Here is a 42,848-nt window from a genome sequence, read left to right on the forward strand (position 1 = left end):
GCGCAGCAGCGCGCGGTCGCGCAGCGCCTGGAGCAGCACGATGCGGTCAGGGAAGTACCGGTAGACCGTGCCGATGGACGCGCCGGCGCGCTCGGCGACCATTGCGGTCGTCAGGCGGTCGAATCCGATCTCGTCCACCACCTCCGCAGCGGCGTCGAGGAGGGCGTCGATCCGGGCGGCACTGCGCTCCTGGATCGGCTCCGTCCGCACGAGCGGCGCTCCGGCGGTGTTCTGTGCAGCGACCAGGTCGTTGATGGGCACGAGGGCGACTCCTTCTTTCTCTGTTCCACGATACGCGTGCGGGTCCCCAGCCCGGCGACGGTCCATTCCGTCGCGCTCTTTGGATCATATTGTGGAAATCTCACCTTTGTCGGGGAAATTCCTCCGACACACCGAAGAATCCTCACCCCAGATCTGGGGGCTGCGTCTGAGTGAACCTTCACTCCGTGAGAAACTGGAACATCTATGACTGCCACCCGAGCCAAGCGCGGCGCGAGCGTCGACCCGATCATGCACCGTGCCGCGCGCGTCGAGGACGCGTTCCACCAGTTCCGAGCCCGCCGCGCACGCAAGCGCGGCTTCCTGGCGACCGTCGTCCCGTACGCCGGTTACGGCTCCCCGACCTGGGTGCGCATCCTCGGCAGGGTCGTGCTGGCGAAGGAGCCGCGGCCCGGCAGCCGCGCCGAGCGCAAGCACCGCAAGCGCGAGGAGTCCATCCGCGGCTGGCGCTCGTTCATCAGCGTCCCGGTCGGCGACGTCACCGTCACGATCACGGTCGACGGAGCGCATCACGAGGTGCAGCCGGACCGCGGCGGCGTCATCGACACGGTCCTGCCCGTCCAGCTCAAGCCCGGCCTGCACACCGTGCGGCTCACGACGCCGGAGTCCGCTCGGGTGTTCGAGGCGCCGGTCTACATCGTCGACCCCAAGGCCACCTTCGGAATCATCTCCGACGTGGACGACACCGTGATGGTCACCGCGCTCCCCCGGCCCCTGCTCGCCGCGTGGAACACCTTCGTCCTGGACGAGCACGCGCGGGTTCCCACGCCCGGGATGTCGGTGCTGCTGGAGCGGCTCGCGGCGGCTCACCCCGGCGCCCCGGTCATCTACCTCTCGACCGGCGCCTGGAACGTCGCGCCGACGCTCACGCGCTTCCTCTCGCGCAACCTCTTCCCGGCAGGCCCGCTGCTGCTCACCGACTGGGGCCCGACGCACGACCGGTTCTTCCGCTCGGGCCGCGAGCACAAGCGCACCAGCCTCGCCCGGCTGGCCGACGAGTTCCCCGGGCTGAGCTGGCTGCTGATCGGCGACGACGGTCAGCACGACGAGTCGCTCTACCGCGAGTTCACGACCGAGCACCCCGGCAATGTGGCGGGCGTCGCCATCCGGCAGCTCTCCAACGGGGAGGCCGTGCTGGCCGGTGGCCGGTCGAAGGCCGAGAAGCACAGCGAGATCTCCGGCGCGCCGTGGGTCTACGCCCCCGACGGCGCCGGACTGAGCGACCAGCTCAAAGAGCACGGCCTGCTGCCCTGAGTCCGTCGTCGCTGTTCCCCTCCCCGTCCCCGGCCCCCATTCAGGACAGAAGCTGTCCGCTGTCTGGGCCAGACTGAGTCCATGACCTCCCGCGCCGACCTGCTGCGCCTGCGCCGCCTCGCCCACGCGATCGACGGCGACCGCGAGGCCTCCCCCGCCGACGTCGCACGGCGCATGCTCGCGGTCCAGGCGCAGGACTTCGCCGCGGGATCCTGGGCCCTCGGCCTCCGCACCACCGGCTCGACGCGCGCCGACGTCCTCGCCGACCTCGACGCCGGCAGGATCGTCCGCTCCTGGCCCATGCGCGGCACACTGCACTTCGTCCCGCCGGAGGACCTCCGCTGGATGCTGGGCGTCACCACAGGCCGCATGATCGCCGGCCTCACCGCCCGGCACCGCCAGCTCGAGCTCGACACGCCCGACTTCGCCCGCGCCCGCGACCTCGTCACCGAGGCCCTCGCCGGCGGCGGGCGCATCGGCCGCGCCGAGCTGATGGCGCTGTGGGAGGCCAACGGCATCGCCACAGCGGGCCAGCGCGGCTACCACCTCATCTACTACCTGGCCCAGACCGGCTTGATCTGCTGGGGTCCGACGCTGCGCACGCAGCAGGCGCTGGTGCTGCTGGACGAGTGGGCGCCGCACTCCCGGCAGCTCGAACCGGACGAGGCGCTGGGCGAGTTCCTGCTCCGCTACCTCCACGGCCACGGTCCCGCGACCGTCAAGGACTTCGTCTGGTGGACCAAGGGCACCGTCGCCGGCGCCAAGACCGCGCGCGCCGTCCTCGGCGACGCGATCACCGCGCTCGAGGTCGACGGCGTGGAGTATCTGCTCACGTCCGAGCTGGCCGACCGTGCAGCGGGACTCGCAGAGAGCCGGAGCGAGCGGGAGGCCGTCCACCTCCTCCCGGCCTTCGACGAGTACCTGCTCGGCTATCAGCAGCGCGACCTCGTGCTGGACGACGACCACTTCGAGCGCATCGTCCCCGGCGGCAACGGCGTCTTCCAGCCGATCCTGGTCGCCCGCGGCCGGGTGGTGGGGACCTGGCGGCGTGCAGCAGTGGAGATCGAGTCGTTCGCGCCGCTCACCGCGGGCCAGCAGCGTGCCGCCGAGCGCGCGGCGGCGGCGTACCGGCGTTTCGCGGCCTGACTCGCCGCACCGGCCGCACGGCTACGCTGGAGTCGTGCGTTCGATGTCCCGGGTCAAGCTGTCCCTCCCCGTGAACATCCGCTCGACCACCCGCACCCCGTTCCTCCAGGTCGCCAAGACCGCCACGGCGATGATCATCTCCTGGGGCCTGGCGACGCTGATCTTCCCGGGCGAGCTCCCGGTGTTCGCGACCATCGCCGCGCTGCTCGTCGTGCAGCCGAGCGTGAACCAGTCGGTCGGGCGCGCCCTCGAGCGCTCGCTCGGGGTGATCCTGGGCGTGGTCATCGCGTACGGGGTGGGCCTGGTCTTCGGCGACAACACCTGGATCGTGCTGCTCGCGATCGTCGCCTCCCTGGTGATCGCGTGGGCGTTCAAGCTGACGCCCGGCACGGCCAACCAGATCCCGATCAGCGTCATGCTGGTGCTCTCGCTCGGCGCCACGAACTCCGAGTACGCGGTCGCCCGCATCGTGGAGACCGTGCTCGGCGCGGCGATCGGCGTCATCGTCAACATCGCCATCGTCCCGCCCGTGCTCACCGTCCCTGCGCGCACGGCGGTGCTCGACCTCGGCAGGGAGATCGCCGCCACGCTCGACCGGCTCGCCGTCGCCCTGACCAGCCGGCCGACGTCCGGTGAGCGGGACGCTCTGCTCATCGAGGCGCGCCTGCTGCGGCCGATGGAGAAGAAGGCGGAGGCCGCGCTCACCTCCGCCGACGAGAGCCTCACCCTCAACCCGCGGCAGGCCAAGCACCGCGTCGTCCTGGAGCACGACCAGCAGCTCTTCGCGCGCCTGCGGCCGCTGATCACGCGCTCGCTGGGCATGACCCGGGCGTTCCACGACCACTACGACGACAGCCTCGCCGACGAGCCGACCATCGCGGCGATCGCGGACGAGCTGGAGCGCTCCGCCCACGACCTCCGGCTGCTGTCGCGCGACCCCGACGCAGCCGTCGTGGAGCCCGGCACCGAGACGGCGGGCATCCCCGTGCTCACGGCGCCGCTCGTCATCAGCACGCCGAACCCGCGGCACTGGGTGCTGATCGGCTCGCTCATGGAGGACCTGCGCCGCATCCACGCGGAGATCACCGGAGACGACGACGCCGCCTGAACCGCGGTGCGGTCAGGCGGCGTCGCGAATGTCGATCAGGCGGTGAGTGCCGCGACGGCCTCCGCCAGCGGCAGGGTCGCCCGCTCGCCGGTGCGGCGGTCCCACAGCTCGACTTCGCCGTCGGCGGCGCCGCGGCCGGCGACGAGCACGCGCGGGATGCCGATGAGCTCGGCGTCGCCGAACTTCACTCCGGGCGACACCTTGGGGCGGTCGTCCAGCAGCACCTCCAGGCCGGCGGCCTCCAGCTCGGCGGCGGCCTGCTCGGCCACCTCGAACGCGACCGCCTCGCGGCCGGCCGCGACGACGTGCACGTCGAACGGGGAGACGGCCGCAGGCCAGACCAGGCCCTTGTCGTCGTTGTTCTCCTCGGCGATGATCGCCAGGATGCGGGTGACGCCGATGCCGTAGGAGCCCATCGTCACGGTGACGAGCTTGCCGTTCTCGTCCAGCACCTTCAGCCCGAGTGCCTCGGCGTACTTGCGGCCGAGCTGGAAGACGTGGCCGATCTCCATGCCACGCGCGAGCTCGACGGGGCCGGAGCCGTCCGGAGCGGCGTCGCCCGGCTTGACCTCGGCGACCTCCACGGTGCCGTCCCAGGCGAAGTCGCGTCCGGCGACCAGCCCGAAGACGTGCTTGCCCTCGACGTTGGCGCCGGTGATCCAGCCGGAGCCGTCGACCACGCGCGGGTCGACGACAAAGCGGATGCCGGTGGAGGCCTCCTCGCCGAGCACGGGGCCTTCGGCCGACCAGGGGCCGATGTAGCCCTTCACCAGGCCGGGGTGCTTGCGGAAGTCGTCCTCGGTCGCGGCCTCGATCTCGGCCGGAGCGAAGGCGACCTCGGCGCGCTTGAGGTCGACCTCCCGGTCGCCGGGCAGGCCGACGACCACGAGCTCGCGCGTGCCGTCCAGGTGGATGAGCGCCAGGACGACGTTCTTGAGGGTGTCCGCGGCGGTCCAGGCCCGGCCGTCCGGGCGCGGGTGCTTCTCGTTGGCCACGTCGACCAGGGTCTGGATGGTGGGGGTGTTCGGAGTGTCGAGCACCTCCTGGGGCGTCAGCTTCTCATAGCCGCGCGTGGGCGGCGCCAGGGTGGTGAAGGCCTCCACGTTCGCCGCATAGCCTCCGTCCGAGCGCACGAAGGTGTCCTCGCCGACCGGGGTGGGGTGCAGGAACTCCTCGCTGCGGGAGCCGCCCATCGCACCGGCGTCGGCCTGCACGATGACGTAGTCGAGGCCCAGGCGGCTGAAGATGCGCTCGTAGGCGTCGCGCTGCGCCATGTAGCTGGTGTCGAGGCCCGCGTCCGTGTAGTCGAACGAGTACGCGTCCTTCATGGTGAACTCGCGGCCGCGCAGCAGGCCGGCGCGGGGGCGCGCCTCGTCGCGGTACTTGTCCTGGATCTGGTAGATCGACAGCGGCAGGTCCTTGTACGAGGAGTAGAGGTCCTTCACCAGCAGGGTGAAGACCTCCTCGTGCGTCGGGGCGAGCAGGTAGTCGGCGCCCTTGCGGTCCTTGAGGCGGAAGATGCCGTCGCCGTACTCCTCCCAGCGACCGGTGGCCTCGTAGGGCTCGCGCGGCAGCAGCGCGGGGAAGTGCACCTCGTGCGCGCCCGCGGCCGTCATCTCCTCGCGGATGATCTGCTCGATGCGCGCCTTGACCCGCAGCCCCAGCGGCAGCCACGCGAAGATGCCCGGCGCCTGGCGGCGGATGTAGCCGGCGCGCACGAGGAGCTTGTGGCTGGTCACCTCCGCGTCGGAGGGGTCTTCACGGAGGGTGCGGAGGAAGTAGTTCGTCAGGCGAGTAGGCACCGTTCCATGTTAGTGGTGCGGTGATGCGGCGCCCGCCGCGGGCGTCAGTGGCCGACGGTGACCGTTGGCTCGCCGGCGGCGACCTGCGCGTCCTCCATCTCGGCGGCGATGCGGTTCGCCTCCTCGATCAGGGTCGCGACGATCTCGGCCTCGGGGACGGTCTTGATGACCTCGCCCTTGACGAAGATCTGGCCCTTGCCGTTGCCGCTGGCGACGCCGAGGTCGGCCTCGCGGGCCTCGCCAGGGCCGTTGACGACGCAGCCCATGACCGCGACGCGTAGCGGCACGCTCATGCCCTGCAGGCCCTCGGTGACATTGTCGGCGAGCGTGTAGACGTCCACCTGGGCGCGGCCGCAGCTCGGGCAGGACACGATCTCCAGCTTGCGCTCGCGGAGGTTGAGCGACTGCAGGATCTGCAGGCCCACCTTGACCTCCTCGGCGGGCGGCGCGGACAGCGAGACGCGGATGGTGTCGCCGATCCCCTCCGAGAGCAGGATGCCGAACGCGGTCGCCGACTTGATGGTGCCCTGGAAGGCCGGACCGGCCTCCGTCACGCCGAGGTGGAGGGGCCAGTCGCCCCGCTCGGCGAGCTGGCGGTAAGCCTTGACCATCACGATCGGGTCGTTGTGCTTGACCGAGATCTTGAAGTCGTGGAAGTCGTGCTCTTCGAAGAGGCTGGCCTCCCAGACGGCGCTCTCGACGAGCGCCTCGGCGGTCGGCTTGCCGTACTTCTGCAGCAGGCTCGGCTCCAGCGACCCGGCGTTGACGCCGATGCGGAGCGAGACGCCCGCGGCCTTGGCGTAGGCGGCGATCTTGCCGACCTGGTCGTCGAACTTGCGGATGTTGCCCGGGTTGACGCGCACGGCCGCGCAGCCGGCGTCGATCGCCGCGAAGACGTAATTGGGCTGGAAGTGGATGTCCGCGATGACCGGGATCTGGCTCTTCCTGGCGATGATCGGCAGCGCCTCGGCGTCGTCGCGGCTCGGCACGGCGACGCGCACGATGTCGCAGCCGGAGGCCGTCAGCTCGGCGATCTGCTGGAGGGTCGCGTTGATGTTCGTCGTCGGCGTCGTGGTCATGGACTGGACGCTGACCGGGGCGTCGCCGCCGACCAGGACCTTTCCGACACGGATCTGACGGGACTTGCGACGGGGTGCGAGGGTCTCGGGGACCTTGGGCATCCCCAGGTTGATTGCTGCCACCCGACAATCCTACGCGGCCGAGTGGGAGACGGCTGGGCGCCGGGTGAACGCCGGGTATGCGGCGGTCAGCCGAACAGGTTGACCGGCTTGACGATGTCCGCGTACATCAGCAGCAGGCTCATCCCGCCGAGCACGACGACCACGGCCATCGTCAACGGCATCAGCTTGGCCATGTCCACCGGGCCGGGATCGCGGCGCTTGAACAGCTTCGCGATGGAGCGGCGGAAGCCCTCCCACAGCGCGCCCGCGATGTGCCCGCCGTCGAGCGGCAGCAGCGGGATCAGGTTGAACACGAACAGCGCGATGTTCAGCGAGGCGAGGATGCCGATCATCGTGTAGACCTTGTCGACCACCGGCACGCCGTCGAGGGCGGTCAGCTCCCCCGCCGCGCGGCCGACGCCGACGAGGCTGATCGGGCCGTTCGGGTCGCGCTGGCCGGAGCCGAACGCCGCGTTCCAGACGTCCACCATGCGCTGCGGCAGGTGGATGATCACGCCGACGACCGCGGTCGTCTGTGCGCCCACCGCGGGGAGGACGGACGTGATCGGCTGCGGGACGAGCTCCTGCACCGGGCCGATGCCGACGAAGCCGGCCTTCACGGTCTCGGTGCTGCCCCCTGCGGACTTCACGGCCTGCCCGTTCGCGTCGAGCTTGGCGACGGTGTTCGTCATCGGCGTCAGCACGACGGTCCGGTCCTGGCCGTCGCGACGGAGGACGACCGTCAGCGGCGTGTTCTCGGACTGCCGGATGATCGTCGTGGACTGCGCCCAGGAGGTCATCTTCTGGCCGCCGATGCTCACGATGGTGTCGCCGGGCTTGAGGCCGGCCGCCGCGGCGGGACCCTGCTTCGCGTCGGTGCCGCACGCCTGAGCGGCGCTCGTGGTCGGCTGGACGCACTGGCTGACGGTGCCGATGGTCAGCGAGTTCTGCGGCGTCCCGAACCCCATCAGCAGGACGCCGAACAGGACGACCGCGATCAGCAGGTTCATGAACGGCCCGCCGAACATGATGACGACGCGCTTCCAGACCGGCAGGCGGTAGAAGGTCCGGTCCTCCTCGCCCTCCCCCACCGTCTCGGCGCTGGAGGTGCGGGCGTCCTGCACCATCGCCTGCATGAAGCCGGTGGTCGCGTTGCGGCCGGCGCCGCCGTCCTTGCCGGGAGGGAACATCCCGATCATCGAGATGTAGCCGCCGAGCGGGATTGCCTTGACCCCGTACTCGGTCTCGCCGCGCTTGAACGAGAACAGCGTGCGGCCGAACCCGATCATGTACTGGGTGACCTTGACGCCGAACAGTTTGGCCGGCACCAGGTGGCCGATCTCGTGCAGCGCGATCGAGACAGCGACGCCCACCAGGATGATGACGACGCCCAGGACGAAGAGCAGCACGGAATCCACGTGGACAGGCTAGTCGCGGACTCTTGGAGACAGCCGCACGGTTCCTATGCGGGGCGTGTCCCCTACCGGCCGGCGAGGTGGGCGTCGGCGGTCGCGCGCGCCCACCGCTCGGCCTCGGCCAGCGACTCCAGCGTCAGCTCCCCGGCCGGCTCGTGCTCGTCCACGACGCGCTCCACTGTGTCCACGATGTCCAGGTAGCCGATCGAGCCCGCGTGGAACGCCGCCACCGCCTGCTCGTTGGCCGCGTTGAAGACCGCAGGGTAGGTCCCCCCCGCCACGCCGACGCGCTTGGCGAGCGCCACGGCGGGGAACGCCTCGCCGTCCAGCGGCTCGAACGTCCAGGCGTGGGCCTGCGTCCAGTCCAGCGGCGCGCCCACTCCCGGCACCCGGTCGGGCCAGCCGAGGCCGAGCGAGATCGGGAGGCGCATGTCGGGCGGGGACGCCTGGGCGATGGTCGAGCCGTCCACGAACTCCACCATCGAGTGGATGACGGACTGCGGGTGCACCGTGACGTCGATCCGGTCGTACGGCACATCGAAGAGCAGGTGCGCCTCGATGACCTCCAGGCCCTTGTTGACGAGCGTCGCCGAGTTGGTCGTGACGACGAGCCCCATGTCCCAGGTGGGGTGCGCGAGCGCCTGGGCGGGCGTGACGTCGCGGAGGGACTCGCGCGAGCGGCCGCGGAAAGGCCCTCCCGACGCGGTGAGCACCAGGCGCCGCACCTCGTCTGCCGTCCCGGAGCGGAGCGCCTGCGCGAGCGCCGAGTGCTCGGAGTCGACCGGTACGAGCTGGCCGGGCGCCGCCCCCCGCTTGACCAGCGCGCCGCCGACGATCAGCGACTCCTTGTTGGCGAGCGCCAGCATGGCCCCGGTCTCCAGGGCGGCGAGCGTCGGACCGAGCCCGACCGAGCCGGTGATGCCGTTGAGCACCACGTCGGCCTGCACGGAGTGCAGCAGCCGCACCGCGTCGTCCGCGCCGAGCGCCGTGTCGCGCACCCCGAACCGCTCCGCCTGCTCGGCGAGGAGGTCCGCGTTGCGCCCGGCGGTCAGCCCGACCACGTCGAACCGGCCGGGGTTCGCCGCGATGACATCGAGCGCCTGCGTGCCGATCGAGCCGGTGGACCCGAGGATGACGACGCGGCGCGCGGGCATCAGCGGCTCGTCTTCAGGATGTCGACCACGAACACCATTGTGTCGGTCGCCTTGATCGCTCCGGAACCCTGCGCGCCGTAGCCGTCGGCCGGCGGCACGATCGCGATCACCTGCGAGCCGACCTTCTGGCCCTCCAGGGCCTTCTGGAAGCCCTTGACGACGCCGGTGGTCTGGAAGGTCGCGACCTGGTTGCGGCTCCAGCTCGAGTCGAACATCTGGCCGTTCCTCCAGAGCACCCCCTTGTACTGGACGGTCACGGTGTCGCCGGACTGCACGACCTCGCCGTCGCCCTGCTTGAGCACCGCGATCTTGGTCTCGGTCGGCGGGTCGGCCTTCGGGATGGTGATGCTCGGCTCGCCGGTCTTGGCGTCGTCCTTCACCGTCGGGAAGCCGGGGGTCGGCGCGACCGCCTTGCCGTTCGCGCGCGTCGGGGCGATGTCGGCGATGTCGGCGACGAACACCACGGTGTCCTTCGCGGTCAGCTTGAGCTGCGAGATGTCGGCGTTGCCGAAGGCCGTCTTGGCCGGGGCGGTGAGCACGACGCGCGAGCCGACCGGGAGGCACTCGACCGCGCGCACGAGCCCGGGCACGAAGGTCTTGTCGTCGACGGTGATGGACTGGGTGGCCTGGCCGTCGAAGCCGGCCGGGGTCGTGAGGCTCTTGCCGGTGGTCCCGTTGTAGGCGGCGAGGGCGATGTCGATGCTGGAGCCGGCCTTGGCCTCAGCGCCCTTGCCCTTGATGACGACCGTGCGCTCCACGTCGCTGGTCTTCAGCGGCGCGGGGACCGTCACGTCCGGGGTCTTCAGGAAGCCGCCGGACACCTTGATCGAGTCGGACGAGGACCCCGACTTCACGTTCTGACAGGTTGCGGCCGCAGCGGTGCTGGACGCCGATGGACTGGGCGACGAGGAGCTGCAGGCGGCGAGGCCGGCGACGACGAGGGCGGCTGTGAGGACGGAAAGGGATCTGCGCACGAGGAGCCAGTCTGCCCCATCCACCTCTGTCCCCGCTGAACGGGCGCTTGAACAACGCCCATACGATGGAGGTCATGACCCGCGACTTCTCCGTCCCCCAGTCCCGCCACGTCGTCACAGAGCTCCCGGGCCCGCGCTCGGTGGAGCTGCAGCAGCGCCGTGTCGCGTCGGTCAGCCGGGGCGCTGGAACGCTTGCGAACATCTACATGGAGTCCGGCTCCGGCGCGATCCTGGTCGACGTGGACGGCAACCGCTTGATCGACCTGGGCTGCGGCATCGGCGTGACCACCATCGGCCACGCGCACCCTGCCGTCGCGGCGGCGGCCGCCGAGCAGGCCGCGAAGCTGACCCACACGCTCTTCACGGTCACGCCCTACGAGAACTACGTGCGCGTCGCCGAGAAGCTGGCCGAGATCACGCCTGGCGACTTCGAGAAGCACAGCATCCTGGTCAACTCCGGCGCGGAGGCCGTCGAGAACGCGGTCAAGATCGCGCGCAAGTTCACGGGCCGCCGCGCGATCGCGACGCTGGACCACGCGTTCCACGGCCGCACCAACCTGACGATGGCGATGACCTACCGCCCCTGGCCGGAGCGCGCGGGCATGGGGCCCTTCCCCGGCGAGATCTACAGCCTCCCGATCAGCTACCCGTTCCGCGACCCGGAGGGGATGACGGGCGAGGAGGCCGCCGAGCGCACCATCGACTACATCGAGACCCACATCGGCGCCACGGAGCTCGCGGCACTGTTCGTGGAGCCGGTGCAGGGCGACGGCGGCGTCATCATCCCGGCGCCCGGTTACTTCACGCGCCTCTCCGAGTACTGCACCGAGAACGGCATCGTCTTCGTCGCCGACGAGATCCAGGCCGGCATCGGCCGCACCGGCACCTGGTACTCGATCGAGCACCACGGCGTCGTGCCCGACCTGATCACCTCCGCCAAGGGCATCGCGGGCGGCTTCCCGCTCGCGGCGGTGACCGGCCGCGCCGAGATCATGGACGCGGTCCAGCCCGGCGGCATCGGCGGCACGTTCGGCGGCAACCCCGTCTCCACCGCCGCCGCGCTCGCGGTCTTCGAGGCGTTCGATCAGGAGGACCTGCTCGCCGAGGCGAAGCGCGTCGAGGCGGCGCTGTGGGCGCGGATCGGCGACTGGGCCGAGCGGTTCCCCGTCGTCGGCGAGGTCCGCGGCGTGGGCGCGATGTTCGGAATCGAACTCGTCGTGCCCGGCACGAAGAAGCCCAACCCGGACGCGCTGAAAGCCGTGCTCGCGCACGCGACCGCCAACGGCGTCATCCCGCTGGACGCCGGGAGCTGGGACAGCGTCCTGCGGCTCCTGCCGTCCGTCGTCATCAGCGAGGAGCTGATCGACGACGCGGCCACCGTCATCGAAGAGGCGCTCGGCCGGCTCGGCTGACCGCCCGGAGACGCCAGCCCATGCGCCTGCCCCCGCGCCCGTCCCTCAGACGGCTCGCCGCCGCGGTCCTCGTGACCGCGGCGGTCCTCGCGGCGCTGCCCGCGGTCGGCGGCACGCCGGTGGAGGACGCCAGGGCGGCGGCAGCACCGGGGGCAGCGGCGCCGCTCGTCGCCAAGCCCCAGCCGGCCTTCGATCCGGGCGACATCATCAGCGACGACAGCTTCTACAACCCGTACGCGATGACGGCCGGCCAGGTGCAGCACTTCCTGGACACCCGCACCTGCACCCCCAAGGACGCCTCCCCGTGTCTGGCGGACTTCCGCATGGACGTGCCGCGCACCCCGGCCTCGGCCGAGCGCTGCGCCGCCCTCCCGGCGCGGAAGGGCGAGCGGGCCAGCAGCATCATCGTGCGGATCGCGCAGGCGTGCACCATCAGCCCGCGCGTCCTCCTGGTGCTGCTGCAGAAGGAGCAGTCGCTGCTCACCACGCCGAGCGCGAGCGGCTACCAGAAGGCCACCGGGTACGCGTGCCCGGACACCGCCGCCTGTGACACCCGCTACTTCGGCTTCTTCAACCAGCTCTACCGCGCGGCCTGGCAGTTCCGGGAGTACACCGCGCACCCGGCCGACTGGCGCTACAAGGTCGGCGCCAACCGCATCCAGTACCACCCGGACGCCACCTGCGGGGCGAGCACGGTCAGGGTGGTCAACCAGGCGACGGCGAACCTCTACAACTACACGCCCTACCAGCCCGACAAGACGACGGTCGCCCAGCCGACCGGCCCCGGCGACAAGTGCTCCGCGTTCGGCAACCTCAACTTCTCGCGGCTCTACAACACCTGGTTCGGCGATCCGCGCAGTGTGCGGTACCCCGGGCTCCAGCTCCCCTGCCTGATCTACGCGGGAGGCTGGGGCTGCACGCCGCTCCGGCCGTTCGGCGAGTGACGAAACGCATGCCCCCCGGAGCATACGAACGGGACTACCCTCGTTCTGTGAGTCAGACAGCACCCGACGACGGGCACGAGGCGGAGGACGAGGTCCTCCCGCGCCCTGGACTGACCTACTTCATCGGTCGCCGCGTGGTCGCGCCGCTGCTGCGCCTCATCTACCGGCCGCACATCATCGGCGCCCGCAACGTGCCGCGCCACGGCAAGATCATCCTGGCCAGCAACCACTTGTCGTTCATCGACTCGCTGGTCATCCCGATGATCTCGCCACGCCGGGTGCAGTTCCTCGCCAAGTCGCACTACTTCGAGGGAACCGGCTTCAAGGGCGCGGTCTCGCGGTCGTTCTTCACCGCGATCGGCGCGGTCGGCGTCAAGCGCGGCGCAGGGCAGGCCGCCCAGGAGGCCCTGGAGCAGTCCCGCCGGATCATCGACACCGGCGCCGCGTTCGCGCTCTACCCGGAGGGCACCCGCTCGCTCGACGGCCGCCTCTACAAGGGGCGCACCGGCATCGGCTGGCTGGCGCTGACCACGGGCGCCAAGGTCGTCCCCGTCGGGCTGATCGGCACGAACGAGGTGCAGCCGGTCGGCGCGAAGTTCCCGCGCGTGCGCCGCATCACCATCGCCTTCGGCGAGCCGATCGACGTCGCTCATTACGGCCCGGCGGAGTCCGGCCGCGCGCGGCGGCAGGCAACCGACGAGATCATGGCGGCCATCCACGGCCTCACCGGCCAGGAGCTCGCCGGCACCTACAACGAGTCGCCACCCGCGAACACCGTCGAGCGCGTGAAACGCGCCCTCCGCCCCGAGCGCCTCTAGCGCCCTCCCCCGCCGCGATTCGTGCCGAATGTGCGCTTTGCGGCGCGCATTCGCGCGATTCGGCACGAATGCGGTGATGTGGTGATGTCGACATTCGTGCGGAATGTGGTGAAAGGGGCGCGCTTTCGCGACATTCGGCACGAATGTCGTGGCGGGGCGGTGTCGCGATTCGTGGCGAATGTCGCGCGCGTCAGGCGAGGGTCAGGGTCTCGGGGTCGTGGCCCACGGGGAAGTTGACGCTTGCGGCGATGAAGCACTTCTCCGCCGCGGGGGCGTGCAGGGAGGCCGCCAGCTCGGCCTGCGCGGGGTCGGCGATCGTCACCTTCGGGCGCAGCATCGCGCTCGTGAAGTGGCCTCCGCCGTTGTTCGTCTGCTCCATGACGCCCATCGCGGCGTCCGTGTAGCCGACGACGACGAGGCCAGCCCGCGCGGCCTCCGCCAGGTAGCTGAGCATGTGGCACTGGCTGAGCGCGGCGAGCAGCAGCTCCTCCGGGTTCCACCTGTCGCGGTCGCCGAAGAAGGCGCGGTCCGCCGATCCCTCGATGGGGTGCTTTCCCTCCGTGCTCACCGTGTGGTCGCGCCCGTAGGCCTTGTAGTCGCTGGTCCCCTCCCCGCGGTTGCCGGTCCACTGCAGGTCGATCGCATAGCGGTGCTCGAGCTTCATGGTTCGATTCTCGCACCCCGGCTAAACTGGCCATCATCATGACTGACACCCTGAGCACGCCCACGTTCACCGTGGAGCAAGAACGCCGCATCGTCACCGCCATCCCCGGCCCGAAGTCTCAGGAGCTGCATCAGCGCCGCCTCGCCGTGGTGCCGACCGGCGTGTCGTCGGCCCTGCCCGTGTACATCGCCCGTGCGAACGGCGCCATCCTGGTCGACGTCGACGGCAACCAGTTCGTCGATTTCGGCGCCGGCATCGGCGTGACCACGATCGGCCACACCGAGACTGCGGTCGTCGCGGCCGCCGCGGAGCAGCTTCAGGACGTCATCCACACGCTCTTCACCATCACCCCGTACGAGGAGTACGTGCGCGTCGCGGAGCTGCTCGCCGCGCACACGCCCGGCGACCACGCCAAGAAGACCGTGCTGGTCAACTCCGGCGCGGAGGCCGTCGAGAACGGCGTCAAGATCGCCCGCAAGCACACCGGCCGCCGCGCCGTCGCCGTGCTGGACCACGCCTACCACGGCCGCACCAACCTCACGATGGCCATGAACTACAAGGCGATGCCGTACGCGACCGGGTTCGGCCCGTTCGCCGGCGACGTCTACCACGCGCCCAACTCCTACCCGTACCGCGACGGACTCAGCGGCGCCGAGGCGGCCGCGCGCACCATCGCCTACCTCGAGAAGGTCGTCGGCGCGACCGACCTGGCCTGCCTCGTCGCCGAGCCCATCCAGGGCGAGGGCGGCTTCGTCGTCCCGGCCGAGGGCTACCTCACGGCGCTGCAGGAGTGGTGCACGGCCAACGGCGTCGTCTTCATCGCCGACGAGATCCAGAGCGGCATGGCCCGCACCGGAGCGTTCTTCGCCAGCGAGCACTTCGGCCTCGTGCCCGACCTGGTGCTGAGCGCCAAGGGCATTGCGGGCGGCCTCCCGCTGGCCGCGGTCACCGGTCGCGCCGAGATCATGGACTCCGCCCAGCCCGGCGGGCTCGGCGGCACCTTCGGCGGCAACCCGGTCGCCGCTGCGGCCGCCATCGCGGTGTTCGAGCAGATCGAGAAGGGCGGCCTCCTCGCCCACGGCGCGCGCATCGAGAAGGCCCTCAAGCCGGCGCTGGAGACGCTGCAGCAGAAGTACAACATCATCGGCGACGTGCGCGGCATCGGAGCGATGGTCGCGATCGAGCTCGTCCAGCCCGGCACCGGCGAGACCACCAAGGTCCCGAACCCGGAGGCCGTGAGCGCCATCATCGCCTACGCGGCGCAGCGCGGCATCCTGTTCCTCAACGCCGGCACCTTCGGCAACGTGCTCCGCTTCCTGCCGAGCCTCGCCGTGAGCGACGCGCTCATCGCGGACGCCCTGTCGGTCCTCGACGACGCCTTCGCCGCACTGTGACGGCGGAGGTCTTCGGAACCGCGGAAGCGGTGGAGTTGGCGGTCGTCGAGCGCAGCGGGTTCGTCGAGTCCCGGCACGCTGGCTCGGCCGTCGTACTCGGCCCGGACGGCGACGTCGTCCTGTCCCTCGGCGCGCCGGAGAAGCCGGTGTTCCCGCGCTCCTCGCTGAAGCCGTTCCAGGCCGTCGCGGTCATGGGCGCGGGCGTGACGCTGGAGGGCGCCGGCGCCGTGCTGGCGACCGCGAGCCACGCGGGCACGCCCGCGCACATCTCGGTGGTCCGCGGGCTGCTCGCTCAGGCCCAGCTCACCGAGGATGCGCTGCACTGCCCCGCCGACTGGCCGCTCGACAGCGCTTCGCGCGAGAACGCGATCCGCGACGGCGCCCAGCGCAGCCCGGTGTTCATGAACTGCTCGGGCAAGCACGCCGCGATGCTGCTGGCCTGCCGGGTGAACCACTGGCCGCTGGAGAGCTACCTCAGCCAGCAGCACCCGCTGCAGCAGCACATCCGCGACACGACGGAGCGGCTGACCGGCGAGAAGGTCGTCGCGACTGGGATCGACGGCTGCGGCGCGCCCGTGCACGCCATGTCGCTCCTGGCGCTCGCCCGCGGCATCCAGCGGATCGGCACGGCGTCGGAGGGCTCCCCCTTCGCGCTCTTCCGCAACGCCGCAGTGCTGCGCACCGCGGTGCTCGCCAACGGCTGGGCCATCGACGGCCCCGGCCGCGCCAACAGCGTCGTGATCGACGAGCTCGGCGTCTTCGCCAAGCTCGGCGCCGAGGGCGTCATGGTGATGGCGGCGCCGGACGGCACGACCGTCAGCCTCAAGGTGCTGGACGGCAGCCTCCGGGCGGCCTCCATCGTGGCCTTGTCGCTGCTGGCCGACACCGGCGCCATCGAGCGCGCCGCGGTGGACGCCGTCGCCCCGAAGCTGGACCTCGCGGTCCTCGGCAACGGCGTCCCCGTCGGCGAGATCCGCGCCTCCTACACCCGCTGACCCCCGGTGCCGAAGGGCACGTTGTTGTCACTTCCGGGCTCGAAAAGTGACAACTACGTGCCCTTCGGCAGGGTGGGTGAGGGTTACTGGGTGCGGGCGAGGCGCTTGGCGCGGGCGGCGGCGGTGAGCTGCGAGATCAGCACGACCAGGATGGTCAGGATGAAGACCGCCGACGCGATCACGTTCGCCTGGGCCGGGATGCCGCGCGACGCCGCGATGTAGATGTACATCGGGAACGTCGTCACCGCGCCGGCGTTGAAGTTCGTGATGATGAAGTCGTCGAAGCTCAGCGAGAACGACAGCAGCGCGGCCGACAGGATGCCCGGCAGCAGCAGCGGGAACGTGATCCGCCAGAACACCGCGTTCGGCGAGCCGTACAAGTCGCGGCCGGCCTCCTCCAGCGCCGGGTCGAGCGACGCGACGCGTGCCTTCACCGTCACCACCACGAAGCTGATGCAGAACATGACGTGGGCGATGATGATCGTCCCGAAGCCCTTGTTGACGCTGAGGCTCAGGAACTGCGCCGCCAGGCCTGCGCCGAGCACGACCTCCGGGCTCGCCATCGGCAGGAACAGCAGCAGGCTGGTCTGCGACCGGAACCGGAAGCGGTAGCGCATCAGCGCGATCGCGATCATGGTGCCGAGCACCGTCGCGATCACCGTCGAGACGATGCCGATGATGATCGACGCAGTGAACGCGTCGCAGATGCCGGCGGCGTCGCAGACGTTCGTCCAGTTGCGAAGGGTGAAACCGCGCCAGGCGATGTTGTTCTTGATCGCGTCGTTGAACGAGAACACGAACGTGTAGACGATCGGGATGAGCAGGAACGCCAGCGCCAGGAAGGCGTAGACGCCGAGCCCGAGGCCCTGGAACCGGAACCGCCTCCGCGGAGCGGCCGGGGTGGCGGTCCGAGCGGTCGTCGTCGTGGTCGTCACAGCAGGTCCTCCGTCCCGCTCCGCCGCACGTAGAACCCGACGATCACCAGGATGACGGCCATCAGGATGACCGACATCGCGGCCGCCGCCGGATAGTTCTGCAGCACCAGGAAGTTGCTCTCGATGACGTTGCCCATCATCGAGGTGTCGGCGGCGCCGAGGAAGTCCTGCGACGCGTTGATGTAGTCGCCGGCGGCCGGGATGAAGGTCAGCAGCGTCCCGGAGACGATTCCGGGCATCGACAGCGGGATGGTGACCTTGCGGAACGTCATCCAGTTGCTCGCGTAGAGGTCGCGGCCCGCCTCCAGCAGCCGGGTGTCCAGCCGCTCCAGTGTCGAGTACAGCGGCAGCGTCATGAACGGGATGAAGTTGTACGTCAGACCGAAGATGACCGAGAACGGCGTGCCCGTGATGTGGGCGTCCGGCGGGAGGATGCTGATCGCCTTGAGCGAGCTCGCCACGAAGCCGTCGTCGCTGAGGATCGACTTCCAGGCCAGCGTCCGCAGCAGGAAGCTGATGAAGAACGGTGCGATGACCAGCGTCATCAGCAGGTTCTGCAGCACAGGCATGGAACGCATCTTCACGCCGATGAAGTACGCCAGCGGATAGCTGATCACGAGCGCCGCGGCCGTGGCGATGAGCGCGTAGCCGAACGAGCGCAGGATCTGCGGCCAGTACTCCGAGATCGCGTCGGTGTAGTTCTGCCACTGGAACGCCGCGACGTACTGCCCGATGTCGCCCTCCGGCGCCGGAGCCTGGAACGAGGTGATGATCAGCGAGACCAGCGGGGTCAGGAAGAACAGCACCAGGTACAGCACGCCGGGCAGCAGCAGGACCAGTGCGATCCCGGACTTCCGCCGCGCCGCGGGCTCCTGGTCCTGGGTGGCGGGAGGCCCGGTGAAGGCGGCGATGGCCATCTACGCCTCCTCCAGCTCGGAGAGCAGCCGCTCCTTCGCCTGCGCCGCCACCGCCTGCGTGTCGGTGTCGTCGGCGAACTTCCCGTCGGCCGGCGGCTCGTCGGCCAGCACGAACGTGTGGGAGGCCTCCCACGACACGCAGACCTGGTCGCCGAAGCCGGCGGCCGGGCCGCTCGCGAGGTTCTGCGCGAAGACGATCACGGTGCCGATCCCCGGCACGTCCACGAGGTACTGCGTGCTCACGCCGCTGAACGAGACGTCGATGACCCGGCCGGGGCCGAGCCGGTTCGCGCCGGACGGGATGGTGTGCTCCCCCGCGTGCAGCGTCAGCTTCTCCGGGCGGACGCCCACGGTGACCGTGCCGGAGCTGCGCTGGGCGCGCGACCGCGGCACCTGGATGCGGTGGCCGGCGACCTCCACGCCGAGCGTGTCGCCCGCGCTGTCGAGCACGGGACCCGCGAAGAGGTTCGACTGGCCGAGGAAGTTCGCCACGAACACCGTCGACGGCAGCTCGTAGAGCAGCTCCGGCGCGCCCATCTGCTCGATGCGGCCCTTGTTCATCACCGCGACCGTGTCGGCCATCGTCATGGCCTCCTCCTGGTCGTGCGTGACGTGCACGAAGGTGAGGCCGACCTCGGTCTGGATGGACTTGAGCTCCAGCTGCATCTGGCGGCGGAGCTTGAGGTCCAGCGCGCCGAGCGGCTCGTCGAGCAGCAGCAGGGCCGGCCGGTTCACGACCGCGCGGGCGAGCGCGACGCGCTGCTGCTGACCGCCGGAGAGCTGGGACGGTCGCCGCGCCGCGAGGTGGTCGAGCTCGACCAGCCGGAGCGCCTCGTGCGCCTTGGCGACCGGGTCGCCGATGCGGCGGCGGCGGAGGCCGAAGGCGACGTTCTCCAGGATGGTCATGTGCGGGAAGAGCGCGTAGCTCTGGAAGACCGTGTTCACCGGCCGCTGGAACGGCTTGGTGCTGGTGACGTCCTTCCCGCCGATGAGGATGCGGCCCTCCGTCGGCTCCTCCAGCCCGGCGACCAGCCGCAGCGTCGTCGTCTTGCCGCAGCCGCTCGGGCCGAGCAGGGCGAAGAACGACCCGGCGGGGATGGTCAGATCGAGGCTCTCGATGGCGGTGAAGCCGGGGAACCGTTTGGTGATGCCGACGAGCTGCAGGTCGGCGCCGGACTCGGCGAAGACTCCCTTCGGCATCAGGCCCCCAGGATCACTTTCTGGAACGCCGTCTGGTACTTCTGCTCCTCCGCGGGCGTGAGGGTGCGGAAGATCTTGACCTTCGACAGGGTGTCGCTGTCCGGGAAGATGAGCTGGTTCTCCGCCAGCGTCGGGTCGATCTTCACCGCGGCCTCCTTGGCGCCCTGCACCGGCGTGATGTAGTTCACCCACGCGGCGACCTCGGCGGCGACCTCCGGCTCGTAGTAGTAGTCGATCAGCTTCTGGGCGTTGGCCTTGCGGGGCGAGCCGATCGGGATGACGAAGTTGTCGCTCCACAGGGTGCCACCGGCCTCCGGGATGGCGAACTGCCAGTTGTCGCCGGCCTCGGCGTTGAGCTGGGTGATGTCGCCGGACCAGCAGATCGCGGCGAGGGTGTCGCCGGACTTCAGGTCGTTGAGGTACGAGTTGCCCTTGATGTTGCGGATCTGGCCGTCGTTGACCTCCTTGGTCAGCGTGTCGATGGCCTTGTTGTAGTCGTCGTCGCTGAAGTGCTTGGAGATGTCCACGCCCTGCTGCAGCAGGAGCAGGCCCATCGTGTCGCGCATCTCGCTGAGCACGCCGACCTTGCCCTTGAGGTCGGGCTTCCAGAGGTCGTCGATGGACTTCAGGCCGTTCGGGAGCTTCGACTTGTTCCAGCAGATGCCGGCGAAGCCGCTCTGCCACGGCAGCGACTTGGTGCGGCCGGGGTCGAAGTCCACGTTCACCAGGTTCGGGGTGAGGTTCTTCTTGTTCGGGATGGCCGAAGCGTCGAAGCTCTGGACGTAGCCGAGCCGGATCCAGCGCGCGATCATCCAGTCCGTGAGACACACCGTGTCGGCGCCGATGTCCTTGCCGAGGGCGAGCTGGTCCTTCACCTTGGCGTAGTACGTGTTGTTGTCGTCGACGGCGACGTCGTACTTGACCGACATCCCGGTCTGCTTCTGGAAAGCCTCCAGCGTGGGGTACTTCCCGTTCGCGTCCTGGTCGAGGTACGCCTGCCAGTTGGCCCAGGTGAGCGTCTTGTCGGTGGACGACTGGTCCTTCGCCGGTGTCGGCTTGCCCGACGCGCCGCCGGTCGAGCAGGCGGCCAGTGCGAGCGCGGCGGCGCCGGCGGTCGCACCGGCCAGCAGACCGCGGCGGGTGAGCTGGGACGCGCGGGCGGACTGCACCAGCTGGCGGATCATCGGGTCATTCGGGAGTGGCCTGGATTTCACTGCGGAGCTCCTTCTGGTGAATCTGGTGGTTCCGGGAGGATCGATCCGCCGGAGCACGTCTCTGTGCCGCCGCGGTGGGTCGATCCTGGCATACGACCGGTGCGATTCGCACCCTTGAGCGCGCGAATCATCCATTTGGAAACATGATCGTCACGAAATCCGTTCCGATTCGTCCGAAAGACGAGGGAAATCGCACACAGCGTGCAGCGCGCGGATGAGCACCGAGACGAACTGACGAAATCGGCCCCGATCGGAGGCCGAATTTACGGAATCAGCACGATGGTGAACGAATTGCTATCGAAATCCTCCGTGAAGAAAGCTAAGGTGAAGTCGAACCCATCACGTCGAAGTGTGAGGAGCTGAGGAGCCCCATGAAGGTCGCGATCCCCCGCGAGATCAAGAACAACGAATTCCGCGTGGCGATTACGCCCGCAGGTGTGCACGACCTGGTCGGAGCCGGCCACGACGTGTACGTCGAGACCGGAGCCGGAGTCGGGTCGTCCATCCCCGACGAGCTCTACATCGGTGCGGGGGCGACGATCCTCCCCGACGCGGCCACGACCTGGGCGGCGGGTGACCTCATCCTCAAGGTGAAGGAGCCGATCGCCTCCGAGTACGGCTACTTCCGCGAGGGCCTGGTGCTGTTCACGTACCTGCACCTCGCGGCCGACGAGGCGCTCACCCGCGCGCTCGTCGACGCCCGCGTCACGGCCATCGCGTACGAGACGGTCCAGCTCCCGAACCGGGCGCTGCCGCTGCTCGCCCCGATGAGCGAGGTCGCCGGCCGGCTCGCGCCCATCGTCGGCGCGAACACCATGCTCAAGCCGAACGGCGGCCCCGGCCTGCTGATCCCCGGCGTCCCCGGCACCCACCCGGCCGTCGTCACGGTGCTCGGCGGCGGCGTCGCCGGCACCAACGCGACCTCGGTCGCGGTCGGCCTCGGCGCGGAGGTGACGGTACTCGACACGAACATCGCGCGCCTGCGCGAGCTCGACGCCCTGTACGCGGGCCGGATCAAGACGATCGCCTCGAACAGCTTCGAGATCGACAAGGCCGTCACGGAGTCCGACCTCGTGATCGGCTCGGTGCTCGTCCCTGGCGCCAAGGCGCCCAAGCTCGTCAGCAACGAGCTCGTCTCGCGGATGAAGCCGGGCAGCGTGCTCGTGGACATCGCCGTCGACCAGGGCGGCTGCTTCGCCGACTCGCACCCGACCACGCACGCCGACCCCACCTTCACGGTGCACCAGTCGCTGTTCTACTGCGTGGCGAACATGCCGGGCGCGGTGCCGCACACCTCCACTTACGCGCTCACCAACGCCACGCTGCCGTACGCGCGGGCCATCGCCAACAACGGCTGGCAGGCCGCCCTGCGCGCCGACGCGTCGCTGGCGCTCGGCCTGAACGTGCACGACGGCCGCGTCACCAACGCCGGTGTCGCCGAGGCGCACGGGATCGTGGACGCTCCGCTCGCGGACGCGCTGGTCTGATCCTCACGACGTGGGCTGAGCGGGAGACCGCTCAGCTCACGTCGAACCTCAGCTGACGTCGAAGCTCAGCTGACGTCGAAGCTCAGCTGACGTCGAACCATTGGTCGCCGATGTCGACGCGGGTGCCACGCTCGACGCGGTAGCGCCGGCCGGCCTCGCACTGCCGCGCGATCCCGCCGAGCATCCGGGCCACGGTGCCATTGCCGGAGTACCGGTCGCAGATCCAGAGGTCCTCGCCCTCCAGGCCGAACTCCAGGTGGGTCTTGGAGACGCTCCTGGCCGGGTCGGAGATCGCGACGAGCTGGTCGACGTGCTCCCCCGGCTGGGTGATCGGGCGGCGGCCGACGAGGCCGCTGCCGCGCACCTCCACCGACTCCCCCGTCGAGAAGCTCAGCCGGTAGATGCGCACGCGCGCGGCCGGAGGCGCGGGAGGCGCGCTGTCGAGCGACACGATGTCGATCGCCTCGGTCGGCGGCAGGCCGTCCTCGTCCAGCTCGACGTCGCCGGGGAACCGCCCCGCGACCGCGGGCTTCGAGCGCCCGGCAGGCGGCTTGGCGAGCGGCGGGACGATGGAGGTGTCGGAGGGCCGGGAGTCGGCCATCTCGGGAGGCCGCACGCGCGTGGCCGTCACCGAGCTTCCGCAGTTGCCGCAGAACAGCGTCCCGTCCTTCAGCTCGGCCCCGCACACCCGACACGTCATCGCCTGCTCGTCCTCTCGCCCGTCCCCCCACGGTATCCGAGGGAGCGCAGCGAGACCGCCGCGAGCCACCGCTTCCACCGCGTGTCGCGCCGATCGAGCTGGCTGCGGAGATCGTCGACCGCCTTCCAGACCGTGTCGGCCTCCTCGCGGCTGGGCGCCAGCGGGCTGAACACCGCGCGGTCGGCGACCTGCGCGAGCGCCGCCGCCCTGGTGCCGCCGATGGTGGTGGCGAACTCGAGGCGCGTCGCGGCAGGCGGCCGGTGGTAGCCGTGGTCGACGGCGGCGTCGGCGAACTCGCGCCAGCCGCCGACGATCCGCTCGGCCGATGTCGGCGCCGACCTCCGGAGCGACCGTCTGCGCCACTTGGCCGCGATGACGGCGAGGAACGGCGCTGCGATCAGCGCGACGACGAGCAGCGTCCAGCCGACGACGCTCAGGATCGCCAGCAGCGCCTCCAGCACCGGGTTGGGCGCAGGCGGGTTGGTGCTGTCGACCTGCGCGTTCGGCGGCTCCTCGTTCTGCTGGGGCGTGTCGTCGATCGGCGGCTGCACGTTCGTCTGCGGACGGGAGATCTCCGTCGGCTGCTGCGGCTGCTTCGGCGGGACGGTGCGCACCGGCGGCGTCGGGTCGACCGTGACCCAGCCCGTCGTGGTCTGGACCTCGATCCACGCCGACGCGTCCGAGCCGAGGAAGGTGACAGGCCCCCGCGCGTCGGCGGGCGCGACGAACCCCATCACCACGCGGGCGGGGAAGCCGAGCTGACGGGCCATCAGCGCGGCCGTGACCGCGTACTGCTCCTGGTCCCCCAGCATCGGCACATCGGTCAGCAGCTCGGTGATCCGGTCGGCGCCGTGACCGGAGCGGCTCGCCGGTTCGCTCGTGCCGACGCCGTGGGAGAGGTAGCCGTCGGTCTGCAGCCCTTTCAGCGCGGCGGCGAGCTTGGGACCTGCGCCGGTGACGCCCGCGGTGTACTTCTGCAGGGTCGACTGCAGCTCGTCCGGGATGACCGTGGGGCGCGGCACCGAGTCCGACCCGGGCTCCACCTTGGCGAGCTGTTCCGCGCTCAGCTTCGGCGGCGTGACCGAGTCGGCGACGTAGGTGTCGCCGTCGTGCAGGGAGGCCATCACGGCGCCGGTGCCCGTCACGTCGTTGTAGAAGTACGCGCCGGACAGGTTCGTGCCGTGCGGGCCGTAGAACTGGATCTGCTCGAGCTGGCCGGTTCCGGGCACCCACGGACCGCGGTAGCCGCGCACGGTCACCGTGAGCTGGGTGGACTCCCCCTTCGTGCCGCTCTGGTCGAGCCGGTACGGCAGCCGCACGAACGACCCGGAGGCGCTGGAGACCGCGTCGGTGCCGACCGAGTAGGTGACGCCGTCGTAGGTGTCGAGCGTCGCGATCCGCACCCGACCGTCCGCGGGCAGGCCGGACACGCTCAGCATGGGCTCGGAGGCCGCTGCGGGCTCGAAGTACGACCGGAACCCGGTCAACGGGCTCGGGTAGGCGCGCGGGTCGAAGGGCTGCTCGACCGCGGTCCGCACCACCTGGCGGTCGTTGGCCGGCGGCACGAGCGCCGTCGCGCCCAGGCCGGCCGCCGCCGCGACCGCGAGCATCACGGTCGCGCCCACCGCCGTCAGGACCGCCGTCGAGCCGCGCTCGCGCCGCGTCTCGACGGTGAGGCCGCTCTGCTCGCGCAGCGAGCGCACCGCGGCCGTCCTCCTGCGCAGCCGCAGCCGGATGTTCCACACCAGCAGGAGCGCGAACAGGGTGAGCACCTGCCAGAGCGGCGCCGCCGTGACCGCCGAGCCGAACGCGATCCCGGCGATCAGCACCACGACCGGCGGGATGCCGGCGAGCTCGGGGAACCGCGACCGCAGGGCGGCGCTCGTCGTGATCACCGACGCCAGCAGCACGAGGATGAACGCGGGCACGAGCAGCGCCTCGTACGACCCGACGGGCACCGAGATCGTGACGAGCTGCTTCCAGGACAGCCAGGTCCCCTGCACCAGGTCGAGGAAGCCGCCCCCGGTCGGGAGCAGGCCCCCTGCGGCCGCCAGGCTCGGCACGGCGAGCTGGACCCCTGTCGCCAGGTAGACCAGCACGAAGACCCCGGCCACGACGATGCTGGGCCAGCGGAAGGTCGCGCCGAGCACGCCGATCGCGCCGCCGAGCACCAGCGTGGCCACCAGCATCGTGATGAAGGCGCCGGACTGGTAGACCGGCCAGAACGACCACGCCGCGAGCGCCACCGCCGCCAGCGCGAACGCGGTGTCGAGCGCGGCGGAACGCCAGGGCAGCCGGCCGATCACGTCGCGAGCCGTTTCGCGAGGCTGCGCTGGAGGTCCTCCAGGTAGCCGATGGTCAGCACGCTGAGGTCGGCGACCCGGCGCAGGCTCGGCACCGCGCCCTCGTCGCACACGATCGCGACCACGTCGACGCCGAGCGGGAAATGCGCTGCCGCCGAGCGGAGCTGCGTCGCCGTCACGGTCGAGCCGCAGAGCAGGAAGGCGATGGAGATGCCCGCGGCGTCCTCGCTGGCCACCTGGGCGAGCTCGGGCAGCCGCAGCGCGGACTCCGCCGTCTCCACCCCGGCCAGGTCGTCGAGCAGCCGGCCGCGGCCGACCGTGCTGAGCCGCCTGGCGCTGAACACCACGCGCTTGGCGAAGTCGGGTGTCTCGGCGCTCGCCACCACCGAGACCGTGCGGGAGTCGAGGATCGCGCGCACGCCGAGCGAGCCGGCCGCGCTGACGGCCAGCTCGAACTCCTCGTCGGTGGCGTAGTCGGCCTCCGACAGGCTGAGCGCGACCAGGAGGTGGCTGCGGCGGGTCTCCTCGAACTGCCGCACCATGTAGCTGCCGGTCTTGGCCGTGCTCTTCCAGTGGATGTTGCGCCGCTCGTCGCCGGGCATGTACTCGCGCAAGGCGTGGAAGGCGACGTCGGACTGGGTCAGGTCGCGGGTCGGGGCGCCCTCGAGGTCGCGGACGAAGCCCGTGCTCATGCTGGGGATGGCGATGGTACGCGGGTGCACGAACAGGTCGAGCGACTCCGCCCACACCATCTCGCGGCGGAGCAGCCCGATCGGGTCGGCGCGCACGGTCCTGACCGGGCCGATCGGCACGATCCCGCGCCGGCTGGTCGGCACCACGAAGACGTCGGAATGCTCCTCGCCGCTCGCGAGGGCGGGAGCGGCGAACTCGGCGAGGCCCGCCCCGACCGGGACCTCCACCCGCACGCCGGGGAGCCGCCGCCGCACCGGGTTGCGGACCGTGACCTCCCCCGGCGCCCGGTCGCCGACGACCACGCGGTTGGTCGGGAGGGTCAGCCCGACGTCGTACGCGATCCGGCCCACGAGGTAGATCGACGCGATCAGCAGCAGGGCGACGGCCATCCAGCCCGCGACGACGGCCTCCGTCCAGCCCAGGACGTAGCCGGCCACCAGCGCGAGCACCGTCACGACGAACATCGACCAGCCGAGCGGGGTGATCACCGCGCCGAGCGCGCGCGCGGCCGACGCAACGGCCCGGCCTGCGACGGAGGCGGTGCGGACCACCCACACGATGGCGTCCGCGAGCGCGCCGTCGCGCTCGCCGACGATCCGGGCCCGCGCGTTGGTGAGCTCGACCTGGGTGCGGGTGATGGTGCTGGTCACACGGCGGCCCGATCGCTGGGCGGCGGCACCTCGATGAGGAGCTGGCCGACGACGCTGGAGGCCGTGACGCCCTCGAACTCGGCCTCCGGGTCGAGCACCAGGCGGTGCGCGAGCACGGGCTCGGCCAGGGCCTTCACGTCGTCCGGGGTCACGTAGTAGCGGCCGGACGCCGCCGCGAGCGTCTTGCTCGCCCGGACGAGCGCGAGCGCGCCGCGCACGCTGACGCCGAGCCGGATCTCGTCGGCCGAGCGGCTGGCGTCGACCAGCCGGGAGACGTAGTCGTTGATGGTCGGGTCCACGTGCACGCTGCGCGCCAGGTCCGCCATCTCGGTGACGGTCTCGGCCGAGATGACCTCGGGTACGACGATCTCGTGCGCCCGCCGCTCGGCGCCCTCCAGGATGCGGAGGGTGGCCTCGTGGTCCGGGTAGCCGATCGACGCCTTCATGAGGAAGCGGTCGAGCTGGGCCTCCGGCAGCCGGTAGGTGCCCGCCTGCTCGATCGGGTTCTGCGTCGCGATGACCATGAACGGCTCGCCGACCGGATGGCGCACGCCGTCGACGGTGACCTGCTGCTCCTCCATGACCTCCAGCAGCGCCGACTGGGTCTTGGGCGACGCACGGTTGATCTCGTCGGCCAGCACGATGTTGGCGAACACCGGCCCGCGGTGGAACTCGAACGCGCCGGTGCGCTGGTCGTAGATGTTCACGCCCGTGATGTCGCCGGGCAGCAGGTCGGGGGTGAACTGGACGCGGTTGGTCGTGCCGCGCACGCTCTCGGCCATCGCGCGGGCGAGGGAGGTCTTGCCGGTGCCGGGGAAGTCCTCCAGCAGCAGGTGGCCCTCGCTCAGCAGCGCGACCAGGGCGAGGCGGATGACGTGCGACTTGCCGAGGAGCACGCGGTCGATGTTCTGCACGAGGCGGTCGAACACGCCCGAGAACCAGCCGGCCTGCTCGGGGGTCATCGTCATGCTGTCGCCTCTCGTGGGGGTAAGCAGCGCCGCGCCTGCGCGCGGGCCGTCCTCAGTATGCCTGTCGTCGCTCATGGCATGCCTGAGGCTGGATACGGGGTGGAGTACGTGTCGCCGTTGGCGTACACCTTCACGGTGAGCGTCGGGTTCGCCGTTCCGACGGGCGCGACGCAGACCGCGGTCTGGCCGACCGGCGGCATGTCGACCTCGACATCGCCGCAGCTGTAGGTGACGCGGGTGTAACCGGCGCCGGTGGGCCAGCTCGTCCAGGAGAACGTGCCGGTCGTCGGGTCGAACCGCGCGCCGCCGATCGCGGTGCTGACGGCGACGCCCAGCGGCTTGGTGAAGTTCTGCTGGGTGCAGAGCTGGCTGCCGTCGGGGTAGGTCTCGCAGATCTGGGTGATGCTCAGCGTGAGCGGCATCCCGTAGTGCGGGCCGGACGCGCCGGCGACGGTGCCGCTCGTGCCGGTGAGCTGCCCGCTGTCGACCACCGCGCCGCCGCTGAGGAGCTGGTAGCCGATGACCGGGCTGGAGCCGCTGCCGGTCTGGTAGTCGACCGACGCCTGGTAGTCCCACGTGGTCGTGCTGCTCGGCGTCGGGCCGCTCACCGTGACGTCCCGCACCGACCCGGGCTGCAGGCGCTGCGTCGCCGAGACGACCGCGCTCGCGGTGCAGCCCTGGCCGTTGTAGGCGTAGACGACGAAGTTGTAGCTCTGGTTGGCCTGGAGCCCGGTGAAGGTGGCGCTCCCGCCCTGCGTGTGGATGAACGACGCCGACGTGGGGTCGACATGCAGCACCGGGGCGCCGGTGTCCACGCCCGTGACGCTGCAGCCGGGCGCCGCTGTGCCCTGGAAGACTCCGGCGTAGTAGTCGGTGATCGCCTTGCCGTTGGCGCCGAAGACGCTCGGCCACGACAGCGTGGCGCTCGATCCGTCCGCGTTGTTCGGCGCCGCGGTCGGGGCCGTCCCGGTCAGGACCGGCGCGCCGGCGGGCACACCGCTGCCGGAGGTCTGGTTCCAGGTCGTCCTGCCCTGGTAGAAGGCGTTACGGCTCGACACCGAGAAGGCGATCGCCGCGCCGTTCGCGATCCCCGGATCCGTGACGTTCAGGGCGTAGCTGCCGCTGTCGGCCGGCCCGACCTGGACGGCGTTGGTGATGCCGCCGACGGTGACGACGTAGGAGGTGATCGGGCTGGCGCCCGGAGCGTCGGCCGGGCGGTTCCAGGTGATCCGGAGGCCGTTGTTCAGCGGGGTCGAGCTCACGTTGGCCGGGGCGTTCGGGATGACGTCCGACCAGACCGGCTCGACGTAGTTCGTCGGGTCGGACAGGCCGAGCGCGTTGCGGGCCTGCACGGCGAGCACGACGGCGTTCTGGGGTCCGTTACCGGGGGTGGTGATCGCGCACACGGTCGTCGTGCACTGCGTGGTGCCGAGGACCGCTCCGGTCGCCGCGTTCGACATGGTGACCTGGAAGCCGGTGATCGGCGAGTTGTTGAACGCGCCGGGCGTCCAGCTCAGCGTGAGGCTGCGGTCGCCGATGGCCCCGATCTGCACGTTGGAGACCGGCGCCGGGCGGTCCTGGACCGAGACGGTCACCGTCCCCCACGTGTAGCGGTCCGGGTCGTTCGTCGCGTCGGCGACCTCGTACTGCAGCGTGGTGTCCTGCGGCGCGGCCGTGCTCGACACGGTGACCTGCAGCACCGAGTTGTCCGGGCTCGGGGTGATGGAGACGCCGTCCGGGAGCGCCCCGCCCAGCCCGCGCACCGCGAGCACGCGCAGCGGCTTGCCGGGGAACGGGTTCGTCGCCTGGTCGTTCGCCAGCACGTCCACCGTCGTCGTCTGCCCGCGTGGGGCGATCACGCGGTCCGGCTGCGGACTGGCCAGCGGGCGCGTCGACGGCACGATGTTCAGGTCGATCCGGCCGGCCTGACCGGCGTTGACGGCGTCCTTGACCCCGATCGAGATCGACGGAGTGCTGCCCTTCTGGACGTCGGCGCCCACCGAGATGGTCAGTTTCTGGCCCGACAACGACAGCGAGACGCCGTCCGGCCGCGGGTTCTGGATCGAGTACTGGAGCTCGTTCTGGTCCTTCGCGTACGGGTAGCTGGTCAGCTTGGTCAGGTCGACCGTCTTGGACTGGCCCGGCTCGAAGTCGATCAGCGCCCCCGTGAACACCGGAGGCTGGTTCTCGCGCGGCGTCACGTCGATCGGCAGCACGATGGTCGCCACGTTGCCGTTCGGGTCCGTCGCGCTGCTGCCGTCCGTGACCTGGAACGAGATGCTCGCCGGGCCGAAATAGCGGCTCGTCGAGGTGTATTGGAGGGTGTCGGAGTTGACCACCAGGTCATCGCCGTTGGCGTGCGTCGCCCGCACGGTCGCCGCGTCGGTCAGCTTCACCTTCCTGCCGCCGATCGCCACGATGTAGTCGTTCAGGTGGATGGTGAGCGTCTTCTCGCTGACCACCGAGAGCTTCGGCGCCCCGCGCTTGAGCTGCGGCAGGGCGTCGTCGTACCCGGGGACGCGCACGAAGCCGTAGCCGGCGACGGACTCGTCCTCCGGGTTCGCCACCTTGAACGGGATGATCTGGCTCTTGGCCGCGATCGTCACGTGCAGGCGCTTGCCCGCCGTGACCGTCGCCGTGCCTCCGTAGCCGGGCACGACGGAGAGCTTCAGCGTCGAGACCGGCCCGTCGGCGAAGAACACGTTCGAGAGCACGTTCACGTCCACCGTGTCCCGGCCGAGGATGTCGGAGAGCCCGAGCACGGTGTCGCTCACCACCGGCCGCGCCGGCGGCGCGTTCTTGTCGACGGTGACCCGCAGGAACGCCTGGCTGGTGCCGCCCTGCTCGTTCTGGATCGTGTAGAGGAACCCGTAGGCGCCCTCCTGCTGCGGCGCGGTCACCACCACGATGTCGCCCTGGACCTTCGCCTTGGCCTTGCCGTCGAGCGAGGTGACGCCCACCACGCTCAGCGGGCTGCCGTCCGGGTCGGAGTCGTTGGCCAGCACCTGGACGTTGAGCGTCTTGCCCGGCCGGGTGGTGACATCGTCCTCGACCGCTACCGGGTTGTGCGCGCCCCCGACGCGGGGCGCGATGCCGACCCGCACGGTCCCGGTCGCGCGAGCGCCGAGCGCGTCGACGACCGCGTACGTGAACGTGTCGGTGCCTGCGGCGTAGGCGCCGGCCTGGAAGTCCATCCAGTCGGGCCCGGAGGCGACGACGGCGCCCTTCTGCGGGTTGGTCTCCTGCCCGATGAACTGCACGGAGTCGCCGTCGGGGTCGATCCCGGAGAGCGGGATGGTGATGCGCACGGTGTCGCCGGACAGGACCCGGGCGGTCACGGTCTTCGGCACCGGCGGGTTGTTGGTGGCGAGGTCGCGCTCGCGCACGGCGATGTTGACCTCCGCCGTTGCCCATTGGCCGTCCGCGCCGTACACGCGGTAGGCGGCGACGTAGTTGCCCGGCTTGGACGGCGCGAGGTACCGCAGATGGTCCCCGCTCGCGAAGAGCAGGCCGGCGCCGGCCGGCAGCGGCGTCGCGAGGGTCGGGTCGAGCGTCAGCTTGTCGCCGTCCGGCTGCACGTCGTTGGCGAGCACCGGGATGTCCACGGTGTCGTTCACCCGCACCGCCACCGAGTCGGGGACGGCGATCGGCGGCTGGTGCACGGTCAGCGCAGGGAGCTGGACGACCGTGACCGTCCCCTCCGTGTCTGCCAGGCCGTTGCTCAGCCGGTAGTGGAAGTCGACGGGCGCGGCGAGCGGGCGGGTCAGCGAGACGCGGAGGGTGCGCTGCTGCAGGATCTGGACCTTGACGCCGGTCGACGGCGCGGGGTCGGTCACCCCGGTGACCAGCAGGACGCCGCCGGAGGGGTCGATGTCGGTGGACAGCACGTCGACGTCCTGCGTCGACTGCTCGCGGATGAAGGCGGTGTGCGGCACGGCGATCGGCGTCGTGTTCGCGCCGGGCGGCGCCTTCACCTCGATGCGCACCACGCCGGTGGCCGTGATCACGCCGTCCGTGACCGAGTACTCGATGTTGTGGGTGCCGGCCTGGTCCGACGAGAACCGGAAGGTGCCGCCCTGGTAGTCCGGCGTGATCGTGGCGTCCGCCTTGGAGGGCACCGTGCTCAGCCGGACGACGCCGTTGCCGCCGCGGACGTGGTCGAGCGGGCGGACGGTCGTCTCCTGGCTCTGGTAGGCCACGACGGCGAACGGGTCGGCGATGATCGGCACCTGCCCCGGCGGCTGCACGGTGACGGCGAGCTGGCCCGTCCCCTCCGCGCGGCCGTCGGAGAGCGTGAGCGCGACGTCCTTGAGCCCGCCGCCCTGACCGTGGTCGGAGTAGGCGACCTGGCCCTGCGGCGTGAAGGTCACGGTGTCGGGCGCGGGCACCGACGCGGCGGCGAGGAAGAACGGGTCGCCGTCGGGGTCGTAGCACTCGCTGAGCGTCGACGTCGTGACCCGGCCGCCCGCCTGCACGACCGCCTTGGCCGGCCGGACGCAGACCGGGGGCGAATTCTCCTCCGGGGTGCGGACGGTCACCGTGACGTGCGCGGTCGCCGTCCCGCCGCGGCCGTCCGAGATCGTGTAGTCGAAGCCGATCGACCCGCTCGCCGTCGCTGGCAGGGTGATCTGCAGGAGCTGGTCGGAGTTGGTCAGCTCGATCGTGCCCTGGCTCGCCGGGATCGCGGTGAACGAGTCGATCGTGAGCACGTCGCCGTTCGGGTCGTAGTCGTTGAGCAGCACCGGCAAAGGGGTCACCCGGCCGGGGCGCGCGCCGAACTGGTCGTCCACCGCGACCGGCGGCTGCTCCTGCTTGGCGTACTGCGGCGTGGTGTCCTGCTTGGACTGGTCCACCAGCTCCTGCGTCGTCTTCTTCGCGACCAGGTCGTCCCAGTTGTCGATGCGCGTGTTCCCGCTCTGCACGGCCCACGAGACGCCGGACCTGGCGTCGTTGAGGACCACCCGGTCGCGGTTCACCCGGAACGCCAGCACGGCGCCGGAGGGCACCTGGCTCAGCGTGCTGCGCGTGCCGGCGGACGGCGTCGAGCAGGTGCGCCAGGCCGCGCCCGAGTTCCAGGCCGTGTACACGCAGCCGCCGACGACCACGGGCGCTGCCGGGGCTCCCGACACCGTGCCGAGCACCCGCTGGGGCGCCGTCCCGTCGAGCGGGACGCGGATCAGGCCGCTGCCGGTCGCGATCCAGACCGCGGTGCCGTCGGACGACGGCGCCTGGAGGATCGGGTCGGAGTCCTGGCCGAGCGCCGCCGCGAGGTCGATCGCGCGGCCGGACACCCAGAGCGTCTTCTCGTCGGGGTCGAAGAGCGCCCACTGGCCGCCGGCCGAGGTGAGCTGGACGTGCGCGCCCGTCCCCCGCGACGGCACCTTCTCCGAGGAGGTCGCGGGCTGCTGCCCGCCGAGGTCCACGCGCACCATGTTGCGCGTGCCCGGCTGGTAGGCGAACAGCACACCGGAGGGGTCCATCGCGCCGACCGCGCGGCCGCCCAGGTCCATCGTCGGCGCCGAGCCGGAGTTGAACTGCTCGAGCTGCGACACCGAGGTCAGCCAGAGCTGGCCCGTGGTCTGCGAGAGCATCGCGACGCTGTCGCCCGCGACGGCGACCTGCGGCGACCGCGGCGGCAGCGCCACCGACTTGCCCGCCTGCGCGGTCGCCGGGTCGACGACGGCCGCGGTGTTGGCCTCCTTGTCGAGCAGCAACACGTTCTGGCCGTCCTGGACCACGTCGAGCGCCTCGCCGGTGCCCGGCACGATCGAGTTGAGCGAGTCGATCTGCGTGTTCGCCCGGCCGAGGGCCTTCTTGGCGTCGCTGGCCACCCACACCGCCGCGTCGTTGAGCTGCAGGTGCTGGGCGCTGTAGCCTCCCGACACCACTGCGAGCGTCGCGACGACAGCCGCGACCACGGTCCCGCTCAGGGCGGTGGCCGCGATCGACTTGTGGGCCAGGAGCCAGGCGCGGATCATGGCGAGCCGGTCCTCTGGACGCACTTCTGGCCGCTCGGCGACCCGGTCTTGCCGTCGCGGTTCACCGTGACGGTGACGCACACCGTCTGGCCTGCCTTCGCGTCGACCCGGAACTCGGTCGCGCGCTGACTGCTCGGCGGCTGGTCGTCGACCGTCACCTGGTAGCTGTCACTGCTCTCCAGCCCCGGATCGCTCCAGGTGAAGACGATGGTGCCCTGGCTGACCCGGCCGCTCAGGTCGCGCACGGTCGGGATGTCGCCGGAGGCGTTCGCCCGCACCAGCACGAACGTCGCCGTGATGGCGAGCACCACGACGAGGACCGCGCACGCGACCAGGGCGCCGATGAGCGCGCGCGAGAGCCGGGCGGGCGGCGCGGGCGGGATCGTCGGCGAGCTGCCCGCGCTCTCCCTGACATCCGTGCGGGTGGGCGCCCTGGTCGCCCCGGCCGGCACGGGCGCGGCACGGCGACGGCGACGCCTGGCGGCGCCTGGGTCGACGGCGAGGACGCCCTTGACGCGCGTGCGCTCCTCCGGGTCGTCGGCCGTGGCCAGCGCCCAGTCGTCCATCGCGACCTCGATCGGCGTCTGCGGCAGCCCGAGCTCGGCCTCCACCGACTGCAGCTCGCGGATCAGCTCCAGGGCGCTGCGCTGCCGCGCCGACGGCTTGCGCGACATCGAGCGCATCAGGATCTGCTCGAGCCGCGGCGGCACGTCGGGGCGGCCGATCGGCTGCGGGCGGCCCTTGGTGATGCGCTGGATCAGCTCGGCGGAGGTGTTCTCCTTGCCCGGCTGCTCGAACGGCGAGCGCCCGGCCAGCAGCGAGTAGATCGTCGCGCCGAGGGACCACACCTCGCTGGCGACGGCGCCGCTGGTCTCGTCGAGGAGCACCTCAGGGGCCGACCACGGGATGGAGAGGCCGATCGCCTCCGTCACGTCCGCCTCGCTGAGCGTCGCCGCGATGCCGAAGTCGCTGAGCACCGGGTGGCCGTAGGCGGTGGTGAGGATGTTGGAGGGCTTGATGTCGCGGTGCAGCACCCCTGCGCGGTGCGCCGTCTCGACCGCGCTCGCGATCCGGACGCCGATGCTCAGCACCTCGGGCACCGGCAGCGGGTCGGAGCGGTAGCGCTGGCCGATGGCGGAGGAGCACAGCTCCATCACCAGGTAGGGCCGGCCGTCCGCGGAGACGCTCGCCTGGTACACCGTGAGGATCGAGGGGTGCGTGCTGAGCTGGGCCATCAGGTTGGCCTCGGCCTGGAACATCTGCTTGACCTGGCTGGTGACCACCTCGGCGAGCATGACCTTGACCGCGACCTGCCGGCGCGGCATGTTCTGCTCGTAGAGGAACACGTCGGCGAAGCCGCCCGAACCGAGCACCCTGACGTAGGAGAAGCCAGGGAGGTTCGGCGGCTGTGAAGGCAAGCGCCGAGCCAAGCAGCTCCTCCCGTCATCGGCCGTGCGCGTTCGCGAGGGCGAAGGCGTTTGTCAATTGTAGGCAGCCGCCACAGTGCCCCAGGGGGCCGGGACCCCCACTGGGGCCATCTCCGTTACCCCCAACTCGGGGGCCAAATCGCCTCTCGGCGACCCCCGTGGAGGGGCCGGCCGTCAGTGCCGGCGGGCCGCCCTGCGCGGGGATCCCTCGCGGTGCGAACCGCTCTCGGGGGTGGCCAGCACGTCGACCACGACCACGGTCACGTTGTCGCGCCCGCCGTTGCCGAGCGCGGCGTCCATGAGCTGCTGCGCGGCGTCTAGCGGGGAGGCGCCCTCACCGAGGTAGTACCGGATGCCGTGCTCGGTGAGCTCCTTGGTGAGCCCGTCCGAGCAGACCAGCAGTCGGGAGCCGGCGACGATCGGGAACAGGAAGTAGTCGGGAACCGGGTCCTCGTTGAACCCGACCGCGCGCGTGATCACGTTGCTGTGCGGGTGCACCTCCGCCTCCGCCGGCGTGATCGCCCCGGCGTCGAGCAGCTCCTGGACGATCGAGTGGTCGACGGTGAGCTGCTCCAGCGTGCCGTCGCGGAAGCTGTACACGCGCGAGTCGCCGATGTTGAAGACGAGCCAGTACGGCGACCCGTCCGACAACGTGAGCGCGATGCCCGTGACGGTGGTGCCCGTGCCGAGGTCGGTCTGCCCGACGCCGCGGCCCATGTCGTCCACCGCGTCGCGCAGCGCCTCGGTCAGCGAGGTCTCCGTGACGAAGTCGACCCTGACCTTCTCGGCCAGCCGGGTCACGACCGCGGTGCTGGCGAAGTCGCCCGCGGTGTGGCCGCCCATGCCGTCGGCGACCGCGAAGATCGGCGAGCGCGCCAGGAGGCTGTCCTCGTTGACGCTGCGCCGGTAGCCGGTGTCGGACAGCGCCGCCCAGGACAGGCTGATGCGTGCGTCTGCGCCGCCCGGCACGACCACGGTGTGGCGCCGGTTGGTGCGACCGATCTGGGTCACTCGCGTCCTTCTTCTCGACGGTCCGCTTCCGGCAGCGGCCGCGGGGCCCCCGTGGTGCCGCCTGCCGGGAGGGCGGTAATCTCGATGATATTACCGTCGCCGATCTCCACAACCGTTCCGGGAAGAACGACCGTGGACTCCCCCTGACGCAGCCGGTCGGCGGTGCCGCCCGGCCGGTGGACGCGAGTGCCGTTCGTCGAGCGCAGGTCGGTGACGACCACGGCGTCCCCCGACTGCTCGATGCGCACGTGCGTGGAGGACACCTCCTGCTCGGGCGACTGAACCGCCACGAGGCGCGGCGCGACGCCCGACTCGACCCGCTGGAGCGCGGGCTTCCGGCCGATCACGATCGGCACGTCAAGCTCCATGATGTCCCCCGGGACGACGCGGACGGCGAAGCGCTGCGGCCGCGGCACGGCCTCCGCGCCGCCGGCCGGCGTCGGGATCGCACCGGGAACCGGCGCCCGGCCGACTCCGGGCGTGTCGCGCAGGTCCGGACGCTCGGTCGCGGCTCCCGGCTCCTCGATGTCGATCGCGCCCGGCAGCTCGTGCGCGACGGGGACGGGCTGCACGATGGGCGCGGCCTCCGGCGACTCGGCGAGCCCGGCGGTGGCCGGGACGTCCGGCTCGTCGGCGTGCGAGAACAGGCTGGAGCTGCGGTTGCGCGAGCGGATGATCGTCTCGTCCAGCTCGGAGTTGGGCTCCCCGGCGCCGGCGTCCTCGGCCGGCTGCGGCCTCCGGTCGGCGGTGCGCTCGACGCGCTCGAGCGGCGTGCTCGACCAGGTGAGCAGTTCGCCGTCCACGACGCCGAGGCCGAGGGGCAGGGAGCCGATCGACACCCGGGCGACCGAGCCGGTGGGGAGGTCGTCGCCGCCGACCGCGAGCCCGGTGACATTGCGGAACTCCGCGAGCACCCACGGCTGTACGCCGCCCGACCCGAACCGCCGTGCACCGCCGACCGAGTAGATGTCGAGCGCGGCCGACCCGCGGACCACGGCCGTGACGGTGATCTCGCCGCCGGCGTTCGGCTCGCCGAGCTCGGCCACCGCGAACGAGCGCACGCTGTCCGGCCCAGCGAGCGGGAATGCGCCGACGACCGACTCGATCGTGGCGAGGTCGGAGTCGGCCAGCCACCACACCGCGTCGACGATGCTGTCCGCGGCCGTGCTCTCCACGCAGGCGACGAACCGGCGGCCGGCGATCAGCAGCCAGCGCGACGGGCCGGCGGTCGGGGCGTAACGGGTGAAGCCGGGAGTCACCGCGGTTCCTCCTGGTCGACGATGGACCGGGGCTGCTCCCCGATGCAGGACGTACTGGTCGTTCCGATGTTAGACCAGGCCCGATGCCAGTCCAGCCCCGATGCCAGACCAGCCCCGACGTCAGACCAGGCGGAACGGGGTGCCGACGCACCGCACTGCGCCCTCCGCTTTCCCGACCACATCGCCGACCAGCACCGCCGGGTCGGTGGAGACCATCGCGCGGCCGGCCTCGTTGACCAGCACGACCGGGCGTCCAGCGGCGAGCATGGCGGGCAGCAGCTCGCGCTCCAGCCGCTTGACGTAGACGTCCACGCCGACGACGCCGATCATCCGGCCGTCCCGCTCCACGGGCGAGGTGACCGTGACGATGTAGTCGCACGCGCACAGGTGGTCGACGTACGGGCCGGTGATGTGGGTGCGGTGCGTGGACTGCGGGATGCTGTACCACTCCAGCGAGCGGAAGTCGCGCAGGTAGTCGGAGTACGACCGGGAGGCCAGGTCGAGCCGGCTCGGCTCGGTCGTGGAGCCGAAGACCGGGTTCTCCTCCAGCGGACCGAGCCACCAGGAGAAGTGCAGGTCGTCGCCGCCGGTGAACGCGGGGGCGGCGATGAACCCGGCTCCGACCAGCAGCGGGTCGTCCTCCTGCAACAGCGGGATGACCAGCGCGCCGACGGTCGCGTCGAGAGCTGCTGGGGCGGTCCCGGTGTCCGCGCTCTCCTCCCCGAGGATGGCGTCGCGCCAGCCGGCCAGCGAGCCCTGGATGCGCGCGAACAGCGCGCTCACCCGCTCGGCCGCGACCGCGACGCCTGCGCTGGTCTCCGTCCCGACGACGTCAGCCATCGATCGTCCCTCCCGTCTCGATCCGCGCCTTCGCGGACAGCAGCCAGCGGGCGACGCCCGCCAGCAGCGCACTGATCTCGGCCCTGGCCACGCCGCCGTCCCCCGCCGCGACCGCGTCCGCGATCACGCGCGCGGAGTCGGCCGTCCCTGCACGCAGTTCCGCGTCGCGCATCCCGAGCCAGAGCAGCGGGCCGAACTCGGCCTGCAACCGGATCTGCTCGCGCACCAGCCGGGTCGACTGGCTGAGCACGGCGAGCTCCAGCAGGAAGCCGCCCGCGTTGCGGCGCGCGGCGGCCGCGCCGGAGAAGTCGGCGGCGTCCAGCCAGGCCGCCAGCCGCGCGTCGTCGGCGGCGGTCGAGCGCTCGGCCGCGCGATCCGCGCAGCCCGCCGCGATGGCCGTCACGTAGACGGCGAGGTCGCCCAGCTCCACCTGCGAAAGTCCGCGCAGCCGGGTAGCGAGCAGCGCCTCGTCGCCGTCTCCCGGGTGGACGACGAAGGAGCCGCCGTCCCGTCCGCGCCGGGTCTCGACGAGTCCGGCCTCGCGCAGCATCCCGAGTCCCTCGCGCGCCGTCACCAGGGCGACGCCGAAGCGGCGGGCGAGCTCGGCCTCGCTGGGCAGCCGCTCCCCCGGGGTCAGCACGCCGAGGACGATCGCGTCGGCGAGGCGCCGGGCGACCTGCTCGGCGCGGCCCGCGTCGGAGAGCTGCGCGAAGACCGCGTCCCGCGCCCCTGGCGCCGGCCGGGTCGTTCCGGCAGCATCACGAGTGGAGGTGGTCACGCCTCCCACGATAACCCGATCCAATCATCCGATATAGGATGAATTACCGACGGCTCGTGTGGGCGACCGTCCGAGCGAAGGAGCGAGCATGGCCGACGGCATCCTCTCCGGCCTGCGCGTCGCCGACTTCTCCCGGGTCCTCGCCGGCCCGTACGCGACGATGACGCTCGCCGACTTCGGCGCCGACGTTGTCAAGATCGAGAGCCCGGCCGGCGACGACACCCGGTCCTGGCGGCCTCCCGTGGACGAGGCGGGCGAGTCCACCTACTTCGGCGCGGTCAACCGCAACAAGCGCTCGGTGGTCTGCGACCTCGCCACGCCGGAGGGCCTCGCCGCCGCGCGCGCCCTCGCCGAGACCGCCGACGTCGTGGTGGAGAACTTCCGCCCGGGGGTGATGGAGCGGTTCGGGCTGGACGAGGACAGCCTCCGCCCCGCCAACCCCGGGCTGATCTACTGCTCGATCACCGGCTTCGGGCGGGCGGAGGGCGCCGGCCTGCCGGGCTACGACCTCCTCGTACAGGCGGTCGGCGGCCTGATGAGCATCACGGGAGCGCCGGACGGCGAGCCCAGCAAGGTCGGCGTCGCGCTCGTGGACGTGCTCACCGGGCAGAACGCGCTCGCCGGGATCCTGCTCGCCCTGCGCGAGCGGGAGCGCACCGGCCTCGGATCGCGGGTCGACGTCGACCTGCTCGGCTCCCTGCTCGCCGCCCTCACCAACCAGGCGTCGAGCACGCTCGCCACCGGCCGCTCCCCCGGCCGGCTCGGCAACGCGCACCCGAGCATCGCGCCGTACGAGCTGTTCCGGGCGGCCGACCGGGAGCTTGTGCTCGCGGTGGGCAACGACAGGCAGTTCGCCGCGTTCGCCGCCGCAATCGGCCTCCCGGAGCTCGCGGCCGACCCCCGCTTCGCGACCAACGAGGAGCGCGTGCACAATCGCGCCGCGCTGCGGGCCGTGCTAGAGCCCGTGCTCGCCGGGCGTACCGCGGCCGACTGGGTGGCCGTGTTCGGCGCGGCGCGCGTCCCGGCCGGGCTCGTCAACAGCGTCGGCGAGGCGTTCGCGTTCGCGGACTCCCTCGGGCTCGACCCAGTGTCGACCACCACCGACCGGGCGACCGGGCGCACCTCACGCCAGCCCGCGACGCCCATCCGCCTGAGCACGTCGCCCGCCGTGCACCGCACCCCGCCGCCGCTGCTCGGCGCGCACGAACCCCAGTGGCTGGACGCCGTCCGCCCGTCCACCGAAAGGACCACCCGATGACCACGCAGACCCGCGCCTCCGCCGCCTCCGCACTCGACGAGGCGTTCAGCATCGACCACCTGTTCACCGACGACGAGCTGCGCTGGCGCGACGCCGCCCGGCGCTTCGCGGTCGAACGGATCGCGCCGGTGATCGAGCAGGACTTCGAGGACAAGCACTTCCGCCGCGAGTTCGTCGCAGAGCTCGGCGCCCTCGGCTTCCTGGGCATGCACCTGAAGGACCCCGGCTGCGCGGGAGCGGGAGCGGTCGCCTACGGGCTGGTCTGCCACGAGCTGGAGGCCGCCGACAGCGGCTGGCGCACCTTCGTCTCGGTGCAGGGCTCGCTCGCCATGAGCGCCATCTCCAAGTTCGGCTCCGACGAGCAGAAGGCCGAGTGGCTGCCGGCGATGGCCCGCGGCGAGCGCATCGGCTGCTTCGCCCTCACCGAGCCGCAGGGCGGCAGCGACCCCGCCGCGATGAGCACCACCGCGCGGCGGGACGGCGACGACTGGGTGATCGACGGCGCCAAGCGCTGGATCGGCCTGGCGGCGCTCGCCGACGTGGCGGTCGTCTGGGCGGCGACCGAGGAGGGCGTGCGCGGCTTCGTGGTGCCGACCTCCACGCCCGGCTTCGCCGCGACCGCGATCGACGGCAAGCTCTCCATGCGGGCGTCGGTGCAGTGCGACATCGTCCTGGACGGCGTGCGCGTCCCCGCTTCGGCGATGCTGCCGGGCGCGCGGGGCCTGTCCGGTCCGTTCTCCTGCCTCAACGAGGCCCGCTTCGGGATCGTCTGGGGTGCGATGGGCGCCGCCCGCTCGTGCCTGGAGGTCTCCATCGAGCGCGCGACGACCCGGGAGGTGTTCGGCCGGCCGATCGGCGCGACCCAGCTCATCCAGCAGAAGCTCGCCGACATGCTGGTCGAGTACGAGAAGGGGATGCTGCTCGCCCTGCACCTCGGCCGGCTGAAGGAGGCGGGCCGGCTCACCCCGACCCAGATCAGCGTCGGCAAGCTCAACAGCGTGCGGGAGGCGCTCGCCATCGCACGCGAGGCCCGCACCATCCTCGGCGGCGACGGCATCACCAGCGAGTTCCCGGTCATGCGGCACATGGCCAACCTGGAGTCGGTACGCACCTACGAGGGCACGGACGAGATCCACACGCTGGTGCTCGGGCGGGCGCTGACCGGGCTGGCGGCGTTCTGATGGGCGACGTCACCGCTGCTGCCGCCGCCGCAGCCCTCCTCCCCACCACCCGCGAGGAACGCGCGGCCTGGCTCGACGCCCTCGCCGCCGCCCTCGAACGCGACCGCGCCGGTCTGGTCGCCCTCGCCGCCGAGGAGACCCACCTCTCCGAGGCGCGCCTCGACGGCGAGGTCACCCGCACCGCCGCGCAGCTCCGCTTCTTCGCGGGCGTGGTGCGGGAGGGCGGCTACCTGGAGGCCACACTCGACTCCCCCGACCCGTCGCTCATCCCGCCGCGCCCCGACCTCCGCCGGATGCTGCGGCCGCTCGGCCCGGTGGCCGTCTACACGTCCTCCAACTTCCCGTTCGCGTTCTCGGTGCTCGGGAACGACACGGCGTCGGCGCTCGCCGCGGGCTGCCCGGTGATCGTGAAGGCGCATCCCGGTCACCCCCGGCTGTCCCGCCGCACCGCGGAGCTTGCCTTGTCGGTGCTGCCCGCGGGCTGGTTCGCGCTGGTGGAGGGGATGGAGGCCGGCGTCGCGCTCGTGCAGCATCCCGCTATCCGTGCGGCCGGGTTCACCGGCTCGGAGCGCGGTGGGCGCGCGCTGTTCGACCTCGCGTCCTCCCGGCCGGACCCGATCCCGTTCTACGGGGAGCTGGGCAGCGTCAACCCTGTGGTCGTGACGCGTGCGGCGGCCCGCGAGCGTGCGGGCGACATCGGCGCGGGCCTCGTCGGCTCCTTCACGCGCGACGCCGGGCAATACTGCACCAAGCCCGGCCTCGTGTTCGTCCCGTCCGGCAAGGGCGTGGACGACGCCGTGAGCGCCGCGCTCGGCTCGGCTCCGACCTCCCGCCAGCTCACCGACGGGATGAGCGCGACGTACGTGTCGGCCGTCGAAGAGTTCGCAGGCGACGACGCCGTGACGGTGCTGCTCGGCCGCGACGAGCCGGGAGCCTCCGTCCCCGCGGTCGCCCTCACGGACGCGGCGGCCTTCCTCGCGGAGCCTGCCGTGTTCCTGGAGGAGCACTTCGGACCGTCGACGGTGCTGGTCTCGTACCGGGACGACGAGCTGCCCGCGCTGGTCGCCGCCCTGCGGCCGTCGCTCACTGCCACCATCCACCGCGGCACGGACGAGGACGTCACCGCGCTCGCCCGTCTGCTCGCCTCCGTCGCGGGCCGCCTCCTGTTCGACGGCTGGCCCACCGGCGTCGCGATCGGCTGGGCTCAGCACCACGGCGGCTCCTGGCCGGCGACCACGGCGAGCGTCCACACCTCGGTCGGCGCGACCGCGATCCGCCGCTGGCTGACGCCGATCGCCTACCAGGACGCCCCGCAGGACGTCCTCCCGCCCGAGCTCCGCGACGGCAACCCGCTGGCCATCCCCCGCCGCGAGTCCTGACCGCGCCACCTATCTGACAGGACATGCCGCGTGGCCAGGCGCGCACGCGGCATGTCCTGTCAGTTCGTTCGCGCGCCCGGCCGGCCAAACGAGATGACAGGACACGCCGCCTGGCCGGGTGGCCAGGCGG

33 protein-coding genes are annotated in these 42,848 nt (G+C 71.4%); 12 read left to right on the forward strand and 21 right to left on the reverse strand.

Features of this window, described 5'->3' with window-relative positions:
* Positions 1–261, reverse strand: a 261-nt coding sequence (locus ACFQ9V_RS18405; protein WP_382460566.1) for a helix-turn-helix domain-containing protein, incomplete at its 3' end; no start/stop codon positions are given.
* A 204-nt stretch (positions 262–465) separates the two neighbouring features.
* Between ACFQ9V_RS18405 and ACFQ9V_RS18410 the strand changes: the two genes are divergently transcribed.
* The 3 genes from ACFQ9V_RS18410 to ACFQ9V_RS18420 all read left to right on the forward strand — a co-directional run bounded on the left by ACFQ9V_RS18410 (position 466) and on the right by ACFQ9V_RS18420 (position 3,787).
* A complete protein-coding gene (locus tag ACFQ9V_RS18410; RefSeq protein WP_382460567.1) occupies positions 466–1,533 on the forward strand; it encodes an App1 family protein in 1,068 nt (355 codons plus the stop codon).
* Between the two features lie 81 nt (positions 1,534–1,614).
* The gene (locus ACFQ9V_RS18415; RefSeq protein WP_382460568.1) at positions 1,615–2,679 is read left to right on the forward strand and encodes a winged helix DNA-binding domain-containing protein; all 1,065 of its coding nucleotides are present in this window, start codon (positions 1,615–1,617) and stop codon (positions 2,677–2,679) included.
* 43 nt (positions 2,680–2,722) lie between these two features.
* Complete coding sequence (locus tag ACFQ9V_RS18420) at positions 2,723–3,787, forward strand: aromatic acid exporter family protein (RefSeq protein WP_382460596.1); 1,065 nt, start codon at positions 2,723–2,725, stop codon at positions 3,785–3,787.
* Between the two features lie 35 nt (positions 3,788–3,822).
* Here ACFQ9V_RS18420 and ACFQ9V_RS18425 read toward each other — a convergent pair whose 3' ends face one another.
* The 5 genes from ACFQ9V_RS18425 to ACFQ9V_RS18445 all read right to left on the reverse strand — a co-directional run bounded on the left by ACFQ9V_RS18425 (position 3,823) and on the right by ACFQ9V_RS18445 (position 10,313).
* Complete coding sequence (locus ACFQ9V_RS18425; protein WP_382460569.1) at positions 3,823–5,589, reverse strand: proline--tRNA ligase; 1,767 nt, start codon at positions 5,587–5,589, stop codon at positions 3,823–3,825.
* Between the two features lie 44 nt (positions 5,590–5,633).
* Complete coding sequence (ispG, locus tag ACFQ9V_RS18430) at positions 5,634–6,770, reverse strand: flavodoxin-dependent (E)-4-hydroxy-3-methylbut-2-enyl-diphosphate synthase (RefSeq protein ID WP_382460597.1); 1,137 nt, start codon at positions 6,768–6,770, stop codon at positions 5,634–5,636.
* A gap of 86 nt (positions 6,771–6,856) precedes the next feature.
* On the reverse strand, positions 6,857–8,188 hold the full coding sequence (locus ACFQ9V_RS18435; protein ID WP_382460570.1) for a M50 family metallopeptidase: 1,332 nt from the start codon (positions 8,186–8,188) through the stop codon (positions 6,857–6,859).
* Positions 8,189–8,250: 62 nt separating this feature from the next.
* Positions 8,251–9,339, reverse strand: a complete 1,089-nt coding sequence (dxr, locus tag ACFQ9V_RS18440; protein WP_382460571.1) for a 1-deoxy-D-xylulose-5-phosphate reductoisomerase — start codon at positions 9,337–9,339, stop codon at positions 8,251–8,253.
* Positions 9,339–10,313, reverse strand: coding sequence for an FKBP-type peptidyl-prolyl cis-trans isomerase (locus ACFQ9V_RS18445; RefSeq protein WP_382460572.1), 975 nt, complete (start codon positions 10,311–10,313; stop codon positions 9,339–9,341). The genes dxr and ACFQ9V_RS18445 overlap by 1 nt, the downstream gene beginning before the upstream one ends.
* A gap of 65 nt (positions 10,314–10,378) precedes the next feature.
* On the opposite strand from ACFQ9V_RS18445, the gene ACFQ9V_RS18450 reads away from it, so the two are divergent.
* The 3 genes from ACFQ9V_RS18450 to ACFQ9V_RS18460 are packed head-to-tail and all read left to right on the forward strand — an operon-like array spanning position 10,379 to position 13,487.
* Positions 10,379–11,725, forward strand: a complete 1,347-nt coding sequence (locus ACFQ9V_RS18450; RefSeq protein ID WP_382460573.1) for an aminotransferase class III-fold pyridoxal phosphate-dependent enzyme — start codon at positions 10,379–10,381, stop codon at positions 11,723–11,725.
* Positions 11,726–11,745: 20 nt separating this feature from the next.
* Positions 11,746–12,669 (forward strand): hypothetical protein, encoded by a 924-nt coding sequence (locus ACFQ9V_RS18455; RefSeq protein ID WP_382460574.1) that lies wholly within the window; start codon positions 11,746–11,748, stop codon positions 12,667–12,669.
* A gap of 8 nt (positions 12,670–12,677) precedes the next feature.
* The gene (locus ACFQ9V_RS18460) at positions 12,678–13,487 is read left to right on the forward strand and encodes a lysophospholipid acyltransferase family protein (RefSeq protein WP_382460575.1); all 810 of its coding nucleotides are present in this window, start codon (positions 12,678–12,680) and stop codon (positions 13,485–13,487) included.
* A 190-nt stretch (positions 13,488–13,677) separates the two neighbouring features.
* Here ACFQ9V_RS18460 and ACFQ9V_RS18465 read toward each other — a convergent pair whose 3' ends face one another.
* The gene (locus ACFQ9V_RS18465) at positions 13,678–14,151 is read right to left on the reverse strand and encodes an OsmC family protein (RefSeq protein WP_382460576.1); all 474 of its coding nucleotides are present in this window, start codon (positions 14,149–14,151) and stop codon (positions 13,678–13,680) included.
* A 38-nt stretch (positions 14,152–14,189) separates the two neighbouring features.
* Between ACFQ9V_RS18465 and gabT the strand changes: the two genes are divergently transcribed.
* Together gabT and ACFQ9V_RS18475 are read left to right on the forward strand one after the other, a co-directional pair.
* Positions 14,190–15,545 (forward strand): 4-aminobutyrate--2-oxoglutarate transaminase, encoded by a 1,356-nt coding sequence (gene gabT, locus ACFQ9V_RS18470; protein ID WP_382460577.1) that lies wholly within the window; start codon positions 14,190–14,192, stop codon positions 15,543–15,545.
* On the forward strand, positions 15,542–16,540 hold the full coding sequence (locus tag ACFQ9V_RS18475; protein WP_382460578.1) for an asparaginase: 999 nt from the start codon (positions 15,542–15,544) through the stop codon (positions 16,538–16,540). Before gabT ends, ACFQ9V_RS18475 begins: the two co-directional genes overlap by 4 nt.
* Positions 16,541–16,623: 83 nt before the next feature.
* On the opposite strand, the gene ACFQ9V_RS18480 is transcribed toward ACFQ9V_RS18475, so the two are convergent.
* The 4 genes from ACFQ9V_RS18480 to ACFQ9V_RS18495 are packed head-to-tail and all read right to left on the reverse strand — an operon-like array spanning position 16,624 to position 20,806.
* Positions 16,624–17,475, reverse strand: a complete 852-nt coding sequence (locus tag ACFQ9V_RS18480) for an ABC transporter permease (protein WP_382460579.1) — start codon at positions 17,473–17,475, stop codon at positions 16,624–16,626.
* Positions 17,472–18,392 (reverse strand): ABC transporter permease, encoded by a 921-nt coding sequence (locus ACFQ9V_RS18485; protein WP_382460580.1) that lies wholly within the window; start codon positions 18,390–18,392, stop codon positions 17,472–17,474. Before ACFQ9V_RS18485 ends, ACFQ9V_RS18480 begins: the two co-directional genes overlap by 4 nt.
* On the reverse strand, positions 18,393–19,592 hold the full coding sequence (locus tag ACFQ9V_RS18490; RefSeq protein WP_382460581.1) for an ABC transporter ATP-binding protein: 1,200 nt from the start codon (positions 19,590–19,592) through the stop codon (positions 18,393–18,395).
* Positions 19,592–20,806 (reverse strand): PotD/PotF family extracellular solute-binding protein, encoded by a 1,215-nt coding sequence (locus tag ACFQ9V_RS18495; protein ID WP_382460582.1) that lies wholly within the window; start codon positions 20,804–20,806, stop codon positions 19,592–19,594. The genes ACFQ9V_RS18490 and ACFQ9V_RS18495 overlap by 1 nt, the downstream gene beginning before the upstream one ends.
* A gap of 371 nt (positions 20,807–21,177) precedes the next feature.
* Here ACFQ9V_RS18495 and ald point away from each other — a divergent pair, with 371 nt between their 5' ends.
* Complete coding sequence (gene ald, locus ACFQ9V_RS18500) at positions 21,178–22,293, forward strand: alanine dehydrogenase (RefSeq protein ID WP_370053511.1); 1,116 nt, start codon at positions 21,178–21,180, stop codon at positions 22,291–22,293.
* A gap of 82 nt (positions 22,294–22,375) precedes the next feature.
* Here ald and ACFQ9V_RS18505 read toward each other — a convergent pair whose 3' ends face one another.
* The 10 genes from ACFQ9V_RS18505 to ACFQ9V_RS18550 form a co-directional block, all read right to left on the reverse strand.
* Positions 22,376–22,993 carry a zinc-ribbon domain-containing protein gene (locus tag ACFQ9V_RS18505; RefSeq protein ID WP_382460583.1) on the reverse strand — a complete coding sequence of 206 codons (618 nt, stop codon included), beginning with the start codon at positions 22,991–22,993 and terminating at the stop codon, positions 22,376–22,378.
* Positions 22,990–25,299: a transglutaminase domain-containing protein gene (locus tag ACFQ9V_RS18510; protein WP_382460584.1), complete on the reverse strand. Its 2,310-nt coding sequence runs from the start codon at positions 25,297–25,299 to the stop codon at positions 22,990–22,992. Before ACFQ9V_RS18510 ends, ACFQ9V_RS18505 begins: the two co-directional genes overlap by 4 nt.
* Entirely contained in the window at positions 25,296–26,639 is a 1,344-nt protein-coding gene (locus ACFQ9V_RS18515) for a DUF58 domain-containing protein (protein ID WP_382460585.1), read from the reverse strand. The genes ACFQ9V_RS18510 and ACFQ9V_RS18515 overlap by 4 nt, the downstream gene beginning before the upstream one ends.
* Entirely contained in the window at positions 26,636–27,607 is a 972-nt protein-coding gene (locus tag ACFQ9V_RS18520) for an AAA family ATPase (protein ID WP_382460586.1), read from the reverse strand. The genes ACFQ9V_RS18515 and ACFQ9V_RS18520 overlap by 4 nt, the downstream gene beginning before the upstream one ends.
* A gap of 71 nt (positions 27,608–27,678) precedes the next feature.
* Positions 27,679–33,609, reverse strand: a complete 5,931-nt coding sequence (locus ACFQ9V_RS18525) for an Ig-like domain-containing protein (protein WP_382460587.1) — start codon at positions 33,607–33,609, stop codon at positions 27,679–27,681.
* Positions 33,582–35,015 (reverse strand): serine/threonine-protein kinase, encoded by a 1,434-nt coding sequence (locus ACFQ9V_RS18530; RefSeq protein ID WP_382460588.1) that lies wholly within the window; start codon positions 35,013–35,015, stop codon positions 33,582–33,584. The genes ACFQ9V_RS18525 and ACFQ9V_RS18530 overlap by 28 nt, the downstream gene beginning before the upstream one ends.
* 171 nt (positions 35,016–35,186) lie before the next feature.
* On the reverse strand, positions 35,187–36,023 hold the full coding sequence (locus ACFQ9V_RS18535; protein ID WP_382460589.1) for a PP2C family protein-serine/threonine phosphatase: 837 nt from the start codon (positions 36,021–36,023) through the stop codon (positions 35,187–35,189).
* Positions 36,020–37,282 (reverse strand): FHA domain-containing protein, encoded by a 1,263-nt coding sequence (locus tag ACFQ9V_RS18540; RefSeq protein WP_382460590.1) that lies wholly within the window; start codon positions 37,280–37,282, stop codon positions 36,020–36,022. Before ACFQ9V_RS18540 ends, ACFQ9V_RS18535 begins: the two co-directional genes overlap by 4 nt.
* A 120-nt stretch (positions 37,283–37,402) precedes the next feature.
* On the reverse strand, positions 37,403–38,122 hold the full coding sequence (locus ACFQ9V_RS18545) for a cache domain-containing protein (protein ID WP_382460591.1): 720 nt from the start codon (positions 38,120–38,122) through the stop codon (positions 37,403–37,405).
* Positions 38,115–38,900, reverse strand: coding sequence for a FadR/GntR family transcriptional regulator (locus ACFQ9V_RS18550; protein ID WP_382460592.1), 786 nt, complete (start codon positions 38,898–38,900; stop codon positions 38,115–38,117). The genes ACFQ9V_RS18545 and ACFQ9V_RS18550 overlap by 8 nt, the downstream gene beginning before the upstream one ends.
* Positions 38,901–38,988: 88 nt before the next feature.
* Between ACFQ9V_RS18550 and ACFQ9V_RS18555 the strand changes: the two genes are divergently transcribed.
* From ACFQ9V_RS18555 to ACFQ9V_RS18565, 3 genes are read left to right on the forward strand one after another with little or no spacing between them, the layout of a single operon-like run.
* Positions 38,989–40,158, forward strand: coding sequence for a CaiB/BaiF CoA transferase family protein (locus ACFQ9V_RS18555; protein ID WP_382460593.1), 1,170 nt, complete (start codon positions 38,989–38,991; stop codon positions 40,156–40,158).
* Positions 40,155–41,339, forward strand: a complete 1,185-nt coding sequence (locus ACFQ9V_RS18560; protein ID WP_382460594.1) for an acyl-CoA dehydrogenase family protein — start codon at positions 40,155–40,157, stop codon at positions 41,337–41,339. The genes ACFQ9V_RS18555 and ACFQ9V_RS18560 overlap by 4 nt, the downstream gene beginning before the upstream one ends.
* Positions 41,339–42,718, forward strand: coding sequence for an aldehyde dehydrogenase (NADP(+)) (locus tag ACFQ9V_RS18565; RefSeq protein WP_382460595.1), 1,380 nt, complete (start codon positions 41,339–41,341; stop codon positions 42,716–42,718). The genes ACFQ9V_RS18560 and ACFQ9V_RS18565 overlap by 1 nt, the downstream gene beginning before the upstream one ends.
* The last annotated feature ends 130 nt before the right edge of the window (positions 42,719–42,848 follow it).

The sequence above is a fragment of the Leifsonia sp. NPDC056665 genome (genome assembly GCF_042791795.1).
In the GTDB taxonomy this organism is placed as follows: domain Bacteria; phylum Actinomycetota; class Actinomycetes; order Actinomycetales; family Microbacteriaceae; genus Leifsonia.

What these genes read in the sequence shown, in the direction of transcription:
- ACFQ9V_RS18545 (WP_382460591.1), bottom strand. Translation starts at nt 38,122, where the DNA reads ATGGCTGACGTCGTCGGGACGGAGACCAGCGCAGGCGTCGCGGTCGCG.
- dxr (WP_382460571.1), bottom strand. Translation starts at nt 9,339, where the DNA reads ATGCCCGCGCGCCGCGTCGTCATCCTCGGGTCCACCGGCTCGATCGGC.
- ACFQ9V_RS18450 (WP_382460573.1), top strand. Translation starts at nt 10,379, where the DNA reads ATGGAGGTCATGACCCGCGACTTCTCCGTCCCCCAGTCCCGCCACGTC.
- ACFQ9V_RS18565 (WP_382460595.1), top strand. Translation starts at nt 41,339, where the DNA reads ATGGGCGACGTCACCGCTGCTGCCGCCGCCGCAGCCCTCCTCCCCACC.
- ACFQ9V_RS18505 (WP_382460583.1), bottom strand. Translation starts at nt 22,993, where the DNA reads ATGACGTGTCGGGTGTGCGGGGCCGAGCTGAAGGACGGGACGCTGTTC.
- ACFQ9V_RS18465 (WP_382460576.1), bottom strand. Translation starts at nt 14,151, where the DNA reads ATGAAGCTCGAGCACCGCTATGCGATCGACCTGCAGTGGACCGGCAAC.
- ACFQ9V_RS18460 (WP_382460575.1), top strand. Translation starts at nt 12,678, where the DNA reads ATGCCCCCCGGAGCATACGAACGGGACTACCCTCGTTCTGTGAGTCAG.
- ACFQ9V_RS18555 (WP_382460593.1), top strand. Translation starts at nt 38,989, where the DNA reads ATGGCCGACGGCATCCTCTCCGGCCTGCGCGTCGCCGACTTCTCCCGG.
- gabT (WP_382460577.1), top strand. Translation starts at nt 14,190, where the DNA reads ATGACTGACACCCTGAGCACGCCCACGTTCACCGTGGAGCAAGAACGC.
- ACFQ9V_RS18415 (WP_382460568.1), top strand. Translation starts at nt 1,615, where the DNA reads ATGACCTCCCGCGCCGACCTGCTGCGCCTGCGCCGCCTCGCCCACGCG.
- ACFQ9V_RS18455 (WP_382460574.1), top strand. Translation starts at nt 11,746, where the DNA reads ATGCGCCTGCCCCCGCGCCCGTCCCTCAGACGGCTCGCCGCCGCGGTC.
- ACFQ9V_RS18520 (WP_382460586.1), bottom strand. Translation starts at nt 27,607, where the DNA reads ATGACGATGACCCCCGAGCAGGCCGGCTGGTTCTCGGGCGTGTTCGAC.
- ald (WP_370053511.1), top strand. Translation starts at nt 21,178, where the DNA reads ATGAAGGTCGCGATCCCCCGCGAGATCAAGAACAACGAATTCCGCGTG.
- ACFQ9V_RS18560 (WP_382460594.1), top strand. Translation starts at nt 40,155, where the DNA reads ATGACCACGCAGACCCGCGCCTCCGCCGCCTCCGCACTCGACGAGGCG.
- ACFQ9V_RS18490 (WP_382460581.1), bottom strand. Translation starts at nt 19,592, where the DNA reads ATGCCGAAGGGAGTCTTCGCCGAGTCCGGCGCCGACCTGCAGCTCGTC.
- ACFQ9V_RS18485 (WP_382460580.1), bottom strand. Translation starts at nt 18,392, where the DNA reads ATGGCCATCGCCGCCTTCACCGGGCCTCCCGCCACCCAGGACCAGGAG.
- ispG (WP_382460597.1), bottom strand. Translation starts at nt 6,770, where the DNA reads ATGCCCAAGGTCCCCGAGACCCTCGCACCCCGTCGCAAGTCCCGTCAG.
- ACFQ9V_RS18410 (WP_382460567.1), top strand. Translation starts at nt 466, where the DNA reads ATGACTGCCACCCGAGCCAAGCGCGGCGCGAGCGTCGACCCGATCATG.
- ACFQ9V_RS18420 (WP_382460596.1), top strand. Translation starts at nt 2,723, where the DNA reads ATGTCCCGGGTCAAGCTGTCCCTCCCCGTGAACATCCGCTCGACCACC.